Genomic DNA, 57,671 nt, shown 5'->3' with positions numbered 1-57,671 from the left:
CTGTAAATAAAAAGTAGATTTGTGAATAAGCCGTCGCGTGTTTTTGCTGATTTCTTTGAACTCTTAGGCTCTATGCGGTTTGCCGTTAGTCTATTGAGCTTCCTTTGTATTGCTAGTGTTATTGGCACCGTATTGGCTCAGAATCAGCCTTCTACGACGTATATAGATCAGTTTGGGCCGTATTGGGTCGAGTTTTTCGCCCTGTTTTCGGTCGCCTCGGTCTATAACAGTTGGTGGTTTTTGATCATCATGGGCTTTTTAGTGGTTTCCACCACGCTCTGTGTGATCCGTAATGCGCCCAAAATGATACGTGACATGCGCTCTTTTAAAGACCATGTACGCGGTGGTAGCTTGCGCGCTTTTCCACATCGCGTCGAGACGCAAAGCTCACAAAATGCCGAACACAGCGCTGCCGAGGCTCAGACACTATTGCAGGCAATGGGCTATGCGGTCAAAGCGCGTCATGACAGCGATGGCAGCGTGATGCTGGCAGCAAAGAAAGGCAGTGCTAATAAGTTGGGCTATATCTTTGCTCACTTGGCTATTGTGGTGATTTGTGTAGGTGGCTTACTGGATAGCGACTTGCCTGTACGCATGCAAGTTTGGCTAGGTGGGAAAAAGCCCATTACCGAAAATATGCTGATCTCTGCAGTGCCGCTTGAAGGGCGCCTGTCAATTGCTAATCCCAGTTTTCGTGCCAATATGCTCTTGCCTGAAGGCGCTAGAACTGCCACTGCGGTGGTGAATTCAGGTGATGGAGTTTTGGTGCAGCCCATTCCATTTCAGTTGGAATTGAAAAAATTTATTGTGGATTATTACTCCACCGGTATGCCTAGTAGCTTTAAAAGCGAAGTGACGGTGATTGATCCCGAGACAGGCGACAGCTTTGATCGCACTATCGAGGTTAATGAGCCCCTGCGCTATAAAGGGGTAACGGTCTATCAATCTGGTTTTGATGATGGGGGCAGTACGGTGAAGTTGAAGGCTTATCCCTTAAGTGGCGACCGCAGTAAGCCTTTTCAGATAGAGTCCGTAGTGGGTGAAAGTTCAAAAATTCAAGCCACGCCCGAGCGACAACTGACCTTAACTCCTACAGAACTACGTATTATCAACGTGGAAAATCTGAACGAGGGAGATCCTCAGCCTAAGGCCATGATTGAGCATGTGGCGGCAGTAACGGGTAGTGCTGCGAACAAAAAAAATGAACACCTAAAAAACGTGGGGCCAAGCGTACTTTATCGCTTAGTGGATGAGCAGGGTCAAGCAAGTGAGTTTGTACAGTATATGTTGCCTGTGGAGCTAGATGGCGCTCGCGTTTTCTTGGCAGGTATACGCCCTAATGCGGGTTCTGAGTTTCGCTACGTAAGAATTCCTGCTGATGCCAATAGCTCCATGCAAGAGTTTATGGATTTGCGCGCAGCGGTGGAAAATGCCGAATTAGTCTCTCAGGCCGCTGCCATTTTTGCACAAAACAATAGTGCCAATGACGAGCAAAAAGAGTTACTGACTTTAGCCGCGAGCAATGCTATTCGTGCCTTTACTAAAAATGGCTTCGACGGCATTATTGGTCATGTACCCGAGGCAGAGCGCGAGCGAATTCTTGCTTTTGCTGTACCGATGATTCAATACACGCTCATTGAATTGCGCGACATGGTGCGGGCGCAGCAAGGGTTAGCGCCTGCTGATTATGCGCAAGAAGACAATTTTGATAACCGCTGGATGCAATCTGCGGTGTTGGCATTTGCTAATTTGCCCAATTATCCCGCACCGATTATGTTGGCTTTAGATAATTTTGATCACGTACAGGCTAGTGTGTTTCAGGTAGCACGCAGCCCGGGAATGTGGATCGTTTATTTAGGGTGCTTGTTTTTAATAATCGGTGTGTTTTCCATGTTCTATATACGTGATCGTCGTGTGTGGATATGGGTGCGCCCACAAGAGCAAGGCAGTAGCCTGATGGCTGCCATGACTTCACAGCGTAGAAATCTTGATTTCAACATGGAGTTTGATCGCTTTCAGGCAGCGTTCAAACATCTGTCTGCTTGATGATAAGGGGCTAAGTATGGCCGTTAGTCTGAGTTCCTCTGCTGCCGAACAATGGCATCAATCTATTGCTTCCAGTGGTGACGCGCGTGGTGTACGTGGCCGCCCCGACTGGACCGATTTTCTTTATTTTGTAGTGCTGGCAGCCGGGGCAGCCTACGCACTAATTGTGCATAGCGCTAGTATGGATGGCTATGAAAAAGCCATTTTGTGCGCAGTGGTCCCCGCTTTAGTATGGTTAGGTTGGTTGTGGCGTCCGCTGCGTACCTTGAGCGTCGGTGCAGGTCTTATCGCTTTGTTGGCGATATGGTTATATAGCACAGGGGGTGGGCTGTCTAATGGTGATATCGAACGTGCCGACTCGGTGTTTCTATTGAAGTATCTGCTGTCTTCGCAGTCGGCCATTTTGTGGATGTGTGCTTTGTTTATTTTGGGCACCGTCATGTATTGGATCGGCTTTGCCAGCAATACAGCCGCCTGGATAGGTTCAGGCCTGACGTGGGCAGCCGTGTATGCCGGCACTATTGGCTTGTTGGTGCGGTGGCGCGAGGGGCATTTGTTAGGCCCAGATATTGGCCACATACCTGTGAGTAACTTGTACGAAGTTTTCGTATTATTGGCCTTGATTACCGCCTTGTTTTATTTGTACTACGAGCGTCGTTACAACACTCGTGCGCTTGGTGGTTTTGTTTTATTAGTCATTAGTACCCTGGTGATTTTTTTACTGTGGTACTCATTTACACGTGATGCACATCAAATTCAGCCTTTGGTACCTGCGTTGAAAAGCTGGTGGATGAAGCTGCACGTACCGGCTAACTTTATAGGTTACGGTACTTTTTCTTTAGCGGCGATGGTGGGATTTGCGTATTTAGTGAAAGAAAATAGCGAAACCCGATCTTGGAAAAAACTGGCCCCACTCTTTATATTGGGCGCCATCCTGTGTGCTGAACCTATGTTGTTTGGTTCACGGCAAGTTTCTACCACGTGGATGCTGTATTTTGGTATAAGCTGTCTGCTGGTCGGGGCCATTTTAGCTTTCCGAGGCCCCATTGGGCGTAAACTGCCATCGCTAGAAGTGCTAGACGATATTATGTATCGTGCCATTGCGGTGGGCTTTGCGTTTTTTACTGTGGCCACTATTTTAGGAGCCCTGTGGGCGGCTGATGCCTGGGGCACGTACTGGCAGTGGGATCCTAAAGAAACCTGGGCGCTGATTGTGTGGCTAAATTATGCGGCGTGGTTGCATATGCGTTTACTGAAAGGTTTACGCGGAACCGTAGCGGCTTACTGGGCGTTGGTAGGAGTGCTAATTACCAGCTTCGCATTCTTGGGCGTTAACATGTTCCTGTCGGGTCTGCACTCTTACGGCGAGCTGTAACACTGACACCGATAAGCTCCTAATAAAAAAGCACAAGATGCCCTTGTGCTTTTTTTATGTCTGGGCCAAAAGAACGGCCTTTTGGAAGGCTTAAGTACGATTGTGTAGCTCGCGGACAATGGCGCGCGTACGGGCGTCGGGGATTAGATCTAAGATGGTGGTGGCGCTAAGAATATCGTTGGGTGAACATGGTTTAGCAATGCCAAACCCTTGCACATAATCTACGCCCAAATCTGCCAAGGCTTTCAGCGTTTCGGTATCTTCTACCCACTCGGCAATCGTTACCATGCCTAAATTATTCGCTAATTTCACGATAGTGCGCACGATAGCCACGTTAGTTTCTTTTTTGAGCATGTCGCAAATCAGTGCCCCATCAATTTTGATGGCATCGGCGGGTAGTTCGCGTAGGTATTGGAAGGATGTATAACCCGCACCAAAGTCATCCAGTGCGATGCGTACCCCCATTTTTTGTAGTCGACTCATGAATTGTCGGGTACGTTCCATGTCGGCAAGGGCGACACCTTCAGTGATTTCTACACATATGCGTTTGAGTAGGGGCTCGTGCTTGCTGAGCAACTCAATGAACGACTCGTTAAAGTCATCGTTATTGAGAGACACGCCGCTAAGATTAATATTGATTTGGCGTGTGTTTTTTAGATGCTGTTCGTGTTTGGCCAGCCACTCTAGGGTAGAGCCAAAAACCCACTTGTCGATAATAATAATCGTATTACTTTGCTCGGCGGCAGCGATGATTTTACCCGAGGGCAGCAACTGTCCTGTCGAGTCGCGTACCCGTAATAGAATTTCAAAATTCAGCGAGTCTAGGGGGGCGCGTAAGGACATAATCGCTTGCATCTCAAGAAACAGTCCATGCGAGGAGCCACCTTCCAGTTCTTGGAATAGACGCAGTTCAGCAGCGTGCTCGTTAAGCTCGTGCGAGTTTTGGGTATACAGCACCACGTCTTGCATCTGTTTATGGGCTTCGCGAGCAGCCCGATGCGCAGCAGAAATTGCCTCTTGGCTGCTCATGGAGGCAGATAGCTCGACCAAGCCGATGGAGCTTTTAAGGTTAAAACTACGATTGCCTACCGTGAGTGGGGCAGAGTTAAGCGATTGAATAATGTCGTTCGCCTTAGCGTGTACTTGCGTGCTATGGCTGTTGGGGAACAGAATCAGAAACTCATCATTATTGAGGCGAGCAACGATCTGATTATTATTGAGCTGATCGGTAATGAGCTCGCCGACGGCTTTGAGTAAGGCTTCGTTGGTGTGTTGCCCCGCGATAGGATTAAGGTATTTAATATGATTGAGATTCAAGTAGGCCAGCACACATGATTTGTTATTGAGCGCTGCTTGTTCTAGCTGTTCTTTGAGTGCTTTTTCTAGGCCACGTTGATTTAATAACTGCGTGACCGGGTCGCTATCGGCGGCCTGCTGCAACTGCGCCATGGTTTGCTGAGTGGCGGTGATGTCTTGCAGACTACCGTAAATGAGCTCATCGGTGTTCAGGGCTCGTAGTAGGTAATAGCGTGTGCGCGCGCTGAGTGATGGATTGGTGTCGGTATTCGTGTTGCGTGATGCGGGGATTTCAATCGTAACACCAGTATTGTCACTGGCATGAATAGTTGCCCAGTCTAACGGGCCAAAGTGATCTTCCCAATAAACTGGTTGGTTGGGATCAAAATCAATGCTCAGTGCCGCTTGGACACTGTTATCCATGGCGAGAAAACGTTGCTGTTGGTCGAGAATAAAAAAGCCTACAGGGCTCAGTGTATTTAAGACCTGTGGCTCGTAATGCAGCGTATAGGGTGGAGCCCATCGGGATCCGCGTATTTGTTCCGCCACGACTAACGAAGCCATAAGGCTGGATAACAGTAACGTAATGACCCCGTTAAAGTTCTCAATAAAGATGGAGCGCCCGAATACGAGTAGGTATACGGCGGAAAGCAACACGCATAACACCATGCTGAGTAAAACCAGATGCCAAATGCGTGTGCTGCCATCAACTTGGATAAGGATGCGGACGAGCAGTACTCCCATCAAGAGTAATGCCACAACGGTACTGACAATTTGGATTGGCAGGTAGTAGGCTTGGGGAGTAAAGGGCGCTAGAGCTATAAGCAACAGCCCCAGATAGGCGATAGGGCTAAGGACACGATATAAGTAGGGGTGAGGTAGCGCTGCACTGAATAAGCGGCCAAATAGGGCTGCACTAATTAGAAAGTAGCAGGCGATGGTGAATCGTCTGACTTGATCTATATACTCAGGGGGGAGATGGTGACCTAACCAAAAGTGGTCCCAACCCATGACCGTGGCACCCAGGCGCAGGTTGCCCAGCAGCCAGATGCTTAGCAGTAGATACGTGCGATCACGAGTGACTAATGCCAGTATTAAGATAAGTAGGCATAGGGAAAGCAGCCCGCCTTCGAGTAGGCTGACGCCCCGCGTTTGATTAGTGGCGTAGAGTAGTAAGCCAGAGGCAGGCCATAAATCAATGGATAACTGGGTGTTACTGGCGTGTATTTGACACAATATGGTGTCAGGGCCGGGGCTGGAACCTAGGTCAAGCATGTAGCCTGTTAATAACAGTGGGCCGGGGGTTTGGCCTAACTGAGTAACAGGAAGCGGCGGGCCGTCAGGCGGGCGTAAACATTGCAGCGCTTGGATATCCGTGCCATTAACGTGCACCAAATAATTGTCGGACTTGACCGGTAGCGCAGGGAGTTGAAATACAAGCCAGTTATTACCAGCGTGCGCAAGGCGCGTAGTGGGGATTTCTTGTAAAAGACGTTGGCTTTGTTCGGCAGACAGGGATTGCATAAAGCCAGAGCCGCTGTGAAAAGACAGGCTGTGGCTTTGTGCGCTAGGGTACTGCTTAGGCAAAAAAAACATTACCGTGAGGCTTAACAGCACGATACAGCAGGGAATCAGATAACAACAGACGGCCCTAAGAAACCAATGTTCTTTAGGGCCGACACGTGCCGAGCTATTTAGCCGCATTCCCGCTACTGTCATAATGACGTTTACATCTCCAGCGCTTAGCTTTTACATAGATGCTCAAGGTATTGATTTTTCTAGGTAAGTAGCTTTTAGCTAGGGCGCGTAAGATTGACACTCCCCTAATACATGTCTGGTTAACGGAATATGGCCATATTTCTTTAAGATTTAAACGCCGGTTTTTGAATTTATTTAGGAAGTAGACGTTCAGAGGCGAATAAACTGGCTAGCTCTTCCCGTGGCCTGATGAGATGCACCGTGCTTCCGTCCACCATGACTTCAGCGGCCCTAGGGCGCGTATTGTACTGGCTAGACATGGTAAAGGCATAGGCGCCCGCAGACATGATGGCGAGCAAGTCATCGGGTGCCAAGGCTAATTGACGGTCGCGGGCTATCCAGTCGCCACTTTCACAAATGGGGCCTACTAAATCGTACACTGGTGTGTCCGGGTTGACGGGTCGGGGCTCCACGGCCTCTACGCTGTGCCAGGCATCGTACAAGGTCGGGCGGATCAGGTCATTCATGGCGGCGTCAATAATGGCGAAATTTTTACCGTCACCGTGCTTGAGGTATTCGACTCGAGTTAACAGCACCCCGGCATTCCCCACCATTGAGCGGCCTGGTTCGAGAACGATTTCCAAATGGCCCAGTTGATGCTCATCGAGGGCTACAAATACGTGGCTGAGTAAATCACTTGGCGTGGCGGGGGTTTCGTCGGTGTATCGGATGCCTAAGCCACCGCCTAAATCTAAATGCTCGAGCTGTACGCCTTGAGCTTGTAATTGCTTAATAAGCTTGATGAGCTTATCTAAGGCATCGAGATAAGGACTGATTTCCGTGATCTGTGATCCTATATGGCAATCGACACCTGTGATGAGCAAGCTTTCTAGTTGCTGTGCACGTGCATAAATAGCGGGGGCGTGCTCGATAGGCACCCCGAATTTGTTGTCTTTGAGGCCAGTAGAAATATAGGGGTGTGTGTGGGCATCGACATCGGGGTTCACACGCAAGGAGATAGGAGCACGTTTGCCCATACGCGCGGCGATTTCAGCAATGCGTTCTAGTTCGCCTTCAGACTCTACGTTGAAGCACTTTACCCCGGCTTGTAGGGCAGCCTCAATTTCCCATACTTGTTTGCCCACGCCGGAAAATACCACTTTGCTCGGATCGCCACCTGCCGCTAAGACACGCGCTAATTCACCACCAGAAACAATATCAAAGCCAGTACCTAATTGGGCAAATTCTTGCAGAACGGCCAGATTAGAGTTGGCTTTCATGCCATAACAAACCAGTAGTTTACGGCCCTGACCGGCGATACGGTAGGACTCCCACGCATCACGCAGGGCGTGGCGCGAATAAACGTACAAAGGCGTGCCAAATTGCTCAGCGAGCTCCGTGAGAGGGACTTGCTCGGCATGTAGGGTGCGGTGGTGGAATTGAAAATGAGGTGCGACGGTCATGAGTAAGCAAAAAAGAGAAAGTTTAGAGCTAGGCGGCTCGGGGCTTAAGACAGAAGTCAGACTAGTTAGGTGTTGGGTTGCTCTGCGCTAGGCGGCTGTGGTTGAGCGGCAGGGTGCTCTAAGGGACCTTTATAACCGCAGGCTGACAGTAAGCACGAGCATAGCATTATAGAAAATAAGCGTTGGATGCAGCGGTAAGAGAGAGAGGTATGAGGCATAGCAGCGTTAAGCATGAGCGTTCGGGGCTTTTATTATGCCAGTGCTTGCTCATAATAAACACCTCGCTAGTGTGGGTAGGGCCACTGATTAAGCAGCGGGCATAAAAAAACGCCAGCTTATGCTGGCGTGGTAGGTTAAAAAGTTACGAAATTACTGGTTTGCGGTGAGGATGAGCTTTCCCGGCCAGGGCTGGGTTCTGACGGCAGTTGGCGTAGAAGATCATCAATGCCGTCAAAGTCTCCGGGGGCGGGTAGGCCTACTCGAGCGATGGCTTGCCCGGGAGGAAACTCATCAAAATAGAAGTCGCCGTTTTGTCGGCTTAAGCCCGGTGGCATGGCGCCGGGAGGGGCCAAAGGTTCACCGGCGAGGGCTTTGCCCATGTAGTCAATCCAGATGGGCATGGCTGCACCACCGCCGGTCTCGCCTGAACCTAGGCTACGGGGTTGATCAAAACCCATCCAAGCGACACTCACCAGTTTGGGAGTGTAGCCAGCAAACCAAGCGTCATGCGAATCATTGGTGGTACCTGTTTTACCACCTATGTCATTGCGTTTTAAGGTGGCGGAAGCACGGGCCCCGGTTCCTGAAGTGGCGACGCCTCGTAGCATATCATTCATGACATAGGCGGTGCGAGCATCAATAGCACGGGCCGCCGAGTCACCAGCAATGGTTGGTTGGGCTTGCATGATGACTTTTCCGGTACTGTCGGTGACGTGGTCGATCAGATAAGGTTGTACGCGGTAGCCGCCATTGGCAAACACACTGTACGCGGCAGCTAATTGGAGAGGGGTAACACTACCAGCTCCTAACGCTAATGGTAGAACGGCCGGTTGACGTGCCGGGTCAAAACCAAAGCGCGTGAGGTAGTCCTGTACGTATTTGGCCCCTACCGCTTGCATGATCCGGATAGAGACCATGTTTTTAGACTTGTATAGTCCTTGGCGCATGGTGAGCATCGGCTCGTAGGTGCGGCCATAGTTTTTAGGCGCCCACGCTTTAGAGGTGGCGGTGGCAGGGATAATGAATGGTTCGTCAGAGATCTGCGTAGCGGGAGTCAAACCACGTTCTAAGGCAGAGGCGTAAATAAAGGGCTTAAATGCCGAACCTGGTTGGCGCCAAGCTTGTGTGACGCGATTGAACTTACCATCCGAGAAATGAAAACCTCCGACCATAGCTTTAATGGCCCCATCTTGTGGGCGCATGGATACCAGGGCCGCCTGCACGGAAGGCATGTTGAGTACTTCCCAGTACTCCGGCTGTTTGAATAAGTACACGACGGAGCCGCGCTCTATTTTTACATCAGGGGCCGCTTTGTTACCTAAGCCGCGGGCGACAATATTAAGGGCCCGTTTATCCGTGACGTCGATGATTTTTTCGGCGCTGCGGGCGACACGGATATGTGTGGGGCTAGCCTCCAAAACTACACCGGTCAGCATATCGCCAACATCGGGAAACTTTTCAAAGGTTTGGTCTAAGGTGGCATCCAGTGCGGCGGCATCATTTTCAAGACCAGCCGGTAGGGCGATTTGCCCTTGCGGCCCTGTATAGCGGGCACGGCGGGTGTAATTGAGCACACCATTCCGAAGCGCTAGATACGCAGCCTCTTGGTCTTTAGAGTCTATGGTGGTGTAGATGTTTAGCCCGCGGGAGTAGACATTTTCTTGGTATACCCCGTGTAGCAATTGGCGCGCTAATTCTGCTGCATACTCACCATGCACGGCATAGCCGCCGGCAGGGGTTCCTACAGCAGGCTTAATAATAATTTCCTGATGCATGGCTTGTTCATATTCAGCCTCGGTGATGTAACCTAGGGCACGCATACGGCCTAGTACATAAGCTTGGCGGCTTTTCGCGCGAGAAAAATTGGCGATAGGGTTATAGCGTGAGGGTGCCTTGGGGATACCCGCCAAGATGGCTGCTTCAGCAATGGTAACGTCGGCCAGTTCTTTACCCAAATAAGTGCGTGAGGCAGCCGCAAAGCCATAGGCCCTATGTCCTAAGAAAATTTGATTCATGTACAGTTCAAGAATCTGCTCTTTGCTTAGGGTGGCTTCAATTTTGAACGTGAGCATTAGCTCGTAGAACTTACGCGTGTAGGTTTTATCTGAGGAGAGATAAAAGTTACGCGCTACCTGCATGGTAATGGTGCTTGCCCCTTGGGTTTTGGACATATGCGTGAGGTTAGCCAGCGCGGCACGCCCCACACCCATCCAGTCTATACCGCTGTGCTGATAAAAACGATCGTCCTCCGCCGCTAGAATGGCAGATTTCATGACGTCAGGGATCTCGTCAGAGCGCAGTACGTTGCGACGCTCTTCGCCGAACTCACCGATTAATACTTTATCAGCGGTGTAGATGCGTAGGGGTACACGGGGTCGATAATCGATCATAGCACTGAGGTCAGGCAGATTAGGCCAAGTTAGCGCCAGTGCTAAAGACGCTAATAGTGCTGCGCATAAACCTAGGCCTCCGAGTAAAATCACTGTTTTTGTCACTAAGCGGACAAAAAAGGAACCGGAGGAACGCGTAGGGGCGGAGGGGGAGGAAGTCTTAGGAGAACTCATTGGCTGTGATTTTAAGCCCAATAAGTTTCGGACTGGATATTATGCGCGGACATAATGTAACAATATAATTCGGCAATATGGCCTGTGCTTTACAGGTGCTAATGGGATAATACACAAATGAATGACTCTTTACCTGTACACCTGATGTCCGTTGATCATCCTAGTCCTTTAACCGAGTCTGAACTGCTGGAATTACAACAAGGCGGTGCACGTCCCATTATTTTAGTCGGAATGATGGGTGCCGGAAAGACCACAATAGGCCGACAGCTCGCTAAGGAAATGAATCGAAAGTTTATCGATTTGGATCATGAGCTTGAGGCGCGTTGTGGCGTCCGGGTGGCAACTATCTTTGACTTCGAAGGGGAAGAAGGGTTCCGCAAACGTGAGTCAGCGGTACTGGATGCGGTATCCCGTATGCCTGGTATTGTACTGGCAACGGGGGGAGGAGCCATACTTTCGTCGCTGAATCGGCATTATCTGCGCGAACGCGGGACGGTCGTGTATTTGCGTGCTAGTGTAGATGAGCTATTTCGACGGGTAGCGCGCGATCGTAACCGCCCACTGTTGCAAAATAGTGATCCCCGCGGAACGCTTGCACGTTTATTAGAACAGCGCGAACCCTTGTATCATGAGGTTGCGCATTTGTCTTTTGAAACCGGCTCAGCGCCTGTGGCGCCTGTGGTTCGGCAGTTATTGGCTTTGCTTAAAGGGGTAGCTTAATGAGTCTGGTCCAGGTAAATACCGAGGGTGGTGTGTATCCCATCCATATCGCAGCGGGGCGTTTAAATGCGCTCGCTCAAAGTATCCCTGCATCGACAACGGCGATTGCGATCGTCACCAACCCAACGGTGGATGGTTTGTATGGGGATCAAGTGCGACGCGCACTAGAGGAAAGTGGAAAACGAGTCTTGACGATTATGTTGCCCGATGGCGAGGAGCATAAATCATGGTCCACTTTGAATGTGATTTTTGATCGTTTATTGGCTGAGCGTCTAGATCGGAAAGCTTTGATCGTCGCCTTGGGGGGCGGGGTCATCGGGGATATGGCGGGTTTTGCAGCGGCGTGCTTCATGCGTGGCGTGCGCTTTTTGCAGGTGCCCACCACCTTATTGTCGCAGGTCGACTCCTCTGTGGGAGGCAAAACTGCTATTAACCATCCTTTAGGTAAAAACATGATTGGTGCCTTTTATCAACCGGTAGCGGTTGAAATTGACACCACCGTACTGAACTCCTTACCTGGGCGTGAAATTTCCGCTGGCTTGGCTGAGGTGATCAAGTACGGGATGATTTATGACTCTCAGTTTTTCGATTGGTGCGGGGCGAATATGCCGGCCTTACGTCAACTCAATGCACCTGCTTTGGCCTATGCGATACAACGCTCCTGCGAGGTCAAGGCAGAAGTGGTTTCGCAAGACGAGCGGGAGTCAGGTTTACGCGCTATTTTAAATTTTGGTCATACCTTTGGACATGCGATAGAGTCAGGACTGGGATATGGGCAATGGTTGCATGGTGAAGCGGTAGGTTGCGGCATGATTATGGCGGCTGAACTGTCTGCGTTAGTATGTGGCTTGCCCCCTGCACACGTCCACGCCATTCGTGAACTGGTGATAGCGAGTGGCTGCCCATCTGTACCGCCTGCCTGGTCTGCGGATAAGTGGCTGGAGTTAATGCAGGTAGACAAGAAAACAGAAGGCGGGCAATTGCGCTTTGTACTGCTACCCCATATGGGTAAAGCGGTAGTGCAAACCGTAGAGGCCAGTGCAGTACGTGAAGTACTGCGTCGTTTTGAGAGCTCAACTCAGGAGTAAACCCATGTCACGTTTGGCCGCTTATGCTTGTTTCCCTGAACAATCCCGCGGCCGGCGGCACTCCGAGGCTGCGCCGCAAGGGCGTAATGCCTTCCAGCGAGATCGCGACCGCATCGTGCACTGCAATGCCTTTCGTCTACTAGAGTATAAAACGCAGGTTTTTATCAATCATGAAGGTGATTTGTTTCGTACTCGGTTAACTCATAGCCTAGAGGTGGCTCAGATTGCCCGTGCTGTGGCACGTAACCTGGGCTTACACGAGGACTTAATTGAGGCCATTTCTCTGGCACACGATTTAGGCCATACTCCTTTTGGGCATGCGGGTCAGGATGAGTTAAACGCATGTATGCAAGAGCTTTGCCCGCAAGCCGGCGGGTTTGAGCACAACTTACAGAGTTTGCGTATTGTTGACGAGCTTGAAGAGCGTTACGCCGCCTTCAATGGCCTAAATCTTTGTTTTGAAACGCGGGAAGGCATACTCAAGCATTGCTCGGTAAAGCACGCGTTATTGTTAGGCGACGTGGGGGAGCGTTTTCTACAAAAGCAGCAACCTTCTTTAGAAGCTCAACTGGCCAATCTGGCCGATGAAATCGCCTACAACAACCATGATATTGATGACGGATTACGCTCGGGTTTAATCCAAATCGAACAGTTGATGGAGTTGAGCCTATTTGCCCGCCATTATGCTCAGGTGCGCACACTGTATCCCGCGTTACAAGGTAAGCGTTTGGTTGCTGAAATTATTCGACGCATGATTAACACTTTGGTTATAGATTTAACCCAGACCACGTTAGCTAATTTGCAACGCTACCAGCCTGAACATGTTGATGAGGTGCGCGACTTGCCTAGATTAGCCAGCTTTTCAACCCAGATGCGCGCCGAGGCGGACGAGTTAAAGCGTTTTTTACATCGAAATTTATATCGGCATTACAAAGTTGTGCGCATGACAAATAAGGCGCGCCGTATTGTGCGTGAGTTATTTCAGGCTTTTCTGGACGATCCTCGGGTGCTGGCACAAGAGCACCGACGTGACGATCGCATCGAGCAGGCGCGCGCGATTGCGGACTACATTGCGGGCATGACCGATCGTCATGCCATACGTGAGCATCAACAGTTGTTTGTCATGTAGTGGCTAAGAGCGTACGTAAGTAGCGACCAGTATGGCTTGCCGCACATGCGGCGACATCGGCAGGGGTGCCCTGCACCACAATAGAGCCCCCTCCTTGGCCACCCTCCGGCCCCATATCGACCACCCAGTCTGCGGTTTTAATCACATCCAGATTATGTTCGATGACCACCACGGTGTTGCCTGCATCAACGAGTTTATTGAGTACGTCCAGCAGTACGGCAATATCATGGAAGTGTAATCCTGTAGTGGGTTCGTCTAAGATATAAATGGTGCGCCCAGTGCTGCGTCGAGAGAGTTCTAACGACAACTTGACCCGTTGCGCTTCCCCGCCAGAAAGTGTGGTGGCACTTTGTCCTAAGCGTATATACGACAAGCCTACATCCATCAGCGTGGACAGTTTGCGAGCCACAGCAGGCACGGCATCGAAGAACTCCATCGCTTGCGCGACTGTCAGGTCAAGCACTTCGCTGATATTCAGGCCGCGGTACCGTATATCTAAGGTTTCGCGGTTATAGCGTAGCCCTTGGCAGACTTCGCATGGCACATACACATCAGGCAGAAAGTGCATTTCCACTTTGACTACGCCATCCCCTTGGCAAGCCTCGCAACGTCCACCCTTTACATTAAAGGAAAATCGCCCAGGGTCATAGCCACGTAAGCGGGCTTCGGGGACGCCGGCAAAGAGCTCACGAATACTGGTAAACATACCGGTGTAGGTAGCGGGGTTACTGCGTGGGGTGCGACCGATGGGGCTTTGGTCGACAGAGATAATTTTGTCAAAAAGCTCTACCCCTAGAAGGCTTTCGTAGGGGGCGGGCGGTGTTTGGGCTCGGTGTAAGCGACCGGATAAGGCCGTTGCTAGTGTTTCATTGATGAGCGTTGACTTGCCTGAGCCTGACACCCCAGTGATACAGGTTAAACGTGTGGCAGGGATGCGCAGGTGGACGGACTTCAGATTATGCCCCGACGCCCCGATAAGCTCTAGCCATTCTAGAGATTCCTCCATGGGACGGGTGTGCGGTGCACGGATAGCCAGCTCACCATTCAGATATTGCCCTGTTAAGGAAGCAGGGTTAGCGCAGAGTTCGGCAGGTGTACCTTGCGCGATGACTTGGCCTCCATGCTCTCCGGCTCCTGGCCCCATGTCAATCACGTAATCGGCAGCACGTATCATGTCCTCGTCATGCTCCACCACAATGACGCTATTACCTAAGTTGCGCAAATGCTCTAGGGTGTGAATAAGACGCTCGTTGTCGCGTTGATGCAGACCAATCGAGGGTTCGTCCAACACATACATGACACCTGTTAAACCCGAGCCTATTTGGCTGGCTAGACGTATGCGCTGAGCTTCCCCACCAGAGATAGTGTCGGCACTGCGATCCAAGGACAAATAGCTCAGACCCACGTTATTGAGAAACTCTAGGCGAGCTCGAATTTCTTTAAGGATACGGTCGGCAATCTCTTTGCGAGCCCCCCGTAGTTCCAACTGCTCGAACCAATGTAGGCAGTCAGCCAGCGATAAGGCTTCTACCTCATAAATAGCTAAGCCAACCTCTTGCTCTTGGGCGGTATCCATTCCAATACGTACGTGACGTGCTTCAAGGCGTAAGCGTGCCCCCTGGCAAGACGGGCAAATATGGGTACGGCGTAGTTTGGCTAGCTCGTCGCGTACCGCAGTGGAGTCAGTTTCGTTCCAGCGCCGCTCAAGATTGGGAATCACTCCCTCGAAGGCGTGAGTTTTTACCGTCGTACGGCCGCCCTCGTTTAAGTAGAGAAAGGAGATTTGTTCCTCGCCAGAGCCGTACAGTATTTTATGCTGTACCTCGGGAGTCAAACAATTAAACGGATCGTCGATATTGAATTCATAATGCGCCGCCAAGCTGGTTAAGAGGGTGTAAATAAAGGCATTGCGTTTATCCCACCCAACAATGGCACCCCCAGCCAGACTTAAGTCTGGAAAGGCAAGAACCAGATCTTGATCGAAGATATCTACTTGACCTAAGCCGTTACATTGAGGGCAAGCACCGGCGGGGTTATTAAAACTGAATAAGCGTGGCTCTAGGGTGCTGAGGCTGTAGTCACAGGCAGGGCAGGCATAATGGCTGGAATACACATGCTCTTGCTCAGTATCCATATTGAGTACCACGACACGGCCGTCAGCTTGATTCAAGGCGGTTTCTAGGCTTTCCGCCAACCGCTGTTGAGCATCGGTACGCACACGTAAACGATCCACGACAACTTGCACCGTAGAGGTGTCTAGCCCTTCGAAACTTGGCCTGTCGTCTAAGGTATACATCGTGCCCTGAATGCGTACCCGCACAAAACCTTGCGCTTGTAGGGCTTGGAGCGATGTGTTCAGGCTATGCTTGCCGTCGGGACGAATGGGCGCCAGAATAGCGATCTTAGTTTCAGGCTCCCATTGTAAAATCTGATCCACCATTTGGCTGACACTTTGTGCCTGCAGGGGTAAATGGTGCTCTGGGCAGTAGGGGATGCCCACGCGAGCGTACAATAAGCGCAGGTAGTCATGTATCTCTGTGGTGGTGCCGACAGTAGATCTTGGGTTATGGCCCGCTGCTTTTTGTTCAATTGCAATGGCAGGGGATAAGCCTTCGATTAAGTCGACATCGGGTTTGTCCATCAGTTGTAAAAACTGCCGGGCATACGCTGACAAGCTTTCTACATAGCGGCGTTGTCCTTCGGCATACAAGGTATCGAATGCTAAGGACGACTTGCCGGAACCCGATAGACCCGTGACGACAACAAGTTGATGTCGAGGCAGGTCTACAGATATATTTTTGAGGTTGTGCGTGCGGGCTCCGCGTATGCGTATGGCGTCCATCAGTTTTTCTAGAAGAAAGCTACAAGGTAACTTGCTACTATAGCGCGTTGTGCTGATTTTTTTGTGAACTCTATTGGTTCATTAGCCAATTAGCGTGTTGTTATTGAGTTTTGAATGAGCATCCAGCAAAAAACTACTCCCACTTCTGAGCGCCCGGTGCGTTTACGTCTCACCGCCCTAGAGCGTAAAGCCAGTATGTTGTTGGCTTTATTATTTGCTTCACGCATGCTGGGGCTATTTTTGCTAACCCCTGTCTTTGCGGTGGTGGCGCAAACCTTAGTCGGGGGCGATGACCTTGCTAAAGTGGGGTTAGCCTTAGGAGCCTATGGGCTAACGCAAGCCGTGTTGCAAATCCCGTTGGGGATGGCCTCAGATAAGTTTGGGCGTAGGCCGGTGATTGTGGGTGGAATGCTGCTATTTGTGGCAGGTGGTGTGGTGTGCGCGCTTGCCACTTCGATTGAATGGGTCACGGTTGGTCGTTGTATACAGGGTTTAGGAGCCGTATCGGCCGCTATTTCCGCTTGGGTGGCAGACTCCACGCGTCCCGAAGTACGTACGCGAGCCATGGCAATGGTGGGCGGCTCTATTGGTATTTCATTTGCAGTGTCCTTGGTGCTATCACCTCTGCTGGTAGGGCAGTTTGGGCTTTCGGGCTTATTTTGGGTCATTAGCCTGTTGGGGTTTGTGTGTTTGTTAATTGCTGCGTTTGTCGTGCCCAATGCACCTATTTCGCGCGCTCCAATTAACCAGGTTCCGGCTTCAGCGGTACTGCGGCACGCTGACCTGCTGCGTTTGAATCTAGGTGTGTTTTGCTTACATTTTGTGCTGATGTCGCTATTTATCGTTGTGCCCGGCAGCTTAGCGCGTTTGGGAAATTTTGACTCTGCTTCGTTGTGGCAAGTTTATTTGCCCGTTATTTTAGTGTCGTTTTTATTGATGGTGCCGGCTGTGTTTTATACCGAAACACGTAAGCGGCATAAGCAGGCCCTGGAGCTAGCTGTATTGTTGCTGGTGGTGGTGTTAGCGTTAATGCCATGGGTGGGTACGACTCTGCCTGGCATGATCGGCATGCTGATATTGTTCTTTATTGCTTTCAATATTCTTGAAGCCTTACAACCTTCTTTGGTATCGCGCGTAGCGCCAGCCGAATATAAAGGTATGGCCTTGGGTTTTTACAACACCACGCAATCTTTGGGAGTGTTTTCCGGAGGTTTAATAGGTGGCCTATTACTGCGTAGCGGACATGGCAGCGCCATTTTGTGGTTGGGCAGCGGCCTGAGTTTGCTATGGTTGCTCACAGCACTAGGCTTCAAGGATAAATACTGAGTCTTGTAACGAGAGGTAAGGCTTGTGCTTTGTCTAGGACAAGTTTGTCCTAAGGCAGTATGAATCGAGCTTTGAATCGTTGATAATAAGGCTTGAATACCATTTTAAGATTACAGGATAAAAGTCATGGCATCGGTTAATAAAGTCATCTTGGTCGGCAATTTAGGTCGCGACCCTGAAGTACGCTATAGCGCAGAAGGTGCGGCTATTTGCAATATCTCCATTGCCACGACCTCGCAATGGAAAGACCGTAACTCGGGTGAGCGTCGTGAAGAAACCGAGTGGCATCGGGTAGTATTTTACAATCGCTTGGCTGAAATTGCGGGCGAGTACTTGCGCAAAGGCCGTCCCGTGTATGTCGAAGGTCGTTTGCGTACGCGCAAATGGCAAGGCCAAGACGGTAAAGACAACTACACCACTGAAATCATCGCCGAACAAATGCAAATGCTAGGTGGCCGTGAGGGTGGTGATAGCATGGGCGGTGGTGCCGACTACAGCAGCGCGCCAGCTCAACAGCGGGCACCTCGTCAGCAAGCTCCTCAGCAACCGGCTCAACAACCAGCACGTCAGGCGGCTCCTATGGCCGATAACTTCGCTGACATGGAAGACGATATACCGTTTTAAGTTGTCGGTATGTGTCGTACTAAAGTCCCCTGCAGATGAGTTGCTCCCCAAAGTTGGATATATTTCAGCCTTTGGGAGCAATTCAGTCTAGGAATTGTTTCTTAGTTACGTAAAAGCCGGCGCAGAATTTTTCCTGTGACCGTTTTAGGTAGTTCATCCACAATTTCTATGACACGTGGATATTTATAGGCCGCTAAGCGCTGCTTGCAGTAGTCGATTAAGGCATCACTTGTTACGATGTGGCCCGGTTTAAGGCTGATTACGGCCTTGACTGTTTCGCCTCGGTACGGGTCTGCCACCCCTACCACAGCAGCCTCTAGTACGGCAGGATGACTATAAATGACATCTTCCACTTCTTTTGGCCAAACCTTGTAGCCAGAAGCGATAATCATGTCCTTTTTTCGGTCTACTAGAAAGAACCAACCCGCTTCGTTCATATAGCCAACATCACCAGTTTTCAAATAGCCATTTATAAAGCTAGCTTGGCTTTCTGCGGGCTTGTTCCAGTAGCCGGGTATGATCTGTGGCCCACGCAGCATGATTTCCCCGATTTCACCGGGGGCCATTGGCGTACCTTGCTCGTCAGCAATATAGGCGTCGGTGCAAAACACGGGTATACCTATGGAAAAAGCACCGTCAGCGTCGACGGGCGTGTTTTGGCTTGGTGGCACCGATAGGGCTAGGGCAGTGCTTTCCGTTAAGCCATAACAGTTTCGCATGGGCATGCCGAACTTAGCCTCGAACTCAGCTGCTAGTACGGCGGGCACTGGGGCACCGCCTGTGTAAACGCGTTTTAAGGAGCTCAGTTGTTTTGCGCTGACCTTAGGGTGATTCATCAGCGCAATAAAGGCAGTGATAGCGCCCACCACGAATTGGGGTTGATATTCTTGTGTGGCTTCCGCGACGACTTCCGGTTGAAAGCGGCACATCAGCACAGTGGCGCTGGAGCAGGCAAAGGCCAAAGCTAGGTGCCCTACTAAACCAGTAACATGAAACAGCGGAGACATAGCCAGAATGGCAGCACCATCGGGAATATCTATCCAAGCTCGGTAAATTTGTGCATCTGCGCTCAGGTTGCCGTGGGTGATAATGGCGCCTTTGGGCACGCCAGTGGTGCCCGAGGTATAGACGAGCATGGCTGGGTCGTGCTGATCAGCTTGTTTGATTAGGGGGGCGACATACTCTTCTGTATACGTCGCTTGTAGTATTTCCAATAGATCAATCGCGTCAGGGCAGGTGGCAGTATCATCTTCAGGTTTGATGATGCGTAAGTCGTTCCGACTTTGGAAGTCTTTAGAGCTGGTAACGATTGCCTGAACGTGGGGGAGCTCCTGCAGAACCTCACGCGCTACTTGTTCATATAGGTTGCGATGCAGGATCAGAGTGCTGCTCCCACTATCGTGCAAGAGCTGGGTCAGTTCGTGAGCACGGTTCATGGGATTAATGGAGACCCCTACCGCGCCAGCTTTCCATATCCCTAATGCACAAATGGTGAACTGCGGAATATTTTGTAAATACAGTGCTACACGTTCGCCCTTTTGTAAGCCATTCGCCAATAAGTAGGCAGCGAACTGGTCACTATAATAATTGAGTTGTGCGTAAGTAATGGTCTGATCAAAATAATGCAGGGCTGCCTGTGTGCCTGACTGCGTACGTGCGTGGTGAAACAGGCTGAGCATGTCAGTGTGACGCAGGGCAAAAGGGGAGGAGCTGTGGGCAGGTGCAGGGGTGATAGATAGCCAGGGACGTGTGGTACTTGCGGACGTCATGGTAAAAACTCGCAACCAAAAGAATTTGTGGTGAATCGCCAAGCAGGCCCCGACCTAGATTGTTAGACCTAGATCGGGGGGGGGTTAGCTACTTAACGTTTGGGGCGCTTCATCTCGCACGTGGTGGGTAATAGTGCATCTGCAGCGGGAATGACCTCTTCGGTACGCCAGCCAAAACCAGTGCCTTCCTGTTCCAACTGGACATTGCTATCGTTAACTTTAGCCCACGTGGCAACGTAGAGCGGCTGTTGTAGTTGATGGTCTGCGGCGCGCATTTTGATCGTACCGTTCAAGCTGTCTAGCTCCATATCCTCCATAGCAAACGCTACATCTACCGGATTGACTGAGTCGGCTTTTTTCATGGCATTAGCGAGTAAAGCGACCCCGGAGTAGGCTTGCAACCAAGTCAGGTCATCGTCATATTTCTTGTTGAACTCCTCCACGAGCTCTCTACCTTTGTAGTCTTCATTATTAACGTTCCAGACCCCCACGTATTTCACGCGCTCAAGACCGCTCTCACCCATAGCTGTGGGGGAGCCTTTGAGAACAGCGTAGTACGTGTAGAAGTTAGCATCTAGACCAGAGGCACGTGCTGCTTTGATCAATAAGGCGAGATCCGAACCCCAGTTGCCAGTAATAATGGTGTCGGCTCCAGAGGCCTTGATTTTTGCTACATAAGGAGCAAAGTCTTTCACTTCACCGATTGGGTGTAAATCATCACCGACGATTTCTACGTCCGGACGCACCTCAGCCAACATGTCTTTAGCGGCTTTGCTGACGGCTCGCCCGAAAGCATAGTTTTGGCCGATGATGAAGACTTTTTTCACTTCATCGTTTTTTGCCAAGTGATTAACCAACGCTTGCATTTTCATATCTACGTTGGAGTCCACACTAAACTGCCAGAAGCTGCATTTGTCATTGGTCAGTTCTGGATCTATGGCTCCGTGGTTGATATACAGCACTTCTTTGCCGGGGTTACGCGCATTATGTTTGTTAATCGCATCTACTAGGCTAAAGGCTACCCCCGAGCCGTTGGCTTGAGCCACGTAGCGGTAGCCCTGGTCAATGGCGCGCTTGAGCTGGCTTAGACTGTCTTGCACTCCGGCTTTGTTATCGAAGCCTACAAACTCTAAGGTGTGATCGCCTGCCCATTTTTCTTTATTGGCAATATCGCCAATGAATTGCCAAGTGCGTAATTGATTTTCTCCTAACGCGGCAAAGGACCCCGATAAGGGATCGATAAGTGCGATTTTAACATTTTCAGCCTGCGAGACGCCGGCGAACATGCTCATGGTCAATGCTAGTGCACTGAGTGTCAGTTGCGTTTTCTGTTTCATAAAGTCTCCTGGATTGCTTGTGTGTGATTAGAGCTTAGACCTCTAACCAGTCTCTGCGGACATCAACGGCCGTACGTAAATCGTTGGGCGTTCCTTCAAATACGATAGATCCACGGCCCATGACATATAGCCGTTGAGAAATATCGAGTGCTATTGCTAGCTTTTGCTCCACTAACAAAACTGCGACTCCACGTTTACGTAGCTCGTCCAGATATTGGGCGACTTGATCTACGATGCGTGGTGCGAGACCTTCGGTAGGCTCGTCTATCATAATAAGTTTGGGGTCACCAATTAGGGACCGACACAGGGTCAACATTTGTTGCTCACCGCCTGACATGACTCCGGCTGCAGTATGACGACGCTCTTTTAAGCGTGGAAACATGTCATACATGTCCTCAATACTCCATTGAGAGGTTTTGCCGCGCTGTTGGCCTAATATGAGATTTTGCTCTACGGTTAGAGTGGGAAAGATATCGCGATTTTCAGGTACATAAGCCAGGCCGCGTAGGGCAATCTCATAGGTTTTTAGGTTACTGATGTCTTGGTCATCAAAGTGCACCGATCCGCTAGATTGCACCAAACCCATCACTGCTTTAACCGTAGTGGAGCGGCCCACCCCGTTGCGGCCGAGCAGGCTGACAATTTCTCCTGGTTGCACATGAAAGTTTACGCCTTGCAGGACATGACTCTTACCGTAATAGGCGTGTAGCTGCGAAACATTAAGCAAGGCCATCTGTCACCTCTTTTTGTTGATCGTTAGATACGCCCAGATAGGCTTCTTGCACGGCAGCATTAGCACGAATGTTTTCTGGTGTGTCGCAGGCGATAACTTGTCCATAAACCACCACGGCGACTCGGTCAGCAAGGCCGAATACTACTCCCATGTCATGCTCTACCATGAGCAGAGTTTTACCTTGGCTGACGGTCTTAATCAGTTCTATCGCGGCATCACTTTCGCCACGGCTCATACCAGCAGTAGGTTCGTCCAGCAAGATGGTGCTGCTATCGCCAGCCACTGCCATGCCTATTTCTAGTGCGCGTTGTTCAGCATAGGTCAGTAAATTGACAGCGGTATCGCGTCTAGCCGTGAGACCTATCAGCTCTAATACTTCTTGAGCCCGCTCATGTAAGGGCTTGAGCTGGCTAATGCGCTGCCAGAAGGTATAGTGATAGCCGCGTGACCACATCGCGGCGCACAAAATATTTTCATAGACAGATTGACGCATGAACAGATTGGTAATCTGAAAACTGCGGCTCAGTCCCCGTCTATAGATTTGTTGGGCATTGAGGTCGTCTATGCGGGCACCATCAAAATTAATATGGCCGGTGCTAATAGGTATGCGGCCCGATATCAGATGAAATAAGGTTGACTTGCCGGCGCCGTTAGGGCCGATCACGGCAAGTCTCTCTCCCCGAGTCACGTTCAGGTTCACGCCCCGTATGATGTGGGCTTTGCCAAAGTGTTTGTGTACATCTTTCAGCTCCAGAATGGTGTTACTCATGGTTTGCTCCCTTGCTTGCGGTATCCGCCTCAGCTAAACGACCCAGTAATAGGCGGCCCGAAGGTTTGACGCTGAGCATCCCCACCAGCAGTACAACTGCTCCTATAACCCAGGCCAGCAGGCCGTGGTGGTCGAGGCTGTAACCCCACAGCAATAGCGGCTCTGTCGCTCCGGCAGATCGATGGAACATGAGTTCAATCAGAATCACGGTGCCCACCAGTATGGCTGCGCAGGACAGAATCAGTCTGAGCAGCAAGACGTACTGATGTTGGCGCAAGGATTGCACACATACCTGCCAAGTGGGTTTGAGTAGGCTGCTGATTCCACCGGGTGCATAGACCACTACCAACATGAATACTAGGCCCAAGTACATTTGCCAACCAGCGGTATAGTCGGGCAGAAACTTAGTGAGTAGCACGCCTATCAGGGCACCCAGCATGGGGCCTATAAATGTACCGGTGCCCCCTATGAAGGTGAATAACAGTACGGCGCCCGACTCATGTAAGCTGAGGATTTCATCTGTCGCTACCTCGAAGTTGATGGCCATCAGCGAGCCGCCTACGCCCGCGAATAGCCCTGCAGTCATTAGGGCCAGGTAGCGGAGTAGGTGGGGATCGAAGCCTATGAATGCCACGCGCTCTTCATTGTCACGTACACCATTGAGCAGACGGCCCAGCGGGGTACGAGTCAGGTAGTACAAGGCCATCACGCATATGAATAGCCACGCTGCGACTAAATAATAGACTTGAATCTGGGGGCCAAAATCCCATCCTAGCAAGGGTTCCCCATAGACCCGATCAGTCGACACTCCACCTTCGCCGCCAAAAAAAGCAGGAAACATGAGAGCACTGGCATAGACCATTTGGCCCACACCCAGCGTAATCATGGCAAAGGTGACGCCTGATGCTCGGGTGATGATGTAGCCAATCAGGGCCGCAAAGGTCAAGCCGGTCAGTGCACCTACAATGGGTATTAGCGGCAGTGGCAACCAGATCGCCCCACCGCTGGCCATATTCATGGCATGCACGGACATGAAGGCGCCCAGACCTGAGAAAGCCGCATGACCGAACGACAGCATCCCACTTTGACCCAGCAATACGTTATAAGACAGTGCTAGCACTATGCCCGTGCAAATCTGGGTTAGGTGAGACACGGCCAGCGAAGAATTAAAAGCCTGAGGCGCCAGAATCAGTGCTAGGGCAAAGAGCGGCCAGATGATCAATAAGTGACGGCGGGCCAGAGTACTGGGAGCCTGGGCTTGTAAAGAGCTGATGGACATTGCTTAGTTCTCCCGTTTGCCTAGTAAACCGCGCGGACGAAACACTAACACCAGTACCAGTAAGGCATAAGGCAGTATGGGTGCCACTTGGGATACGTTCACGCTTAACACTGAGTAGCCAAAGGTTTGGGGACCCACAGTTAGGCCAAGAGCCGAGAGCCCATCCAGTAACGATACGTCTATAGCAATGGCGAAAGTCTGAATAAGGCCTATGAGTAGGGAGGCTAATAATGCGCCCATGAGTGAGCCCATGCCGCCCGCTACCACGACAACGAAAATAATCGTCCCTAGTAGCTCAGCCATGCTGGGCTCGGTAACAAAAGCATTGCCGCCAATCACACCAGCTAGCCCTGCCAAAGCGCAGCCACCGCCAAAGACCAACATGAACACGCGCGGAACATTATGGCCTAGCGACTCCACCATATCGGGGTGCGTCAAGGCGGCTTGGATAATCAACCCAATGCGCGTACGTGTGAGTAGCAAATACAGGCCCAGTAACGTCAGCACAGCAATCAACATCATGAATGCTTGATACTTTGGAAAGGCCGTTGTGTATATGGTGAACAGCGGCCCCTGTAATACCTCAGGGATGCCGTATGGCACGGCAGATCGGCCCCAGATCAGTTGTACGCCCTCCAGCATGAGGTAGGACAGGCCAAAGGTGTAGAGTAATTCGGCTACGTGGCCGTGCTTGTGTACCGCGCGCAGACCATAGCGCTCTACTAGTACCCCTGCCGCGCCCACTAACAGGGGGGCCGTGATAAAGGCGAACCAGTAGTTGCTGAAACCACTGATGGTGTAGGCCAAATAGGCGCCCAGCATGTAGAAACTGGCATGGGCAAAGTTCAGCACACCCATCATGCTAAAAATGAGTGTTAGCCCAGAGGAGAGCATAAACAGCAGCAATCCGTAGCTTAGGCTATTGAGAAGGGAGATAACAAAAAACTCCATTCATGTCTCCGTTTTTTGGTAGTTATGAGAATGGTGGTGCTTGTTGCGGTTTACAGCTCGAATAACGCGGCGGCCCCCATACCCCCCCCTACGCACATGCTGATGACGACATAACGTGCGCCACGGCGTCTTCCTTCTAACAAGGCGTGTCCGGTCAGACGAGCACCTGTCATACCATAGGGATGACCAATGGAAATGGCACCGCCGTTGACATTGCACAACTCGGGGTCAATGCCTAGAAAGTCGCGGCTATATAAAACCTGACAAGCAAAGGCTTCGTTGATCTCCCACAGGCCGATATCCTGCACGCGTAAGCCATGCTGTTGCAATAGTTTTGGGATGGCATAAATGGGGCCTATGCCCATTTCTTCTGGGGCGCAGCCTGCGACGGCCATGCCGCGATATATCCCCAGTGGAGTTAGCCCGCGTTGAGCGGCGACGCCGGCTTCCATCATGACACAGGCCGAGGCGCCGTCTGATAACTGACTAGCATTGCCTGCTGTTACTGTGCCGCCTTCTATGACGGGTTTGAGCGATGCTAGGCTATCGGCGGTGGTCTCTGGGCGGTTGCCTTCGTCTTTGCTCAGGGTGATCTCCTGATAGCGACTTTCCCCCGTGGCCTTATCAGTGATGATCTGTGTGGTTGAAATAGGAACGATTTCAGCATCAAAAAGCCCGGCTGCCTGCGCTTGGGCTGTGCGCTGCTGTGATTGCAGCGCATAGGCATCTTGCTGTTCACGGCTGATGCCGAACTTGTTAGAGACGAATTCCGCAGTTTGCAACATAGGCATATAGGCGTGGGCTGCGGCGCTGATCACCCCTGGGTCTGCCTGTTGCGAGGTCCAAGGCATGTATTGATTTTGTATAGCAGAAATATTGTCTTGCCCGCCAGCCACGACGATATCCATGTGTTCTTGGCTAATTTGATGGGCTGCGGCTGCTATGGCCATCAGTCCCGATGCGCATTGACGATCCAATGTCTGCCCAGGGACGGTGATAGGTAGGCCCGCTGCTAGCGCAGCATAGCGAGCAATATTTCCTCCAGCGGTTCCTGCTCCCAGCACTGTACCCACTAGCACATCCTGTACTTCTGCAGGGTCTATACCGGCTCTGCTGACGGCATGCTCTATGGCATGACCCAGCATCGTGGGCGACTTGATGTTATTTAATGCACCGCGAAAAGCTCTACCTATCGGAGTGCGGGCGGTTGAGACAATAACAGCTTCTTTCATGCGTGTTCCTCAAGGTGTAAGGGTAAGTGTTTCTATTGCTCCGATACATCAGCTCATCGGTCAGGGACGGGCGACAACGATAAGCACCTGATCAGCCATTTCTTCGGGACTGTACATTCCTGTTGGCCGATACCAACTCATCATGCCGCGCAAGGTGCCTTCCAATACGCGTACAGAAATTTTTGGGTCGCCACGCAGATGCCCCCCTTCATGGCACTGACGGATGAGCTCGGTCCAGGATTGAAAATATCGTTTACGCAACTGTATGAGCTCGGGCAAATGTCCCGGAGCGGCGTCGCGCCAGTCGAAATACAACACCGCGTGGTAATCGCCTTGGTCCTCAATGAACACCAAACGGATCTCGTTATAGATAAATTGTCGTAGTTTGTCTTGGGGTGATAGTGAGCTTGCCAGTGTAGTTTCGTGGCGCTCACAGACGGTAATAAACGCGGTACGCAGAATCTCCATCAGGATGTCGTGCTTGGTTCTGAAATAGTGAAACAGGCTGCCTGAGTACAAGCCTACTGCCTCGCCTATGTCTCTGACGGTGGTCGCCTTAAAGCCTTTTTGCCGTATAAGACTCGCCGTGGCATCCAGTATGCGTGTACGGGTGTCTTCGACCTCGGGTTTGTTTTTAGGCGCGGTTTTTTGTAGCTTGATGCTTGTCATAGAAAACGTTGAAACTCTGAAATTAGGTACTGGAATGATATTGAGTATAGGGGTAAGATGAAAAATAGAGCAAGCGCTTGGTCATGAGTGTTTATAAGCGTTATCCCTGATTTTTGATGTTTATAAGGGCTTGTTTAATGGGCTGGTAGTGTCACTTCTAGACTGGGCTTATACAAGAGGAGAGTAGGCCTAATCTATGCATTTTTAATGGTGAGGGCATATGGCTATGACCGATTTTTTAGCAACTCAGAATTACACCGAGCAGCATCATTGCGAATTGAGCTTGGCTTCAGTATTCTTAAGTGGCATCGAAGCGGGTGGTAAACAAGAAATTGTGACGCAAGGCGGCTTGCGTATGAACTACCTGGATTTGCACGACAGGGTTCATCGCCTGGGGAAAATCTTACAAGACCTGGGCATACAGGAGCAGATGCGAGTCGCTGTCCTTGAGCGTGATACCCATCGCTATCTGGAGGCCTACTTTGCCGTACCCATGTTGGGGGCGACATTGATGACGGCCAATATCCGTTTATCGGTAGATCAGCTTCGTTACACCTTGGAGCATAGTGGCACGCAACTGATTATTACTGCTGCCGAATTTTTGCCGTTGCTAGAGCAGGTCTATGCGCTGCAAGAGCGTATCCCCCGTATTGTGGTAATCGGTGAGGCCCAAGGTACTAATTTGCCCGTGGTGGGGGAATACGAAGCCTTACTCACACAAGCAGAGCGCGGTTTCCAATTTCCTTATGTGAGTGAAGATAGCGTCGCGACGCATTTTTACACCACTGGCACGACTGGTCAGCCCAAAGGGGTGACCTATACACATAGGCAATTAGTCACCCATACCTTAGCAGTTGGCATGGCCCTAGGTACGGCCGATGAGTACCAGGCTTTGCGGTACAACGATGTGTATATGCCACTAACGCCTATGTTCCATGTGCATGCCTGGGGTTTGCCTTATGTTGCTACATTGCTGGGCCTTAAGCAGGTGTATCCAGGTAGGTATGAGGCGCAGCAACTAGTTGAGTTGGTCCGTGATGAGGGGGTCAGTTTTTCACACTGTGTGCCTACCGTGCTGCAAATGATATTGGTGGAGGCAGAACAGCGGGCGTTGTCATTGCCCGGCTGGAAAGTCATGGTCGGAGGCTCAGCAATGTCGCCTGCGCTGGCTAAGCGTGCGCAGGCCAGAGGCTTACATGTATTTGCCGGCTACGGTATGTCAGAGACCTGCCCCGTCATTAGTTTTGTTCGTACTACTCGCGCTGAGGCGCTGGCACATCCTGAGCGTATTTGCCGGGTAGGACACCCGATGCCATTGACCCAATTGGGCATAGAGGCGCCGGATGGCTCTATGTCAGAGGAGGGTGAACAGGGTGAGTTAGTTGCCCGTTCGGTCTGGCTGACGCCCGCTTATTATCGCGATCCGGTAATGTCGGTCCAGTTATGGCGCGGGGGTTATTTGCACACAGGTGATGTGGCCGTCAAAGATGCAGATGGAGCTTTTCGCATCGTCGATCGCACTAAGGATGTGATCAAGTCAGGTGGAGAGTGGCTGTCGTCGCTAGAGTTAGAGGCCTATCTATCTGAACATGCAGCGGTGGAGGAGGTAGCGGTGATTGCCATAACCAACGAGAAGTGGGGCGAGAGGCCGTGTGCATTTATTACGCTTAAGCCCGCTTGCCAAGGCGATGACGCGTTGATTGCCGAGCTTCAGGATTTGCTGCGAGCACGTATACGAGAAGGTAAATTGCCGCCCTATGCCATACCTGAGCAGATATGTTTCGTGTCGGATTTGCCACGTACCAGTGTAGGAAAACTGAATAAAAAAATGCTGCGCGAGCAATTGATACGGCAAGAGAGTGTGTGAATCAATATTGATAAAAATGAGTGAGACAAAGTATGCAAAAAAATCATGATAAGCCGGTGGGTGCGGCTTTTGATCTGAGCGGTAAGTTGGTAATGGTCAGCGGAGCCTCCAGCGGTATAGGTTTGCACTTGGCCGCAGCCATGGCAAAAGCCGGAGCTGATGTCGCCTTGTGCGCGCGGCGCACAGAGCGGGTGCGGCAAGAGGCGGAGCATTTAGAGGCGCTGGGTGGCCAAGCGTTGGGAGTTGCCCTAGATGTGACCAGCGTGGATTCCATCGATCAGGCTATGCACCAAGTACAGCAGCATTTCAACAGAGCGCCTGACGTGCTGATTAACTGTGCGGGAGTGGCCTTGTTAAAACCTTTTTTGGAGCAAACACCAGAAGAGTTGGACGCTGTGCTTAACGTTAATCTACGCGGCGCATTTCTGCTTGCCCAGCGTACGGCAGCGGCTATGGTCGAACAAGGTGGTGGGTCGATTATCAATGTGGCTTCTACGGCAGGCATACGTCCGGGTGGGTTTTTGTCCAGTTACGGCGCTAGCAAAGCCGGCTTGATTCATTTGTCTAAGGTAATGGCATTTGAGTTGGCGCGATACAAAGTGCGGGTGAATGCTTTGTGTCCCGGCAATATAGAAACAGATATGCATAAAGAGTTCGAGGACGCAGGTTTCACCGAGGCTTTGGTGAAGCGTATACCTCAACGGCGCTTCGGCACCAGCCAGGATTTGGTGGGGGCAGCCTTGTTATTGGCTTCTGAGGCGGGTAGCTACATGACGGGTGCGGTGTTGACGGTAGACGGTGGACAAACGGTTAATTCGCTTTGAGATGGGTGGTAATGTGAGACAAACACTAGAATTTATGATGTATGACTGGTTGCAGATCGAAGATTTGTGCCGTCGTGAACGCTACGCTATGCATAATCGGGAAACGTTTAATTCAGTTTTGGATGTGAGTGAAAAAATTGCCCAAGAGCAGTTTGCTCCACTGAATCGTTTAACCGATGCTCAGGAGCCTGAGTATGTGGATGGCTCAGTACGCCTACCCGATGGCGTGGCTCAGGCCTTGCGTGCCTACACGGATGCAGGCTTGCTCGCAGCGGGGCACGACGAGCAAGTTGGGGGAATGCAATTGCCGTACGTTATAGACATGGCAGCGAATACATTCTTTGCTTACAGCAGCATCAGTTTGTCTGCCTTTCCCATGCTTACGTACGCAAATGCGAATTTAATAATGGCTCATGGTACCGAGTCCCAGAAAAAGGCGTTTGCTATACCGCAGTTAGAGGGTAGGTACTTTGGCACAATGTGTTTAAGTGAGCCAGCCGCGGGTTCTAGCTTGGGTAATATCGCGACGCGTGCCGCACCTGATGGGTCAGCCTATGAGCAGGATGTATTAGGGCCGCGTTACAAGATCAAAGGCAGCAAAATGTGGATTTCGGGTGCTGAGCACGAACTGACCGAAAATATCGTGCATCTGGTGTTGGCCAAAATACCGGATGATCAGGGCAACGTGATTGCGGGCCCCAAAGGAATTTCTTTGTTCGTGGTGCCTAAGTTTCTGCCTTGTGCAGACGGTGGTCTCAATGCAGAGCGTAACGATGTTGTATTGACGGGGCTGAACCACAAGCTAGGCTATCGGGGCATACCGAATACGCTGCTTAGCTTTGGTGATAATGGAGGCGCTGTAGGCTATCGCATAGGTGAACCGGGGCAAGGGTTGGCGCTTATGTTCCATATGATGAATGAGGCCCGCGTTAATGTGGGTATGGGCGCGACTATGCTGGGTTACGCGGGCTATCAGGTGTCGCTGGATTATGCTCGCGAGCGCCGTCAAGGTTATTTGCGCGGTACGAAGTCTGATGCTCAGCGTCATCAGCAGGCCCGCCTCATTGAACACCCTGATGTAAAACGCATGTTATTGGCGCAAAAAGCTATTAGTGAAGGAGCCTTGGCGTTGGTGCTGTACTGCGCTCGCCTGATTGACGATAAGCGTACAGCAGGGGCCGAACAGCGGGCTAGAGCTGAGCTTTTACTTGAACTGTTGACTCCGATTGCTAAGAGCTGGCCCAGCGAGTGGTGCTTAGAAGCCAATAGCCTCGCTATACAAGTGTTGGGTGGAGCGGGATACACCCGTGATTTTCCAGTGGAGCAGTTCTGGCGTGATAACCGTCTGAACATGATTCACGAAGGCACACACGGAATACAGGCACTGGATTTGCTAGGCCGTAAGGTACGTTTGCAGGACGGTGCCGCTTTTGATTTGTGGGCTGAGCAGGTTCGACAGACCATAGGGCTAGCGAGTGAAAGTGAGGAGTTTTCCGCCTATGGTGCCCAGTTGGCCAAACATTTACATACTTTGTCTGCATTGACTCGGCAATCGCAACAGCCGGAATATGAGGATTTATCAGTCGCACACGCTACGCCGTACATGCAGGCTTTCGGGCATGTTGTGATTGCGTGGTTATGGTTACAAGTGGCCATGGCCGCTAAGCAAGATAGTCACTTGGACAGCGCATTTGTTGCGGGTAAGTTCGCTGCGATGCAATACTTTTTTGCTTACGAGTTGGAGCGTGTTCCAGCGTGGTTGGGCTTGCTTGAGAAGGCAGATCAAACAGTGCTGTCCATGCAAGAAGCATGGTACTGACATACATATTGGTATTTAAAATTTATTTGGCAGGAGACTCAGAATGTCAGTAGTAGTTCGTTATACAGAGCAAGGCGCTGTGGGAATAATCACGTTGGACAATCCTCCCATTAATGCAAGCTCGCAAACAGTACGAGAGCAGTTAAAAGCTATTTTGGACTCCGTTCGGGCGCAGCCGCAAGGCATACGTGTGCTGATGCTGCAAGGGGCTGGAGGCTCCTTTATGGCGGGGGCAGACATACGAGAGTTTGAACTGGACTTTATTCCCTTACCTGATCCCAACGACATTCATGGTTTATTAGAATCCATGCCCGTACCTGTTGTCGCGGCGATGCATGGCCACGTCCTAGGTGGAGGACTAGAGATGGCTTTGGCTTGCCATTACCGTGTAGCGCACAGCGGTACGCAGTTCGGATTGCCCGAGGTGAAGCTGGGGGTGTTGCCCGGTAGTGGGGGCACTCAACGCTTGCCTCGCTTGTTGGGGTTCCCTTTGGCGATGGAGTTGATTGTCAGCGGCAAGTCCCTGCCTGCTGCTCAGGCATTGAAGCTTGGTCTTTTAGATGCGGAGTTCGACGATGACTGGCAGGAGCAGGCACTGGAGTTTTGTATTAGTGTGGCGGATAAGAACGCCTCACACCCAATGCTAAGCAGGTTGCCGGCGGTACTGAGTGACAAGGATAAGGCGGGCTTGTCTGAAAAGATAGATGAGTTGCCCGCAGCCGATCAAGGTGGTTATGCCATGCGTGAAGCGGCGCGATGTGTATTGGAGGCTGCTCAATACGATTTTGCCACAGGGTTGGCAAGAGAGCGCTTGGCCTTTTTACGATGTAAAGAAACGAATGAATCCAAGGCACTTAGGCATGCGTTTTTTGCCCAGCGTGAGGCAGCTCGTATCCCTGGGCTCAATACTGCGAACCTAGCCTTGCGTAGTATCAGTAAAGTGGGGGTGATAGGGGCGGGTACCATGGGTACGGGCATTGCTATGAGCTTTGCCAATGCGGGGATAGCCGTCGTGTTGCAGGACTTAAATGCCCAAACCTTAGAGCGAGCACAGCAGCAAATTCATCATGTCTACCAAGGCTCAGTGACAAAGCAGCGCTTGACTCAAGCTCAGGCGCTGCAGCGAATTAATGCTATCAGTTTGACTCTGGAGGACACACAGTTGGCTGATTGCGATCTGATCATAGAGGCTGTATTTGAAAACTTTGACATCAAAAAAGCTATCTTCAAGCGCTTGGGTGAAGTAGCCAAACCTACTGCCATCCTTGCCAGTAATACGTCGTCCTTAGATGTTAATGTGCTGGCCGAATGCTCAGGACGGCCTGCCGATGTGTTAGGCATGCACTTTTTCAGCCCGGCGCATATTATGCGCTTGTTGGAGGTAGTACGCGGAGACCACACAGCGCCTGAAGTATTAGCCACGATTATGAGTTTGGCTAAACGCATAGGAAAAGTGGCAGCGGTATCGGGGGTATGTTTCGGGTTTATAGGTAACCGCATGCTGGAAGGATATCTGCGCGAGACCGAATTTCTGTTGCTGGAAGGGGCTACACCTGCCTTTATTGATAAAGCGCTAGAAAACTTTGGCATGGCGATGGGGCCTTGTCGCATGATTGATATGGCAGGTGTGGATGTAGCGGCTAAAGTAGTGTTAGAGCAGAAAAAAGCGGGGCAATTGGGGGCTGATGAGGCCTATCGAGTAGCAGTGCAACGCTTGTTTGAGTTAGGGCGTCACGGGCAAAAATCAGGCCTAGGCTATTACCGTTATGAGGGCCGTAATGCCGTAGAAGACCCGGCAGTGCTGGAGGTGTTTAAGGCTTTGGCAAAGCAACACGATATTGCACAGCGCAAAGATATCACGGCCGATGAGGTTGTGCAGCGTTGCCTCTATCCCTTAATCGCTGAGGGGTATCGCATCCTAGAAGAGGGTATTGCTTATCGCGCAGGAGATATTGATGTGGTTTGGTTGCATGGCTATGGCTTTCCTGCTTATCGCGGGGGGCCCATGTTTTATGCTCAAACCTTGGGTGAGCAGCATATTAGGGCTCAGATGCTAGAGTTAGCGGCAAGTCGGGGGAATCGGTTTGCTTATTGGGATGTGCCGCCAAGCTTAGGTGTATAGGGCGAGGCTCGCTAATTTTTGGATGGTGTAAGGTTAACGGAGCTGTTTGTTAACCTTTCCATTATTTTTTCTGATAAAAAATAATGATGACGAATAGTCGATAAAAGAGTTTCCTATCCTGATAGCTTACGTAGAATACGTTGTTTACTATAACAGTGGTAAGGATAGCGTGATGGAAGCCATTTTTAGCCTATCACCTCAAACTTATTATTCTGCGTGAAGGAGCAGCTTATGTCAGCAAGCATCAAAAACTCAATTTGGCTGAAAGAAACGAATTATATCAATGGACAATGGCAAGGCGCCCAAGATGGCCGTGTTGTTGAGGTTACTAACCCGGCAGATGGACAATTGATCGGTCACGTGCCGTTGTGCGGTGCTACGGAGACTCGTGCGGCGATTGAGGCTGCAGAGCAAGCATTTAAAGTCTGGTCGCGTACGAGTGCGGCTGAACGTGCGCAGCGTTTGCAGCATATGGCGCAACGAATTCGCAGCAACGTAGATGAGTTGGCTTCCTTGCTAACTCTAGAACAAGGCAAGCCTTTAGCCGAAGCGAAGGGGGAGATTAATAGTGCTGCGGCTTATATACAGTGGTTTGCAGAAGAGGCAAGACGTATTAATGGCGATGTAATCCCATCACCTTGGCAAGACAGGCGTATTTTGGTTACGCGTGAGGCGGTGGGTGTAGTGGGAGCGATTACACCGTGGAACTTTCCTTTTTCCATGATCGCTAGAAAGTTGGGGGCAGCCTTGGCCGCGGGATGCACGATCGTGATTAAACCCTCTGAGCTAACGCCTTACTGTGGCCTAGCGTGGGGTCTTTTGTCCGAGCAGGTAGGCTTGCCTGCCGGTGCGGTCAATATCCTCACAGGTGACTCTGTCCAAATAGGGGGTGAGCTCACAGCGAATCCGTTGGTGCGAAAAATTACGTTCACAGGCTCTACCCGTGTGGGTAAGTTGTTGTGTGAGCAATCGGCAGGCACCATGAAGCGGGTGTCGATGGAGCTTGGTGGCAATGCTCCTTTTATTGTGTTTGACGATGCGGACATTGATCGTGCCGTAGAAGGGGCGATAGCTGCCAAGTATCGCAACTCCGGACAGACTTGCGTATGCACGAATCGTTTTTACGTACATGACAGCATTTACGATGAGTTTGCTCAAAAATTGGCTGCGCGCGTAAAGCAATTAAAAGTAGGCAGTGGCTTTGAAGCTGGAGTAGAGCAGGGACCGTTAATTAACGAGGCCGCGATAGAGAAAGTGGAAGCGCATATCGCCGATGCTCTAAGTAAGGGCGCTAAGCTGCTATCGGGTGGGCGCAGGCATGCCTTAGGGTATGGGTTCTTCGAGCCTACGGTACTGGCCGAGGTGACTGATCAGATGGAAGTGGCTCAAGAAGAGACGTTTGGTCCCTTGGCGCCTTTATTCCGGTTTACGGACGAGGCCAAAGTGATTGCAGCGGCCAACAATACCCAATATGGCTTAGCAGCGTATTTTTACACCCAAAACTTGGCTCGCGCATTTAGAGTGTCTGAGTCCCTGGAGTACGGGATGGTGGGAGTCAACGATGGAATTATCACCACGGAAGTGGCGCCATTTGGTGGGGTAAAAGAAAGTGGCATGGGTCGAGAGGGGTCTTTCCATGGCTTGGACGATTATCTCAATATGAAATATATCAGCCTCGGCGGTCTTTAACAGGCTGCGTATTTTGTACTTAAATGTTACCGCACGAGGGTGCGGTAACATCCGCTTGAAGCCAGTAAGCACCGAGGCCTACGTTTGCTGCTGAGCAAATAGTAGAAGTCTCGGTGTTAACTTTTGTAGTGGCTGAGTAAACTTTACTTGTGTTTAGCCCTAGCCAGTAGGGGTGTATTTTCCTACCATGATGATTCAGCAATGCGACATTCCAGATGCCAGCCCATAACGAGAATCGGCGCCAAGTAAAGGGTGAAACGAGTAGTGATGTTGCCGATGCGTTAGATGCAGGTGGATGAATACGGCATTGCTCCTACTAAACTGAGTTTGTACGGAGTGCAGTCATGAGTCAACAAAGTGCAGTAGTCTACGACGAGATTGATGTTCAAGCCATACGAGAAGCCGCTCGTCAACAGGTCAGTGAGGGAGCGGTATCGTCGGGATATCAGGGCGACAGAGAAAAAATTATTAAGTTGTTAAATGACGCTTTAGCAACGGAATTAGTCTGTGTGATGCGCTATAAGCGCCATTATTTTACGGCGACTGGTTTAGCCAATGATGCTGTTAAAGCTGAGTTTCTGGAGCATGCCCAGCAAGAGCAAGAACATGCGGATCGTATTGCAGAGCGGATTGTGCAGTTAAATGGTCAACCTGACTTTAACCCCGATACATTGAGTGTGCGCAGTCATGCGGAGTATGACGATAACCTTGATATCAAGGCCATGATTCGGGCCAATCTGATTGCTGAACGGATTGCGATCGAGTCGTATCGTCAGATGATCGCTATTATTGGTGATACGGACCCTACTACCAGACAGATGTTGATTGAGATTATGGCTGTCGAGGAAGAGCACGCCGATGATATGAGTGATTTATTGAGTGATTAAGTTAACTTCCCTATTACAGCCGTGAGTCTCCATGTTTTAAGCGCCCAAGCGGGCGCTTTTTTTATCGGGTTTTAGCTTTGTTGTCGGCCTTTTCATGTCGCGTAGCGTCCATTCAGAAGAGTGCTGGAGCTTTTGTCATGGATGAGAAACAAAACCTTAACGTCACTGCAAAGCGCTTTGTTTATTCTGAACAGCATAAGAGATTGTCATTACGTAATATCAGAGCCTATTAGTTCTGAGTGCGATGGGTAGAAATAACGGTAGTGCAATTGCTTGAGCAAGGGGTTTTATTACTATGTATTCGGGCTGAGGCGCTTAGCATGGCCTGTTAAGGCTGCAATAGGTATTTGCCATGAACGAAACGATAACAACAGGTCTACTTGATACGGGCTTGCAAAGCCCTACACGGCCTGGGCCATACCTAGGGGCTGCTCAGAGTACTGGGAGAAAGGCGGTGAGTCAGGCGCGTGTAACCGTACTAAGCGGTTTAGGTGAAAAAAGACCGGCAGCGATATTGGTAGAGGCACGAGGGTTGCGCATATTGCTGGATGCGGGGGGCGCCTTGCATCCAGGGCAAAGCTGTGACTGGTATCAGGGGTTGGACTTGGATGCTGTATTACTCACCCAAGATCAGCAAGACCATGCCGGTGGCGTCAAGTATTTACCTGAGCATATTCCTATTTATGCTAGTGCAGCGACGGCACGCTGTTTGCCGCCAGGGCGTATTTGGCGTGAATTGCCAATGCAGGGTTTTACTTATATTGATGATATTGCCATACAAACTGGGCGTTCTGGTCAGGCTTTAGGCGGGGTCTGGCTGCACCTAGACATAGGGGGAGGGGTATTTTACAGCGGCGATTTTTCCTGTGAATCCTTATTATACCCGTTTGATGTGCCGCCCCAGGCAGAGCTGGCGTTGCTAGATGCTACGTATGGTTTGTACGATCAAACGCGTCTCTTGGCCTCGGAAACACTGGAGTTATTGTTATTGGAAAAACCCGCGTTACTCCCTGTACCTCCCTCTGGGCGCGCGGTGGAAATTGCACTTTGGCGCCATCAAGCCGGCTGTACTGATTGGTCGTTAGATCCGGCTTGTTATGAAAACCTGACGCGTCTGGTGTATGAGGGTGATGACATGCTATTGCCCGGTATTAAACAGCAGTTGCGCGATATTATGCCGCAAGCGGCGCAGTTTAATCCGCACGCCCATTTAATTCTGGCCGGTGAGGCTGACGGAATAGGGGGGGAAGCGGGGCGTTTAATACGGGAAGGCCAGTTTTCGTGGGCCGACGTGGCTGATAATCAGGAGCAGCGCTATTTAATTTACACCGGTTATGTGCCACCGCATGGTCCCAAGGGAAGCCATGTTTTACGCTGGAATGTGCATCCGCGCTTGAATGATTTGCGTTGGGTGGTGAACATGGTAGAGCCAACTTATACCGTACCGTTATTCACCACCATTCACGATGAGCGCGATTGGACGAACGGCGTGGGCAAAAGCCTGTCGTTGCAACGTAGCTGGAGCCTCGCCGATGCTTAATCCATGCTTAACTAATATAGCGGGCTAGCAATTGCTCTTGACGTGCCGTATCTAAGCCTAGTGCTTGCTGCAAGTATTGTTGGGTTGAACCATATTGCTGGGTGATTTGCGTGAACGCAGCATTCAGAAAAGCCGGTTCTACTCCCCAGACGACATCAAGCACCTCGTCGCTTAAGCCACGATTATCGTCTAGATTGGGACGCTTGAAGTATTTTTGCGAAAGCATGTAGTCGTGCATGATGTCGTCTGGGGCAACACCTAGCGCACTGTGCACTAAGGCTACCGCAAAGCCAGTGCGGTCCTTGCCGGCGGTACAGTGCATGAGTACTGCTTGCTCGGTGTTGAGCAACTGATCAAAAACTCGTGCAAACTGCGCACTATGGTTCTGTACAAACTCCACATAGGTTTTCTGCATGACTAATCGTGCTTGTGCGGCAGTGAGCTGACCGTGTTCAGCCTGCATAATGCTGCCCAAGTCTTGCACAATAGTAGGCTCTATGCTGAGCAAGTCATGCCGCAAAAACTCGTACTGATACGGCGAACGTTTACGTTCGTGGGCGCCGCGAAAATCTAAAGCATGACTGACGCCTAGTTCTTGTAAGTAGGCTAGGTCTGGGGCTTGTAGTTCGGCGATTTGGTCAGAACGGAAAACACGCCCTGTCATTACGGGGCCATGCTCAGTAGAGTAACCACCTATGTCGCGAAAGTTGCTAGCGCCCAGCAAAGGGCAGGCCTGGGTAGGGGGAAATAAGGACACGCTCTACTCCTCAGAGAAATGCTCAAGCAGTTATCTTACCTGTCTCAGAGGATGGCAGTGTGTATAAATGCCGCCTGCTGATTTATATTGATCACCTTAGCTAGGCAAGAGCATGGGGCTCAGGGCGCACTGAGGGGCCTACGTGAGCCCCAGAGTCGTTGGGATGCGTATATGATGATGGTTTGCGTCTCGTTTATTTAAGGTAAGGGAAAATTGATGTTTCAGCATATCAAGGCTTTTGGTGGGGATCCTATTTTTCGTATAGGCGCGGCGTATCAAGCAGATCCGCGTGATGTGAAAGTGAATCTGACCGTCGGCTTATACTACGATGAACAAGGACGTTTGCCCGTGTTGGACGTGGCTCGTCGTGCAGAGCAAGCTTGGGCTGAAAAGAATCTTCCGCGCGGCTATTTACCCATGGAAGGGTTGGCGACTTACCGCGAGCAAGTGCAAAAGCTGATTTTTGGTGCTGATAATAGCGCGTTGGCACAGGGACGCATTGCGACCATACAAACCTTGGGGGGTACTGGGGCACTCAAAGTAGGCGGCGACTTCTTACATCTGGCATATCCTAACAGTGAAATGTGGATTAGCGACCCTGCTTGGGATAATCACCACTCCATTTTCCAAGGTGCGGGTATTCCTACCCATTCTTACCGTTATTACGATGCTCGCACACAAGGGGTAGATTTTGCTGGCCTGATGGCTGATATCCGTGCGCTGCCCGAGCATAGTATTGTGCTGTTGCATCCCTGCTGTCATAACCCTACGGGAGCAGATCTTACAGATGAACAATGGCTAGAGATCATCGATGTATTACGTGATCAGCGGTTAATTGCCTTTATGGACATGGCTTACCAAGGGTTTGGGCGTAGTTTAGATGAAGACGCGTTTGCCATACGCGCCATGGTAGAGGCGGGCCTGACCTTTTTTGTGGCCAGTTCGTTTTCTAAAAACTTCTCCTATTACGCTGAGCGCTGTGGCAGCCTATCGGTGGTGTGTCAAAGTGCCGACGAGGCACAGCGCGTATTGGGGCAATTGCAAGCAGTAGTACGCCGTATTTATTCTAACCCCCCCTCACATGGTGGGCAGGCGATTGCGTCTGTGCTGGCTGATCCCGAGCTATTTGCAGAGTGGCAAGCTGAAGTGGAATGTATGCGTGATCGTATTGCGACCATGCGACGTTTGGCCCATGAGCGCTTGCAAGAGATTGCTCCTAACTACGATAGCAGCTATTTTGTGAAGCAACGCGGTATGTTTTGCTATACCGGTTTGAATTTGGCTCAACTTGAGGCATTGCGCCGCGATCATGCGGTGTACATTATTGACTCTGGCCGTATCAGTATGCCGGGTCTTAACCAAGACAATCTTGAGTATTTTGTGCAAGCTTTGGCTCAAGTGGTGACCGACGATAGCTTGGCGTAACGTTGACACTCATAGGCTGGGCGACCCGACAGGCCCAGCTGCCTTTGTGGTGGCTACGTAAGTGGCCACCGACATTGTGCCTGCTGCAGCATAGATTGATTTGCCGTAGCTTGAAAACGCCCACGGCTAAGCAGCCAGCGGTGAAACTGGCGACTCGATGGGTTCTCAAATGAGCCACTGCGCCAACTGAGTACGTAAGGCCAAGGTAAGGGTAGTGCTAGGGAGAAGGGCAGGATCAGCTTGCCTTGTGCTAGCTCTTGCTGAATCATGGAGCATTGGGCCAATACAAATCCTTGGCCGGCGACTGCCGCATCTATGGCCATATGAGACAAAGAAAAAATTCTGAAACTGTCTAAGGGCTGTGCATCTAACGAGACTAGCGCGGCTTCAAACCATTCCCGCCACGAGGGGGGGGAGGTGAAGCGGGGCTGCCAATCAGACGACAAGAGCGGATAGTTAAGAATATCGCGAGGGTGTTGCAACGAACCTAGGCTACCTAGTAGCTGTGGGCTGCACGCGGGCACCACTAAATCCGTATACAGCTCGGTGTGATTGCTGCTCCGTAACCCAGTTTGGCCGTAGGTGATGCGGAAATCAATATGTTCCGCTTCGAGATCCGGTTCGGCGTGGCTACCTTTAAGATGCAGAGTAAGGAGTGGGTCGTGTTGCTCTTGCCATTCAAATATTAAGGGGGCGACCCATGTTTTCAGTAGGGAAGGCACGGCACTAATAGAAAGCATGCTGGTGTTGCGGGCACGTTCCATTTCTTGCTGTGCTTCACGCAACAGCTCAAAAGCCTGGGTGCACAGTTGATGGTAACGCGTGCCAGCAGCGGTTAAACGTAAGCGTTTACCTTCACGGTAGGTTAGGCTGGTGCCTACCTCTTGTTCGAGTAGTTTGAGCTGTTGGCTGACGGCACCGGGTGTGATTTGAAGCCGCTGTGCCGCCTCTTGGAGGCTTTGGCTATGGCCTAAGGTCTCGAAAATTTCTACGGCGCGTAGGGGAGGAAGGGCGTGCATCAGAGGAAGAGTAAAAAGGGCTGTAGGGTGGAACTTGTATTCTGAAACAGTTTAGATTTTCTAAACGAACAGGCAATAACTCTGTTTATGTTTAAGATTATCATGAAACTAAATAGAGAGGCCGCTATAAACGTGGTCAGTAGACAGTGTTAACTTTGGGGTGAGACATTATGTTTGTACGTAATGCATGGTACGTAGGTGCGTTGGCTAAAGATGTAAATCGTCAGTTATTTCCAGTGCGCATGTTGGGCGAAGATCTCGTTTTGTATCGCCGTGAAGACGGGCAACCCGTGGCACTCGAGGACTCTTGCCCACATCGTCGTCTGCCTTTGTCTAAGGGACGGTTAATTGGTGATCAGGTCGAGTGTGGTTACCACGGCTTAACCTTTGATTGCAGCGGTGCCTGTACTAAGGCCCCAGGAGTGGCCCAGATACCAAAAAGCGCCGTGGTGCGCAGCTATCCCTGTACAGAGCGCTATGGCATGGTCTGGGTGTGGATGGGTGATCCAGCCTTGGCAGACGAGTCTACTTTGATTCATATCGAGGAGTGGGGACACCCGGAGTGGGGGGTGAACAGTGGTGACGCTATGGAGTTAGATTGCAATTATTTATACGTCACCGATAACTTGTTGGACCCCTCTCATGTGTCTTGGGTTCATCAGACCTCATTTGGTAGCGCCGATATTATAGGTTTACCACTAGAGGTTAAAGTGGCTGAAGACGGAGTCACCGTATCGCGTTGGTCGCGCGACGTGGAAGTGGCACCGTTCTACCAAAAATTTGTGAAATTTAGCGGTCGTTGCGACAGAAAACAGCAATACGAGGTGCGCTTTCCCTCGGTTGCGGTGATTCGTGCTATTTTCTTGCCCGCTGGGGCAGGCACGGACGATCCAACGCAGTTTCATCCTGATGTGTTTTTAATGGATTCGTATAACCTGCTGACGCCCATTGATGAAAACAGTACCCGCTATTTCTGGTTTCAGTTACGCAATTTCAGCCCTAATGATCAAGAAGTCTCTTCCATTTTTAATCACGATGTACGCTCTGCCTTCCAAGAAGATAAAGAGGTGTTGGAACAGGTGCATAAAAATCTGAAATTGCGTCCGGCCGCTTTGGACTTGCCGATTGACTCCGGCCCTATGCGGTTCCGTCGTCGTATCAAGCAATTGATCGAAGCAGAACAGGCCGCGGTGGCCCAGGCCTGATTACTAGCGGGAGTAGCATCATGACAGAGCATTATGCAGATTGTGCCATCTCGGCGTCAGACCCTGCTGCAAGCCGCCGTTTCCGCCCTTATCAGGTGGTTGGGCGGCAGCAAGAAAGCCGGTTTATTACCTCTTTTATACTTGAGCCTACGGACGGCCAACCCGTTTTGCCGTTTCAGCCTGGTCAGTATTTGGTTTTTCGTTTTACGGTTAATGGTCAGACGGTGCTACGTAACTATAGTGTGTCGGCAGATTCGGCCGAGCAGGGACAGCTACGTATCTCTGTTAAGCACGAGCAAGCGCCTGTAGGCACCGATTGGCCGGCTGGTGTGGGTTCGAGCTATTTGCATGAACACATCGAAGTGGGCGATAGCTTAACGGCTGCAGGGCCTATGGGTGACTTTGTACTGGACGAACAGTCGGAGCGGCCTGTGGTGTTGCTTAGCGGTGGAGTAGGAATTACCCCTTTGTTATGTATGCTGCAGCGCTTAGTGACACATTCGCAGCGCAAGGTGTATTTCTTGCATGCGTGTGAAAATGGTGATGTGCATGCTTTTGGGCATGAAGTGCAAGCGTTAGCAGAACGGCGTTCTGGGGTCAGTGCGGTTTTTTATTATCGTAGTGCTCGTCAGGCAGATAGCACCTTGCCGTGGTCGTATACAGATGGTGTTATTTCTCGCGAGCATTTACAAACCTTACTGCCTATCGACGATTACGATATGTACTTGTGTGGGCCTAGCGGTTTTATGCAGGCTAACTATTCTTTACTACGTAGTCTGGGAGTGGCTAAAGAGCGTATTCATTACGAGTTTTTTGGGCCGGCGACGGTTTTGGAAACGACACTTGATGCTACCCCCCTATCTACGGCTCCAGCAGCACCTGCCATGGAGTTCACCGCTGATGCGGGCTTAAGCGGTGAAAAGGTAAGGTTCTTGCCTGATGGGCGTGAACTACCTTGGCAAGAAGGTTGTGAGTCTTTATTGGTTCTGGCAGAAGATGCCGGCTTGAGTCCAGACTTCAATTGTCGTGCGGGCCTGTGTAATACGTGTATGTGTACGTTGGTATCGGGAACCGTTGAGTACTTTGAGGAGCCTTTGGATGATGTGCCCGAGGGCAAGGTTTTATTGTGCTGCGCCAAGCCAAAGGGGCCAGTAGTGATTGCCCTACAGCAATAACGTACGGACGAAAGATCAGCCTTCCATTAGCCCAAGTGTTGCGATGACAATGCTTGGGCTTACATGCGTCCCGTAAACTTGTAACGATCACCGGGATGCCACATGCGTGCATGCGAAGTAAAGTGATCATTGGAATAGGTCACCCTATCCATGACGAGGCAGGGCTGTTGCTCGGAAATATGCAAGGCTTGCGCGATAGAGGCAGATGGGGTTTGCACTTCAATGGTATAGAAACCCTTAGGCAGCGGAGCGACTCGCACTAAATACTCATTGGGCGTAATGGTATTCCAGTCTTGGTCCAAATAGTCAGGGGCGATCCGGGCATCCACTGTACGGTCTTCGTACTGTATCGGTATGCCGTTGTCCGCATGCACGATTAAAGAGTGAAATAGGGGCGTATCGATAGGAATGCGGTAATGAGCTGCTTGAATACGATTTGCCTTAAGACGTTTGACGCTGATGACCTGACAAGAGTGCGTGTGACCACGCTCCCTTATTTCTTGGGACACGCTACGTATTTCGATGAGGGTAGACTGAAACTTAGGCTGTGCAACGTAGGTGCCAGAGCCTTTGATGCGGATGAGCAGGTCATCGTTGGTCAATTCGCGCAGTGCGCGGTTGACGGTCATGCGCGATACATTGAATTGTTCGCATAATGCCATTTCTGTAGGGATAAGGTGCCCTTCTTGCCAGACTCCGCTTTGAATTTTATCTAACACGTATTCTTTAATTTGTAGGTAGCTGGGCTGTGCGGTAGTGCGGTGAGGCGAACTGAGTTTACTACTCATACTGCATGCTCCTTGGTAATAGGCGGGAAATAAGGGCTTTCCATAGTATGTATAGACAAAGAAAGTAAATGACTATACATTATGTGTAGGTTACAAGAAATCGCTTGATTTGTCGGCACTCATCTCGCTGGTCGTCATCAAGCCGTACATATACAACGCCGTTTCTAGAGATTATGGAGGAAAACTATCATGCCTACAGATAACGCATCACGGTCTGAGACAGACCCGCGCCATGATGCTAGCCGAGTTATTCATGCCCCTACGGGTTCCACTTTGCATTGCAAGAATTGGATTGCAGAGGCCGCGTATCGCATGATACAGAATAATTTAGACCCTGCCGTTGCTGAAAACCCGCAGAGTCTGGTCGTGTATGGCGGCATTGGCCGCGCTGCCCGTAATTGGGAATGCTACGATCAAATTCTAGCTAGCTTGCGTGATTTGGAAGAAAACGAAACGCTGTTAGTGCAATCTGGTAAACCAGTAGGTGTTTTCCGCACTCATGCTGACGCGCCACGCGTGCTACTGGCTAATTCTAACTTAGTACCTGAGTGGGCCAATTGGGACCACTTCCATGAGCTGGACCGTGCTGGTTTGTTTATGTATGGTCAGATGACGGCAGGTAGCTGGATTTATATCGGTACGCAGGGCATTGTTCAGGGTACTTATGAGACCTTTGCCGAGGCGGGTCGTCAACATTATGGCGGCGACTTGGCTGGCCGCTGGGTGCTGACAGCCGGCTTAGGGGGTATGGGAGGAGCTCAGCCTTTAGCGGCTACGTTTGCAGGCGCTGTGTCGTTAAATATAGAGTGTCAGCAAAGCAGTATTGATTTCCGTCTTCGCACACGTTATTTGGACGTTCAGGCACGTGATTTAGATCATGCCCTAGAGCTGATTGCTCACCACACGGAGCGGAAAGACGCCGTTTCTATTGGTTTACTGGGTAACGCGGCCGATGTGTTGCCGGAGTTGGTGCGTAGAGCTCAGGCTGGAGGCCTGCGCCCAGATTTAGTGACTGATCAGACCTCTGCGCATGATTTGATTTATGGCTATTTGCCGATGGGCTGGACAGTACAGCAGTGGCGTGACGCCCAAGCGGATAATAGTCAGCATGCTCGCTTGCAAAACGAGGCAGCTCGCTCTTGCGCGGTACATGTGCAGGCTATGCTGGATTTCCAAACGATGGGCGTGCCTGTGGTTGATTACGGCAACAATATCCGTCAGGTCGCCTTTGATCAGGGCGTGAAAAATGCATTTGATTTTCCTGGTTTCGTCCCTGCGTATATTCGCCCGTTATTTTGCGAAGGTAAAGGCCCATTCCGTTGGGTAGCCTTGTCAGGTGATCCCGAGGATATTTACAAGACAGATCAGAAAATCAAAGAGCTGTTCCCCGACAACACGCACGTGCACCGTTGGTTGGATATGGCCAGTGAGCGGATTGCGTTTCAAGGTTTGCCAGCTCGCATTTGTTGGTTAGGGTTGGGCGAGCGTCATCTGGCGGGCTTGGCTTTTAACGAGATGGTGCGTACGGGCGAGTTGAAGGCTCCGATAGTCATTGGACGTGATCACCTTGATACGGGTTCGGTGGCGAGCCCCAATCGTGAGACCGAGTCCATGCGCGATGGCACCGATGCGGTGTCTGATTGGCCTTTGTTGAACGCATTGCTCAATACAGCAGGCGGTGCAAGCTGGGTATCGTTGCACCATGGTGGTGGCGTGGGCATGGGTTATAGCCAGCACTCTGGTATGGTGATTGTCGCTGATGGATCGCACGAGGCGGATGCTCGTTTGGCACGAGTTCTGGTGAATGATTGCGGCTCTGGAGTGATGCGGCATGCCGATGCAGGCTATGAACTAGCGATTAAAACTGCCAAAGAGTTTGGCCTTAAATTACCGATGATTAAGTAATACGAGTCGTATTACGCGAACAACACGAGTGTAGATTATGAAAGAAAATCTCGTTATTCAGCCAGGCTCAATGACTTTGGCAGAAATTCGACATATCTGGCGTGGTACCGTGCAATTGAGTTTGCCAGAAAGCGCCGTGTCCGATATGCAAGCCTCGGCAGCGATTGTGCAGAAAATCATCGCTAAAGGTGATCCCGCCTACGGAATTAACACCGGTTTTGGGAAGTTGGCTCAGCAGCGAATCCCTGATGAGGACTTGGAGCAGTTACAGAAGAACCTAATTTTATCTCACTCCGTCGGGGTGGGTGAGCCACTAAGCGCTAATATCGTACGTCTGATTATGGCGTTAAAGGTGGGCAGCTTAGCGCGTGGATTTTCTGGCATTCGACCCAAGGTAGTGCAGACTCTTTTGGATATTTTGAATGCTGGCGTTGTGCCACATATTCCCGCGAAAGGGTCTGTAGGAGCCTCTGGTGATTTGGCGCCATTGTCTCATATGACCTTAACCTTAATTGGTGAAGGGCAAGCTCATTACCAAGGTCAGTGGATGAGTGCCCAGCAAGCCTTACAAAAGGCTGGCATTACGCCTATCGTATTAGAGGCCAAAGAGGGGCTGGCACTAATTAACGGCACGCAAGTATCCACCGCCCTGGCGCTGCACGGCCTGTTCAAAGCGGAGCAGCTATTTGCCAATGCAGTCGTGGCAGGGGCTCTGAGTGTCGATGCGGCTAAGGGTAGTGATGCCCCGTTTGATGAGCGAGTGCATTTGATTCGTGGCCAGCCTGGTCAGATTCATGTGGCTAAGTTGTATCGTCAGCTCCTTGCGGGTAGTGCGATTCGTGCCTCACACGTAGAAAATGATAATAAAGTGCAAGACCCTTACAGCCTGCGTTGCCAGCCGCAGGTCATGGGTGCTGTGTACGATTTATTACAGCAGGCGAGCCAAACCTTATTAACAGAAAGCAATGCCGTCACCGATAATCCTCTAGTGTTTGCGGGGCAAAATGGCGAACCGGATGTTGTGATTTCCGGGGGGAACTTTCATGCAGAGCCGGTTGCCTTTGCCGCCGATATTATCGCCTTAGCGATAGCGGAAATCGGCGCCTTGTCCGAGCGACGAGTGGCGTTGCTGATTGACTCCAGTATTTCTGGTTTACCGCCTTTCTTGGTGCCCTCTGCGGGTTTGAACTCTGGCTTCATGATTGCTCATGTGACCGCGGCGGCCTTGGCATCAGAGAATAAATCGTTGGCTCATCCTGCTAGCGTCGATAGCTTGCCAACCTCTGCCAACCAGGAAGATCACGTCAGTATGGCAACCTTTGCTGGACGTAGGTTGGAAGACATGGCGGAAAACACCGCAGCGATTGTCGCGATTGAGCTCATGTGTGCGGCACAAGGGGTAGATTTCCATCAACCTTTAAAGAGCTCTGAGTCCTTGACTCAAGTGCTGGCGTTGATTCGCGCTCAGGTTCCTTTCTATGATCAAGATCGGTTCTTGGCGCCTGATATCGACGCAGTGACAGACATGGTGCGCGAGGGCGTTTTGGTGCATGTGCTTGATGCTGCCTAAGTCAGTGACGTATAAGTTACTTTAAGTCATACAAAACCGCTGCCTAGGTAGCGGTTTTTTTGTGGGGTATAGCGTTTACAACGTCGGGTGCGCGAGCAGAAAGACTAAGCCGCCCAGACCTAGAAGTAAAAAAGGGCTAACGCGGGTCCATAACAGGGCGCCTGTGCTGAGCAGGGCGACCATCCACGCCCACCAGCCGCCTTCGGCGGCTTGCAAAATAGTGGCGCTTGCCGCCAGAATCATTCCTGCTGCGATAGGAATAAGCCCTGATTCAATGGCCAGGATTAGGCGTGTGCCTTCATAACGCTTCCAAAGGGTGGCCAGCACGTAGATTAGCACGGCCGATGGTAGAAAAATAGCAATAGAGGCCACGATAGCGCCTGCTAGGCCCGCTGTTTTCCATCCCACTAAGGTGACAAAGAGGGACTTAGGTCCAGGGGTGAGGCGCGAGAGCGCAAACAGATCAAGGAACTCTTGCTGGGTGATCCATCCGTGAATTTCTACCGCTTGGCGGTGGATTTCCGGAATGATGCTTTGCCCGCCTCCTATGGTCAGAAAGGATAAGGGGGCAAAGACACGTACAAAAGTGAACAGTATGAGCATCATGGTTTGTCTGCCTCTTGCGGGCCGAGCTTAAGCCAGGCTTGCAGAATCGATAGCGGAGCAAACACTAGCACCACCTTAATAAGGCTGAGTTGTAAAAACACGATGCAAACAAACACGCCCACCATGATCACGCTGGGTAAAAAATCACGGATGACAAAGCGGGCGGAGCGCACACCCATTTCTAGGGCTAAACCTAATGCAGCGGCCGCAATACCGGCCAATAACAAACGTATGTGTTCCGAGGGGCCTATCTGCTCCAAGATAATAACCATCAGAATAGCGACCACCATGGGCGGTACGATCATCCCGAGTGAGGCGATGGCGGCGCCGGGCCCCCCGCGCAGTCGATACCCTATCCAGATAGACAGATTAACGACGTTAATACCCGGTAAGCCCTGTGATAGGGCCAACCCACTAAGAAAGTCGGCTTCGCTAAGTAAACGCCTACGAGTGACAAATTCGCGCATCAACCAACCACTCAGGCCACCACCGAAACTACTGACGCCTATGCGCGCAAAGATAAGAAATATCTCCCACAGCGAGGGGAGGGCAGCTGGGTCTTGGTGGTCAGAATCAGTCACGCGTTAATGGTTAGGGCTAAGTAGTTGAAGTTCGAAGTATGTCTATTTTGGCATAAATACCACCCTGTGCGCCGTGTGTGAGAAACAGCGCAAGAGGAAGAAAAGTTGGCCTTCATAACGTTATGCGTTATAAATTATTATTCAAACAGTTGTTTGGTTCTGTCTGGTGATGGCTTAGGAGCGGGCATAGCGTTGCTTACTTGCTTGGGCGCATGTTGTCATCTTGTTGTGCTATCGCTAAGTAGGGATGTCTGGCAGACTAATACCGTTGTTTCGCAGCCGAATGCTCAGATAGAAGGAAACCTTTGTTGAGGTCGCCCTGAGGCAAGAGTCGTGCTTCAGGTCTGGGCAAGCCCAGTTTTGTTATCTGGAGTCACTAACTATGTCATCGACACAAACCATATCTATGCAGACCGAGGTCAGTACGCGTATACGCAAAGTCGCGGTATGTGGTGCTGGTGTAATGGGGGCACAGATTGCCGCCCATTGTGTGAATGCGGGGATACCCGTTGTCCTGTTTGATTTACCTGCTAGTCAGGCAGATAAAAACGCCATTGTGCATAAAGCCATTGCACAATTAAAAAAACTGAACCCAGCCCCTTTAGGCAGCCTTGCTCTAGCAGAGTTGATCACTCCGGCCAACTACGAGGATGATTTGTCTTTATTGGCGGATTGCGATTTGTTGATCGAGGCGATTGCTGAACGCTTAGACTGGAAACAGGACTTATATCGCAAGTTAGCTCCTGCATTGCAAGAGCATACGATTGTGGCGAGCAATACCTCGGGTTTGTCGATTAGTGCTTTGGCTCAGGTACTGCCCGAGCAATTGCGTCATCGCTTTTGTGGTGTGCATTTTTTTAATCCACCCCGTTATATGAATTTGGTCGAGTTGATTCCTACTAACGAGACAGAACCTGTTCTGCTCGACAAGTTGGAAACTTTCCTCGTTTCGGAGCTGGGCAAGGGAGTGGTACGAGCTAAGGATACACCTAATTTTATTGGTAATCGTATCGGTGTCTTTGGAATTTTGTCTGTTTTTACGCAAGCGCAAAAATTTGGCCTCACTTACGAGCAGGTCGATACGCTTACTGGAACCCGTTTGGGACGTGCTAAATCGGGCACCTACCGTACGGCCGATGTGGTGGGTTTGGATACCTTGGTGCATGTGATTCGCACCATGCAAGATCAATTACCTAACGATAGCTTCAAATCGTGCTTTGCATTACCTGCCGACCTCCAGTACTTATTTGATCACGGTGCGCTAGGCCAAAAGACCGGGGCGGGTTTCTTTCGCAAGCAAGGACGTGACATTTTGCGCTTTGACTTAACGAGTCAACAGTACGTGGCGGCTGATGCAGAGGTCTCAGCCGAAGCATTGGATATCTTGGCTGAGCGAGATCCTGCCAAGAAACTGGCAGCTTTGCGTGCCTCTAGCGACCCCCAAGCTCAGTTCGTGTGGGCCGTATTGCGAGACACCTTGCATTACAGCGCTGTGCACCTAGCACAGATTGCTGATAATGCACGTCAGTTAGACTTGGCCATGAAATGGGGCTTTGGCCATCAACAAGGGCCGTTCGAAATTTGGCAGGCGGCCGGGTGGCGGCAGGTGGCCGATTGGATCAGCGCTGACATTCAAGCGGGCAAAGCCTTGAGTGATCAAGCGTTACCCGACTGGGCTATCCGCGGTCCCGTGTGGGAAGCTCAAGGAGTACATACCGCGGCAGGTTCCTGGAACCCCCATGAGGGGCGTTTCGAAGGACGTAGCAAGTTGCCCGTATACAGCCGTCAACTAGGCGCGCCTTTATTGGTGGGTGAGCAGGCCACGTTAGACACCAAAGTGGTGTATCAGGATGAAGCCGTATTGTGTTGGACACTACCTGCGCCTCATCCCCAAGACGTGCTTATCGTATCCTTTAAAACCAAAATGCACACCTTAAGTCCTGCGGTCGTAGCTGGCGTCGTTAAAGCCGTATCTCTGGCTGAGCGTTCTTATCAAGCTTTGGTAATAGGCCATACGGATGATCCGTTCTCGGCGGGAGCAGATTTAAAAGCGATTTTGCCCGCTTTTGAACAAGGCGGAGCTGCTGCCATCGAGCCCATAGAAAAGGCGATGCAGGACATGGTGCAGCGGGTGCGTTACGCACAAGTTCCCGTCGTTGCCGCGGTAGCGGGTTTGGCTTTAGGTGGTGGGTGTGAGCTGCTTGTACATTGTGCTCACCGAGTCGCCGCTTTTGAGTCGTATATAGGGTTAGTCGAGGTAGGTATAGGCCTAATACCCGGAGCAGGTGGCCTTACTTACGGGGCTCGTCGTGCTGCCGAGCTACAGGCAGCTACCGTTTCCGAGGTGCCTTTGTTGGCGTATCTGAAACGTTTTGCCTTGGCAGCGGCCGGTGCACAAGTGTCTCGATCTGCCATCGACGCGCGTGAGATCGGCTACTTGCGCGAAAGCGATAACATTGTGATGAATCGCAACGAGGTACTGTACGTGGCGGCTCGTCAGGCCAAGGCGATGGCGGAAGCGGGTTGGCGTGCACCGTTGGCTCAGCGTTTCCCGGTAGCGGGGCGGGACGGTATTGCCACCTTAAAAGCCCAGTTGCTGAATATGAAAGTAGGCGGCTATATATCAGATTACGACTTTCGTATTGCCGAACACTTGGCCACGGTATTGTGCGGGGGAGATGTTGACCCAGGCACCCTGGTAGATGAGGCGTGGTTACTGGGCCTCGAAAGACGAGCGTTTCTTGAGTTATTGGCTAATCCTAAAACTCAGGAACGCATTATGGGTATGCTGAAAACCGGTAAGCCGGTACGCAACTGATCAGCCATAGATACGGAGCTCTTATGACACATTTACAGCAAGCTTATATCGTTGCGGCTAAACGTACCGCTATGGGCAAGGCCCCTAAAGGCGGTTTTTCTACATTGCGTCCCGACGAATTATTGGCCAAGACCTTGCAAGGCACCTTGGCGCAAGTCCCTAAGCTAGATCCTGGCTTGATTGAAGATCTCATTGTTGGCTGCGCTTTACCGGAGGGGCCACAAGGTTTGAACGTAGCGAGGGTGTCGGCATTGCTGGCAGGCCTACCGTATACCGTACCCGGTATTACTGTGAATCGTTTTTGCGCCTCGGGCTTAAGTGCGATCGCCATGGCGGCGGACCGTATCCGTACGGGCCAGGCCGATATCATCATGGCGGCAGGGGTGGAGTCCATGAGCCAAGTCCCCGTCATGGGTGTTAATACTACCTTTAGCCCCGAAATTTTCGCTCACCAAGAAAATTACGGTATTGCCTATGGCATGGGCTTAACGGCGGAAGAAGTGGCACGCGAATGGAACGTCTCGCGTGAGGATCAAGACGTTTTTGCTTTAGCCTCGCACGAGAAAGCATTGCAAGCCTGGGATGAAGGTGAGTTTCAGCAAGAAATTTTGCCTATCGAAGTAACTCGCAGAAGTGCTGACTTAGGCACGGGCCAACTTTCTCAGCAGCACTTCACGGTTGAGCGTGATGAGGGGCCGCGTGCCGATACCAGCCTAGAAGCCCTAGCGAAACTGCGTCCCGTCTTTGCGGCCCGTGGCTCGGTCACAGCGGGTAATAGCTCACAAACTTCAGATGGTGCAGGCGCTTTGTTAGTCGTGTCAGAACGCGCACTCAAAGAACATGGACTAACCCCTTTGGCGCGCTTTGTATCGTTTGCGGTGAAGGGAGTCCCCCCCGAGGTGATGGGGATAGGGCCTAAAGTAGCGGTACCTTTAGCCCTGCAGTTAGCGGGGTTAAAACAGGATCAGCTGGACTGGATCGAACTCAATGAAGCCTTTGCTGCACAGTCTTTGGCAGTTATTCGTGACTTGAATCTTAACCCTGAAAAAGTGAACCCCCTAGGGGGAGCCATTGCGATGGGGCACCCTTTGGGGGCGACCGGAGCCATGCGGTCCGCAACGGCAATTCATGCTTTGCAGCGTCATCAATTGCGTTATGCCATGGTAACGATGTGTATTGGTACAGGGATGGGAGCGGCGGGTATTTTTGAGCGAGCCTAATAATATTGGCAAGCACTGTGCTGGCCCCTCAGCATTTTATGGGGCTGGCACATTCAGTCAGTCAAACCTTGCCTAGTACGAGTATGCAAACGCGGCATGACGCGTATATAAACAAGCTCGCTGAGTAACTCTATTAAGGTTTGAGTCACGATAACCACGGCGATACCCGGTAAAGCATGCGAAATGGCTAGGCCAATCGGCAATACCACTAAGGAATTACGGGTAGCGCCGCTGAAAGCAACGGCGCGTGCCTGTGCGGTGGGTAAGGCACAGCGGCGTGCAAGCCACCAACTCAGTGTGGGTGCTAAGACAGCAAATAATAGGTAGGCTGGTATCAGTGATAAGGCCAGCTCTAACGCGAGTTGTAGCTGCGCTAAGGTGGTGGTGATAACTAAAAAGAGCACGCAGGCCGTGGCAGGAACAGGCATGGCGCCTAAACAGTGGTTAATTTTTTGGGCCGCTGTGTAACGCTGCGCGAGGCGCTGGAAAAGTGCGGCAAGTAGCAGGGGACAAGCAATTAACCATAAAAAAGCATCTAGGAATGGTGCCCACGGCAGTTGAGAGCTCATTGCCGTACCTAGAAACAAGTGCAGGTATAGGGGCAATAATAAAATTTGTAACCCTAGTAATAGGGGAGTGGAAACGAGCAAAACGCGCGCATCAGCGCGCCCTAAATGAGCAAACGTAACTACATAATCAATACAAGGCGTTAGTAATACCAGCAAAGCGCCTGTGAGCAGTAGCGGCTCTGTAGGTAACAACGGTAGTAAGCACCAGACTAATAACGGGATGAGTATAAAGTTGCACACCAGTAAGACACCCAGAAAGCGATGGGCTTGTAGTGCGAGTCGTAACTCATGGATGGGCACCTGTAAAAAGGTCACACACAGCATGAAAACTAAAGCGGGCTCTAGGGCAGCTTGCAGATAGGCGATGTTTGGCCAAAGCGTAGACAGTACAGCGCCAACACCTATAAAAACCAAATAAATAACGATTTGGTGCCGTTCGAGCAGCGTGCGCAGGTGGGCTAAAGTCATAGATATTAGTTTGCAGGCTTTTTGCCACCAATAAAGCCTGTGGCTAATAGAGTGCCCAACAGTACCGTGCAGGTGCCGATAAACACGTGTAGGTTCAGCGTTTCGCCAAGCAGCAAAACGCCCCAAAAAACCCCAAAGGGAGGCACTAAAAAAGTGACGGTAATGGTTTTTGCAGGCCCTACATTTGCCATGAGTCGATAAAAAATGACGTAGGCAACGGCCGTGCAAAATAAAGAAAGGGCTAAGGCGTAGCCCCAGGATGCTGCGTCGATGGCTTGCGCGGGCCAAGTGTAAAGCGCTGGAATCAGTAAGAGGACGGCGGCTCCTAGTAGGCTGCCCGCTGCGACGGCCTGGGGTTCTACCCCTTTGAGATAGCGAGCCGAAAAGTTAGCCGCAAAACCATAAAAGATGGTGGCCGTTAGCGAGGCCAAGACAGCCCAGCCTGGGGCACCTTGTTCGAAAGACAGCTTATCGTAGACCAAGAGCAAAATGCCGAGAAAGCCAATGAGCAAACCAAGTAGCCGAGCTTTAGTCAATTGTTCGCCTAACCAGCAGCGAGCAATGAGGGCTGCAAATAGGGGGGCCATGGCATTTAGGACGGCGAGTAGGCCAGACTCGAGACGTAGCGCTGCGTAGGCGTATAAAGAAAAGGGTACCGCGGCATTAAGCACGCCGACGATAAAAATAGTACGCCAATTCTTCAGTAGGGCGTTTAGGTGGCCGTTTAGACTAATGTAAATCAACAGGGTTAGCCCGCTGACGCCGACACGAACTAAGGTCATGGGGAAGGGGCCAAAAGCAGGGGCTGCTTTGAGCATGAATAAGAAAGAGCTGCCCCAAATGGCAGCAAGCATAAATAGGTCACGGAGGTCTTTGGGAGACATAAGGGGCAATTTCCAGCAATACAGACAAACGGTCTGTGCGTGAGGAAATTGTATCGCTTTGGGGCTTTTCATGTGATGTGTTCCCATGACATCAGCGAGCGAGCTTATTTACGGGCGAGTAGGCGGGCACTCAAAAAAAACCGCCCTGGTATATACCTAGGGCGGTGAGTCAATGACAAGCAGGAAAAAGAGTTAGGCGTGTTTGGCAGCCTCCACGGCGGCTTGTCGGTCTTCTTTGGCACCATTGAAGAAAATGTTGAGTAGAACTGCACAGATAGAAGTTAGCAAAATGCCTGATTCGATTAGAGGGTGTATAGCGTGAGGCATCCATTGCATGTAGTGCGGTGCCACCAGCGGTATCATGCCCACGCCAATCGAGATAGCGACTATCATTGAGTTATGGGTATGACTTTTGTAGTCTACGCCAGAAAGTATGCGTATACCTGTGGCAGTGACCATGCCAAACATCACGATGCCGGCACCGCCTAGAACCACCGTAGGCAAGGATTCAACTAAGGCGGCCATTTTTGGCAATAGACCCAAGATGATCAAAATAATACCGGCTGATACACAAACAAAGCGGCTGCGTACCCCAGTGACCGCGACTAGTCCAACGTTTTGGGAGAAACTGGAGTAGGGGAAGGTATTAAAAATACCGCCTAATAAGGTGCCTAAACCATCGGTACGTAGGCCACGAGCCAGGTCTTTCTGTGAGATTTTTTTGCCTGTCATGTCGCTCAGAGCGAGGAACATACCGGTGGACTCGATCAGCACCACGATCATGACTAAGGTCATCGTGGCGATGTGCAGAGCGTTGAATTTAGGCATGCCAAAGTGAAATGGCAAAACCACGTCGAACCAGTGTGCATTGGCGACTTTCTCGAAAGTCATGATGCCCATAGCAGAGGCGATCACAGCACCGACTACGATGCCGAGTAAGACGGCGATATTTGCTAGAAAACCCCGGCAAAACTTTGCGATGAGTAAAATCGATAGCAACACAATAGATGCAATGCCCACGCCCGTTAAATTAGCATAGCGAGGGTTGGGCACGGTAGCTTTTAACGCGAGGTTGTCAGGAATAGGAGGCATGGCTGAGCCGGGCATAGCGGCAGCCTCTTTGGCGTGCTGGATCCAAGCTAGGTGATTAGGGTCAATCATTGTAGGCGCCGTTGGGCCTACCGGCTGACCAAAAATCCAGTTGATACCGACGCGCATGAGCGTGATGCCAATCATGGCAATAATGGTACCGGTGACTACCGGAGGGAAAAACCGCAGCATTTTACTCACCGATGGGGCGATGATCATGGTGATGATCCCCGCCCCAATCACCGTGCCAAAAAGCAGCTGCGCTCCTTCATGTCCTGGGTTGGCGGAAGCCATTGATACCATGGGGCCCACAGCGGCAAAAGTGACGCCCATCATAACCGGTAGTTTGATCCCAAAATACTGGGTGACGCCTAGTGATTGAATCAGAGTCACGATGCCACAGATAAATAGGTCAGCAGCAATTAACATTGAGACTTCAGCAGAGCTTAGGTTTAAAGCGCGTCCAACAATCAATGGAACCGCCACAGCCCCAGCGTACATGACAAGTACATGTTGTAGGCCCAAGGCGGCTAACTTACCAGTAGGCAGCATTTCGTCGACAGGTGCGGGCGTAGTGCTAATCCCCATGGGTTGTCTCCGTATAGGTCAGAAAATATCGTTTTAAGAATAAGTGCAATCAATGTACCGGATTGCTTAACTACGGCTATAAGCAAAAGCGAATAAAGCTTTGCGGTCTAGCCGTATAATCAAGGGTAAACCCCAGCGATATTTTGTCTGATTGTTATTGTTATACCGGTTTCGAGGGAAAACCCTAGAAATCAGGAGCAACGAGACGAGGCAAGAAAACCAAAGGCTGTATTAACAATACTCGTTCAATGGGCAGTGACGCCAGGGCAAGCATGAGCTTGCCCGACGGCCTGCTATGGGTTTTTGTTGTGCTGGTTGAAGGATTGCAGCCAATGTGCCGTAGAGGCATCGTAATGAGCGCAGTCTATGTGGTCAGCACTAAGATCTCGGGTGATATCGTTGGCGAGCACCTTACCGTATTCCACCCCCCATTGATCAAAGGGATTTAAGCCCCAAATAATGGCCTGAGTGAAGATTTTGTGTTCGTACAAAGCCAACAGGGCACCTAGTGCGAATGGGCTTAGTTTGGGCAGCACAATCAGTGTGTTGGGACGGCCTCCCGCATGCACGCGATGATGGGCTAAAGCGTGCGCCCGATCTTGATCTCGTCCTTCGGCTAAACAACCCGCTAAGGCCTGTTCGTATGATTTTCCTTGCATAAGAGCCTGACGTTGTGCCAAGCAATTGGCCAGCAATAACTTATGATGTTCATCCCATCCGTGGTCAGCGTGTTGGCAGACAATGAAGTCAACCGGAGCGCCGTCGCTGCCTTGGTGTAACCATTGATAAAAAGTATGTTGCGCGTCGGTGCCTGCCATCCCCCAAACGGCTGGGCCTGTGGGCACCTCAATGGGGCGTCCATACTTGTCCACAGACTTACCTAAGGATTCCATGTCTAGTTGTTGAATATAGGGGACTAAATTGCTCAGTCTGGAGTCGTAGGGGGAAATGTTCAGTGAGCCATATCCCAAAACACTGCGGTTGATGATGCCGGCTAATGCCATTTGAATAGGAGCATTGTGTTCAATGGGGGCTTCTATAAAGTGTTGGTCCATAGCCGCAGCCCCTGCCTGCATACCCGCGACAACATCACTACTTACCGATAAGGCAGTGGTCAGGCTGACGCT

The 57,671-nt window shown here is 51.0% G+C and carries 43 protein-coding genes (1 of these 43 only partly in view); 21 read left to right on the top strand and 22 right to left on the bottom strand.

What is annotated here, in order from left to right:
* The first annotated feature begins 72 nt into the window (after positions 1-72).
* Positions 73-2,046, top strand: a complete 1,974-nt coding sequence (locus tag OSH01_RS13620; protein WP_266124731.1) for a cytochrome c biogenesis protein ResB — start codon at positions 73-75, stop codon at positions 2,044-2,046.
* 16 nt (positions 2,047-2,062) lie between these two features.
* On the top strand, positions 2,063-3,421 hold the full coding sequence (gene ccsB, locus OSH01_RS13615; RefSeq protein WP_266124665.1) for a c-type cytochrome biogenesis protein CcsB: 1,359 nt from the start codon (positions 2,063-2,065) through the stop codon (positions 3,419-3,421).
* Positions 3,422-3,511: 90 nt separating this feature from the next.
* Here the strand turns inward: ccsB and OSH01_RS13610 are convergent, their stop codons facing one another.
* The 4 genes from OSH01_RS13610 to OSH01_RS13600 all read right to left on the bottom strand — a co-directional run bounded on the left by OSH01_RS13610 (position 3,512) and on the right by OSH01_RS13600 (position 10,661).
* The gene (locus OSH01_RS13610; protein ID WP_266124664.1) at positions 3,512-6,241 is read right to left on the bottom strand and encodes an EAL domain-containing protein; all 2,730 of its coding nucleotides are present in this window, start codon (positions 6,239-6,241) and stop codon (positions 3,512-3,514) included.
* Between the two features lie 365 nt (positions 6,242-6,606).
* Positions 6,607-7,878, bottom strand: coding sequence for a diaminopimelate decarboxylase (gene lysA, locus OSH01_RS13605; RefSeq protein ID WP_266124663.1), 1,272 nt, complete (start codon positions 7,876-7,878; stop codon positions 6,607-6,609).
* Between the two features lie 65 nt (positions 7,879-7,943).
* Positions 7,944-8,096: an LPS translocon maturation chaperone LptM gene (gene lptM, locus OSH01_RS16545; RefSeq protein WP_354270628.1), complete on the bottom strand. Its 153-nt coding sequence runs from the start codon at positions 8,094-8,096 to the stop codon at positions 7,944-7,946.
* 135 nt (positions 8,097-8,231) lie between these two features.
* Positions 8,232-10,661: a penicillin-binding protein 1A gene (locus tag OSH01_RS13600; RefSeq protein WP_266124662.1), complete on the bottom strand. Its 2,430-nt coding sequence runs from the start codon at positions 10,659-10,661 to the stop codon at positions 8,232-8,234.
* A gap of 117 nt (positions 10,662-10,778) precedes the next feature.
* On the opposite strand from OSH01_RS13600, the gene OSH01_RS13595 reads away from it, so the two are divergent.
* From OSH01_RS13595 to OSH01_RS13585, 3 genes are read left to right on the top strand one after another with little or no spacing between them, the layout of a single operon-like run.
* Positions 10,779-11,381 (top strand): shikimate kinase, encoded by a 603-nt coding sequence (locus tag OSH01_RS13595; RefSeq protein ID WP_290459059.1) that lies wholly within the window; start codon positions 10,779-10,781, stop codon positions 11,379-11,381.
* Positions 11,381-12,469, top strand: coding sequence for a 3-dehydroquinate synthase (gene aroB, locus OSH01_RS13590; RefSeq protein WP_266124661.1), 1,089 nt, complete (start codon positions 11,381-11,383; stop codon positions 12,467-12,469). The genes OSH01_RS13595 and aroB overlap by 1 nt, the downstream gene beginning before the upstream one ends.
* 4 nt (positions 12,470-12,473) lie before the next feature.
* On the top strand, positions 12,474-13,598 hold the full coding sequence (locus tag OSH01_RS13585; RefSeq protein WP_266124660.1) for a deoxyguanosinetriphosphate triphosphohydrolase: 1,125 nt from the start codon (positions 12,474-12,476) through the stop codon (positions 13,596-13,598).
* Here OSH01_RS13585 and uvrA read toward each other — a convergent pair.
* Positions 13,591-16,440, bottom strand: coding sequence for an excinuclease ABC subunit UvrA (uvrA, locus tag OSH01_RS13580; RefSeq protein ID WP_266124659.1), 2,850 nt, complete (start codon positions 16,438-16,440; stop codon positions 13,591-13,593). The genes OSH01_RS13585 and uvrA overlap by 8 nt on opposite strands.
* A 114-nt stretch (positions 16,441-16,554) precedes the next feature.
* Between uvrA and OSH01_RS13575 the strand changes: the two genes are divergently transcribed.
* Together OSH01_RS13575 and ssb are read left to right on the top strand one after the other, a co-directional pair.
* Complete coding sequence (locus OSH01_RS13575) at positions 16,555-17,766, top strand: MFS transporter (RefSeq protein ID WP_266124658.1); 1,212 nt, start codon at positions 16,555-16,557, stop codon at positions 17,764-17,766.
* 126 nt (positions 17,767-17,892) lie between these two features.
* Positions 17,893-18,390, top strand: a complete 498-nt coding sequence (gene ssb, locus OSH01_RS13570; RefSeq protein ID WP_266124657.1) for a single-stranded DNA-binding protein — start codon at positions 17,893-17,895, stop codon at positions 18,388-18,390.
* Between the two features lie 101 nt (positions 18,391-18,491).
* Here ssb and OSH01_RS13565 read toward each other — a convergent pair whose 3' ends face one another.
* The 8 genes from OSH01_RS13565 to OSH01_RS13530 all read right to left on the bottom strand — a co-directional run bounded on the left by OSH01_RS13565 (position 18,492) and on the right by OSH01_RS13530 (position 27,129).
* Positions 18,492-20,159, bottom strand: coding sequence for an AMP-binding protein (locus tag OSH01_RS13565; protein ID WP_266124656.1), 1,668 nt, complete (start codon positions 20,157-20,159; stop codon positions 18,492-18,494).
* A gap of 92 nt (positions 20,160-20,251) precedes the next feature.
* Positions 20,252-21,496, bottom strand: a complete 1,245-nt coding sequence (locus OSH01_RS13560; protein ID WP_266124655.1) for a branched-chain amino acid ABC transporter substrate-binding protein — start codon at positions 21,494-21,496, stop codon at positions 20,252-20,254.
* A gap of 34 nt (positions 21,497-21,530) precedes the next feature.
* A complete protein-coding gene (locus OSH01_RS13555) occupies positions 21,531-22,223 on the bottom strand; it encodes an ABC transporter ATP-binding protein (RefSeq protein WP_266124729.1) in 693 nt (230 codons plus the stop codon).
* Entirely contained in the window at positions 22,216-22,998 is a 783-nt protein-coding gene (locus OSH01_RS13550) for an ABC transporter ATP-binding protein (protein WP_266124654.1), read from the bottom strand. The genes OSH01_RS13555 and OSH01_RS13550 overlap by 8 nt, the downstream gene beginning before the upstream one ends.
* On the bottom strand, positions 22,991-24,277 hold the full coding sequence (locus OSH01_RS13545; RefSeq protein WP_266124653.1) for a branched-chain amino acid ABC transporter permease: 1,287 nt from the start codon (positions 24,275-24,277) through the stop codon (positions 22,991-22,993). The genes OSH01_RS13550 and OSH01_RS13545 overlap by 8 nt, the downstream gene beginning before the upstream one ends.
* A 3-nt stretch (positions 24,278-24,280) precedes the next feature.
* Positions 24,281-25,228: a branched-chain amino acid ABC transporter permease gene (locus OSH01_RS13540; protein WP_266124652.1), complete on the bottom strand. Its 948-nt coding sequence runs from the start codon at positions 25,226-25,228 to the stop codon at positions 24,281-24,283.
* 50 nt (positions 25,229-25,278) lie between these two features.
* Positions 25,279-26,460: an acetyl-CoA C-acyltransferase gene (locus OSH01_RS13535; protein ID WP_266124651.1), complete on the bottom strand. Its 1,182-nt coding sequence runs from the start codon at positions 26,458-26,460 to the stop codon at positions 25,279-25,281.
* A 60-nt stretch (positions 26,461-26,520) separates the two neighbouring features.
* On the bottom strand, positions 26,521-27,129 hold the full coding sequence (locus OSH01_RS13530) for a TetR/AcrR family transcriptional regulator (protein WP_266124650.1): 609 nt from the start codon (positions 27,127-27,129) through the stop codon (positions 26,521-26,523).
* Positions 27,130-27,349: 220 nt separating this feature from the next.
* On the opposite strand from OSH01_RS13530, the gene OSH01_RS13525 reads away from it, so the two are divergent.
* The 7 genes from OSH01_RS13525 (at position 27,350) to OSH01_RS13495 (ending at position 37,877) form a co-directional block, all read left to right on the top strand.
* The gene (locus tag OSH01_RS13525) at positions 27,350-28,996 is read left to right on the top strand and encodes a long-chain-fatty-acid--CoA ligase (RefSeq protein ID WP_266124649.1); all 1,647 of its coding nucleotides are present in this window, start codon (positions 27,350-27,352) and stop codon (positions 28,994-28,996) included.
* A 32-nt stretch (positions 28,997-29,028) separates the two neighbouring features.
* Positions 29,029-29,820 carry an SDR family NAD(P)-dependent oxidoreductase gene (locus OSH01_RS13520; RefSeq protein ID WP_266124648.1) on the top strand — a complete coding sequence of 264 codons (792 nt, stop codon included), beginning with the start codon at positions 29,029-29,031 and terminating at the stop codon, positions 29,818-29,820.
* A gap of 1 nt (position 29,821) precedes the next feature.
* Entirely contained in the window at positions 29,822-31,639 is a 1,818-nt protein-coding gene (locus tag OSH01_RS13515; protein ID WP_266124728.1) for an acyl-CoA dehydrogenase, read from the top strand.
* Between the two features lie 43 nt (positions 31,640-31,682).
* On the top strand, positions 31,683-33,761 hold the full coding sequence (locus OSH01_RS13510) for a 3-hydroxyacyl-CoA dehydrogenase NAD-binding domain-containing protein (protein ID WP_266124647.1): 2,079 nt from the start codon (positions 31,683-31,685) through the stop codon (positions 33,759-33,761).
* A gap of 231 nt (positions 33,762-33,992) precedes the next feature.
* Positions 33,993-35,450 carry an NAD-dependent succinate-semialdehyde dehydrogenase gene (locus OSH01_RS13505; RefSeq protein WP_266124646.1) on the top strand — a complete coding sequence of 486 codons (1,458 nt, stop codon included), beginning with the start codon at positions 33,993-33,995 and terminating at the stop codon, positions 35,448-35,450.
* Between the two features lie 344 nt (positions 35,451-35,794).
* On the top strand, positions 35,795-36,337 hold the full coding sequence (locus OSH01_RS13500; protein ID WP_266124645.1) for a ferritin-like domain-containing protein: 543 nt from the start codon (positions 35,795-35,797) through the stop codon (positions 36,335-36,337).
* 352 nt (positions 36,338-36,689) lie between these two features.
* A complete protein-coding gene (locus tag OSH01_RS13495) occupies positions 36,690-37,877 on the top strand; it encodes an MBL fold metallo-hydrolase (protein ID WP_266124644.1) in 1,188 nt (395 codons plus the stop codon).
* A 7-nt stretch (positions 37,878-37,884) separates the two neighbouring features.
* Here the strand turns inward: OSH01_RS13495 and OSH01_RS13490 are convergent, their stop codons facing one another.
* Positions 37,885-38,634, bottom strand: a complete 750-nt coding sequence (locus OSH01_RS13490; protein WP_266124643.1) for a tyrosine-protein phosphatase — start codon at positions 38,632-38,634, stop codon at positions 37,885-37,887.
* A gap of 216 nt (positions 38,635-38,850) precedes the next feature.
* Between OSH01_RS13490 and OSH01_RS13485 the strand changes: the two genes are divergently transcribed.
* Positions 38,851-40,059 carry an amino acid aminotransferase gene (locus OSH01_RS13485; protein ID WP_266124642.1) on the top strand — a complete coding sequence of 403 codons (1,209 nt, stop codon included), beginning with the start codon at positions 38,851-38,853 and terminating at the stop codon, positions 40,057-40,059.
* Between the two features lie 53 nt (positions 40,060-40,112).
* Here the strand turns inward: OSH01_RS13485 and OSH01_RS13480 are convergent, their stop codons facing one another.
* Positions 40,113-41,078 carry a LysR substrate-binding domain-containing protein gene (locus OSH01_RS13480; RefSeq protein ID WP_266124641.1) on the bottom strand — a complete coding sequence of 322 codons (966 nt, stop codon included), beginning with the start codon at positions 41,076-41,078 and terminating at the stop codon, positions 40,113-40,115.
* Between the two features lie 170 nt (positions 41,079-41,248).
* On the opposite strand from OSH01_RS13480, the gene OSH01_RS13475 reads away from it, so the two are divergent.
* Complete coding sequence (locus OSH01_RS13475; RefSeq protein WP_266124640.1) at positions 41,249-42,283, top strand: aromatic ring-hydroxylating dioxygenase subunit alpha; 1,035 nt, start codon at positions 41,249-41,251, stop codon at positions 42,281-42,283.
* Positions 42,284-42,303: 20 nt separating this feature from the next.
* The gene (locus OSH01_RS13470; protein WP_266124639.1) at positions 42,304-43,458 is read left to right on the top strand and encodes an FAD-binding oxidoreductase; all 1,155 of its coding nucleotides are present in this window, start codon (positions 42,304-42,306) and stop codon (positions 43,456-43,458) included.
* 59 nt (positions 43,459-43,517) lie between these two features.
* On the opposite strand, the gene hutC is transcribed toward OSH01_RS13470, so the two are convergent.
* Complete coding sequence (gene hutC, locus OSH01_RS13465; RefSeq protein WP_266124638.1) at positions 43,518-44,246, bottom strand: histidine utilization repressor; 729 nt, start codon at positions 44,244-44,246, stop codon at positions 43,518-43,520.
* Between the two features lie 189 nt (positions 44,247-44,435).
* On the opposite strand from hutC, the gene hutU reads away from it, so the two are divergent.
* The gene (gene hutU, locus OSH01_RS13460) at positions 44,436-46,151 is read left to right on the top strand and encodes a urocanate hydratase (RefSeq protein ID WP_266124637.1); all 1,716 of its coding nucleotides are present in this window, start codon (positions 44,436-44,438) and stop codon (positions 46,149-46,151) included.
* A gap of 37 nt (positions 46,152-46,188) precedes the next feature.
* Positions 46,189-47,721, top strand: coding sequence for a histidine ammonia-lyase (hutH, locus tag OSH01_RS13455; protein WP_266124636.1), 1,533 nt, complete (start codon positions 46,189-46,191; stop codon positions 47,719-47,721).
* Positions 47,722-47,796: 75 nt separating this feature from the next.
* Here the strand turns inward: hutH and OSH01_RS13450 are convergent, their stop codons facing one another.
* Both OSH01_RS13450 and OSH01_RS13445 read right to left on the bottom strand, forming a co-directional pair.
* Positions 47,797-48,327 (bottom strand): chromate transporter, encoded by a 531-nt coding sequence (locus OSH01_RS13450; RefSeq protein WP_266124635.1) that lies wholly within the window; start codon positions 48,325-48,327, stop codon positions 47,797-47,799.
* The gene (locus OSH01_RS13445) at positions 48,324-48,908 is read right to left on the bottom strand and encodes a chromate transporter (protein ID WP_266124634.1); all 585 of its coding nucleotides are present in this window, start codon (positions 48,906-48,908) and stop codon (positions 48,324-48,326) included. Before OSH01_RS13445 ends, OSH01_RS13450 begins: the two co-directional genes overlap by 4 nt.
* A 382-nt stretch (positions 48,909-49,290) precedes the next feature.
* On the opposite strand from OSH01_RS13445, the gene OSH01_RS13440 reads away from it, so the two are divergent.
* The gene (locus tag OSH01_RS13440; protein WP_266124633.1) at positions 49,291-51,726 is read left to right on the top strand and encodes a 3-hydroxyacyl-CoA dehydrogenase/enoyl-CoA hydratase family protein; all 2,436 of its coding nucleotides are present in this window, start codon (positions 49,291-49,293) and stop codon (positions 51,724-51,726) included.
* 23 nt (positions 51,727-51,749) lie between these two features.
* Positions 51,750-52,946, top strand: a complete 1,197-nt coding sequence (locus OSH01_RS13435) for an acetyl-CoA C-acyltransferase (RefSeq protein WP_266124632.1) — start codon at positions 51,750-51,752, stop codon at positions 52,944-52,946.
* 53 nt (positions 52,947-52,999) lie between these two features.
* Here the strand turns inward: OSH01_RS13435 and OSH01_RS13430 are convergent, their stop codons facing one another.
* The 4 genes from OSH01_RS13430 to pgi all read right to left on the bottom strand — a co-directional run.
* Positions 53,000-53,983 (bottom strand): arsenic resistance protein, encoded by a 984-nt coding sequence (locus OSH01_RS13430; protein ID WP_266124631.1) that lies wholly within the window; start codon positions 53,981-53,983, stop codon positions 53,000-53,002.
* Positions 53,984-53,988: 5 nt separating this feature from the next.
* Complete coding sequence (locus OSH01_RS13425; protein ID WP_266124630.1) at positions 53,989-54,867, bottom strand: DMT family transporter; 879 nt, start codon at positions 54,865-54,867, stop codon at positions 53,989-53,991.
* A 192-nt stretch (positions 54,868-55,059) separates the two neighbouring features.
* A complete protein-coding gene (locus OSH01_RS13420) occupies positions 55,060-56,544 on the bottom strand; it encodes a nucleobase:cation symporter-2 family protein (protein WP_266124629.1) in 1,485 nt (494 codons plus the stop codon).
* A 293-nt stretch (positions 56,545-56,837) separates the two neighbouring features.
* On the bottom strand, positions 56,838-57,671 hold the 3' portion of the coding sequence (gene pgi / locus OSH01_RS13415; protein ID WP_266124628.1) for a glucose-6-phosphate isomerase. The gene runs 735 nt beyond the window's last position; the window shows 834 of its 1,569 coding nt (coding positions 736-1,569); its start codon lies beyond the right edge, outside the window — the gene reads right to left on this strand; it ends in the stop codon at positions 56,838-56,840.

Source organism: Alcaligenes endophyticus, assembly GCF_026344035.1.
GTDB lineage: Bacteria > Pseudomonadota > Gammaproteobacteria > Burkholderiales > Burkholderiaceae_B > Alcaligenes > Alcaligenes endophyticus.
The sequence above is the reverse complement of the archived record's forward strand: the minus strand, read 5'-3'. Positions and strand labels throughout refer to the sequence as shown.

What these genes read in the sequence shown, in the direction of transcription:
- OSH01_RS13620 (WP_266124731.1), top strand. Translation starts at nt 73, where the DNA reads ATGCGGTTTGCCGTTAGTCTATTGAGCTTCCTTTGTATTGCTAGTGTT.
- ccsB (WP_266124665.1), top strand. Translation starts at nt 2,063, where the DNA reads ATGGCCGTTAGTCTGAGTTCCTCTGCTGCCGAACAATGGCATCAATCT.
- OSH01_RS13610 (WP_266124664.1), bottom strand. Translation starts at nt 6,241, where the DNA reads ATGCAATCCCTGTCTGCCGAACAAAGCCAACGTCTTTTACAAGAAATC.
- lysA (WP_266124663.1), bottom strand. Translation starts at nt 7,878, where the DNA reads ATGACCGTCGCACCTCATTTTCAATTCCACCACCGCACCCTACATGCC.
- lptM (WP_354270628.1), bottom strand. Translation starts at nt 8,096, where the DNA reads ATGCCTCATACCTCTCTCTCTTACCGCTGCATCCAACGCTTATTTTCT.
- OSH01_RS13600 (WP_266124662.1), bottom strand. Translation starts at nt 10,661, where the DNA reads ATGAGTTCTCCTAAGACTTCCTCCCCCTCCGCCCCTACGCGTTCCTCC.
- OSH01_RS13595 (WP_290459059.1), top strand. Translation starts at nt 10,779, where the DNA reads ATGAATGACTCTTTACCTGTACACCTGATGTCCGTTGATCATCCTAGT.
- aroB (WP_266124661.1), top strand. Translation starts at nt 11,381, where the DNA reads ATGAGTCTGGTCCAGGTAAATACCGAGGGTGGTGTGTATCCCATCCAT.
- OSH01_RS13585 (WP_266124660.1), top strand. Translation starts at nt 12,474, where the DNA reads ATGTCACGTTTGGCCGCTTATGCTTGTTTCCCTGAACAATCCCGCGGC.
- uvrA (WP_266124659.1), bottom strand. Translation starts at nt 16,440, where the DNA reads ATGGACGCCATACGCATACGCGGAGCCCGCACGCACAACCTCAAAAAT.
- OSH01_RS13575 (WP_266124658.1), top strand. Translation starts at nt 16,555, where the DNA reads ATGAGCATCCAGCAAAAAACTACTCCCACTTCTGAGCGCCCGGTGCGT.
- ssb (WP_266124657.1), top strand. Translation starts at nt 17,893, where the DNA reads ATGGCATCGGTTAATAAAGTCATCTTGGTCGGCAATTTAGGTCGCGAC.
- OSH01_RS13565 (WP_266124656.1), bottom strand. Translation starts at nt 20,159, where the DNA reads ATGACGTCCGCAAGTACCACACGTCCCTGGCTATCTATCACCCCTGCA.
- OSH01_RS13560 (WP_266124655.1), bottom strand. Translation starts at nt 21,496, where the DNA reads ATGAAACAGAAAACGCAACTGACACTCAGTGCACTAGCATTGACCATG.
- OSH01_RS13550 (WP_266124654.1), bottom strand. Translation starts at nt 22,998, where the DNA reads ATGAGTAACACCATTCTGGAGCTGAAAGATGTACACAAACACTTTGGC.
- OSH01_RS13545 (WP_266124653.1), bottom strand. Translation starts at nt 24,277, where the DNA reads ATGTCCATCAGCTCTTTACAAGCCCAGGCTCCCAGTACTCTGGCCCGC.
- OSH01_RS13540 (WP_266124652.1), bottom strand. Translation starts at nt 25,228, where the DNA reads ATGGAGTTTTTTGTTATCTCCCTTCTCAATAGCCTAAGCTACGGATTG.
- OSH01_RS13535 (WP_266124651.1), bottom strand. Translation starts at nt 26,460, where the DNA reads ATGAAAGAAGCTGTTATTGTCTCAACCGCCCGCACTCCGATAGGTAGA.
- OSH01_RS13530 (WP_266124650.1), bottom strand. Translation starts at nt 27,129, where the DNA reads ATGACAAGCATCAAGCTACAAAAAACCGCGCCTAAAAACAAACCCGAG.
- OSH01_RS13525 (WP_266124649.1), top strand. Translation starts at nt 27,350, where the DNA reads ATGGCTATGACCGATTTTTTAGCAACTCAGAATTACACCGAGCAGCAT.
- OSH01_RS13520 (WP_266124648.1), top strand. Translation starts at nt 29,029, where the DNA reads ATGCAAAAAAATCATGATAAGCCGGTGGGTGCGGCTTTTGATCTGAGC.
- OSH01_RS13515 (WP_266124728.1), top strand. Translation starts at nt 29,822, where the DNA reads ATGGGTGGTAATGTGAGACAAACACTAGAATTTATGATGTATGACTGG.
- OSH01_RS13510 (WP_266124647.1), top strand. Translation starts at nt 31,683, where the DNA reads ATGTCAGTAGTAGTTCGTTATACAGAGCAAGGCGCTGTGGGAATAATC.
- OSH01_RS13505 (WP_266124646.1), top strand. Translation starts at nt 33,993, where the DNA reads ATGTCAGCAAGCATCAAAAACTCAATTTGGCTGAAAGAAACGAATTAT.
- OSH01_RS13500 (WP_266124645.1), top strand. Translation starts at nt 35,795, where the DNA reads ATGAGTCAACAAAGTGCAGTAGTCTACGACGAGATTGATGTTCAAGCC.
- OSH01_RS13495 (WP_266124644.1), top strand. Translation starts at nt 36,690, where the DNA reads ATGAACGAAACGATAACAACAGGTCTACTTGATACGGGCTTGCAAAGC.
- OSH01_RS13485 (WP_266124642.1), top strand. Translation starts at nt 38,851, where the DNA reads ATGTTTCAGCATATCAAGGCTTTTGGTGGGGATCCTATTTTTCGTATA.
- OSH01_RS13480 (WP_266124641.1), bottom strand. Translation starts at nt 41,078, where the DNA reads ATGCACGCCCTTCCTCCCCTACGCGCCGTAGAAATTTTCGAGACCTTA.
- OSH01_RS13475 (WP_266124640.1), top strand. Translation starts at nt 41,249, where the DNA reads ATGTTTGTACGTAATGCATGGTACGTAGGTGCGTTGGCTAAAGATGTA.
- OSH01_RS13470 (WP_266124639.1), top strand. Translation starts at nt 42,304, where the DNA reads ATGACAGAGCATTATGCAGATTGTGCCATCTCGGCGTCAGACCCTGCT.
- hutC (WP_266124638.1), bottom strand. Translation starts at nt 44,246, where the DNA reads ATGAGTAGTAAACTCAGTTCGCCTCACCGCACTACCGCACAGCCCAGC.
- hutU (WP_266124637.1), top strand. Translation starts at nt 44,436, where the DNA reads ATGCCTACAGATAACGCATCACGGTCTGAGACAGACCCGCGCCATGAT.
- hutH (WP_266124636.1), top strand. Translation starts at nt 46,189, where the DNA reads ATGAAAGAAAATCTCGTTATTCAGCCAGGCTCAATGACTTTGGCAGAA.
- OSH01_RS13450 (WP_266124635.1), bottom strand. Translation starts at nt 48,327, where the DNA reads ATGATGCTCATACTGTTCACTTTTGTACGTGTCTTTGCCCCCTTATCC.
- OSH01_RS13440 (WP_266124633.1), top strand. Translation starts at nt 49,291, where the DNA reads ATGTCATCGACACAAACCATATCTATGCAGACCGAGGTCAGTACGCGT.
- OSH01_RS13435 (WP_266124632.1), top strand. Translation starts at nt 51,750, where the DNA reads ATGACACATTTACAGCAAGCTTATATCGTTGCGGCTAAACGTACCGCT.
- OSH01_RS13430 (WP_266124631.1), bottom strand. Translation starts at nt 53,983, where the DNA reads ATGACTTTAGCCCACCTGCGCACGCTGCTCGAACGGCACCAAATCGTT.
- OSH01_RS13425 (WP_266124630.1), bottom strand. Translation starts at nt 54,867, where the DNA reads ATGTCTCCCAAAGACCTCCGTGACCTATTTATGCTTGCTGCCATTTGG.
- OSH01_RS13420 (WP_266124629.1), bottom strand. Translation starts at nt 56,544, where the DNA reads ATGGGGATTAGCACTACGCCCGCACCTGTCGACGAAATGCTGCCTACT.